The organism is Specibacter cremeus, assembly GCF_003946885.1.
GTDB lineage: Bacteria > Actinomycetota > Actinomycetes > Actinomycetales > Micrococcaceae > Specibacter > Specibacter cremeus.
On sequence record NZ_RWKQ01000026.1, the window covers coordinates 1 to 55,834 of the forward strand.

55 protein-coding genes (1 of these 55 cut by a window edge) are annotated in these 55,834 nt (G+C 69.0%); 28 read left to right on the forward strand and 27 right to left on the reverse strand.

Going from position 1 to position 55,834, the window contains the following annotated elements; all coding sequences use genetic code 11:
* Nucleotides 1–79 precede the first annotated feature (79 nt).
* A complete protein-coding gene (locus EJC77_RS11320) occupies nt 80–634 on the reverse strand; it encodes a flavin reductase family protein (RefSeq protein ID WP_125612672.1) in 555 nt (184 codons plus the stop codon).
* Nucleotides 635–773: 139 nt separating this feature from the next.
* Between EJC77_RS11320 and EJC77_RS11325 the strand changes: the two genes are divergently transcribed.
* From EJC77_RS11325 to EJC77_RS11365, 9 genes are all read left to right on the forward strand, one after another.
* The gene (locus EJC77_RS11325; RefSeq protein WP_125612674.1) at nt 774–1,481 is read left to right on the forward strand and encodes an IclR family transcriptional regulator; all 708 of its coding nucleotides are present in this window, start codon (nt 774–776) and stop codon (nt 1,479–1,481) included.
* 235 nt (nt 1,482–1,716) lie between these two features.
* Nucleotides 1,717–3,201, forward strand: coding sequence for a fumarylacetoacetate hydrolase family protein (locus tag EJC77_RS11330; RefSeq protein WP_125612676.1), 1,485 nt, complete (start codon nt 1,717–1,719; stop codon nt 3,199–3,201).
* A complete protein-coding gene (locus tag EJC77_RS11335) occupies nt 3,188–3,853 on the forward strand; it encodes a GntR family transcriptional regulator (protein WP_125612678.1) in 666 nt (221 codons plus the stop codon). Before EJC77_RS11330 ends, EJC77_RS11335 begins: the two co-directional genes overlap by 14 nt.
* Nucleotides 3,854–3,887: 34 nt before the next feature.
* A complete protein-coding gene (hpaE, locus tag EJC77_RS11340) occupies nt 3,888–5,393 on the forward strand; it encodes a 5-carboxymethyl-2-hydroxymuconate semialdehyde dehydrogenase (RefSeq protein ID WP_125612680.1) in 1,506 nt (501 codons plus the stop codon).
* Between the two features lie 37 nt (nt 5,394–5,430).
* Nucleotides 5,431–6,528 (forward strand): 3,4-dihydroxyphenylacetate 2,3-dioxygenase, encoded by a 1,098-nt coding sequence (hpaD, locus tag EJC77_RS11345; RefSeq protein WP_125612682.1) that lies wholly within the window; start codon nt 5,431–5,433, stop codon nt 6,526–6,528.
* Between the two features lie 39 nt (nt 6,529–6,567).
* Complete coding sequence (gene hpaH / locus EJC77_RS11350; RefSeq protein ID WP_125612684.1) at nt 6,568–7,353, forward strand: 2-oxo-hept-4-ene-1,7-dioate hydratase; 786 nt, start codon at nt 6,568–6,570, stop codon at nt 7,351–7,353.
* Complete coding sequence (locus tag EJC77_RS11355) at nt 7,338–8,159, forward strand: aldolase/citrate lyase family protein (protein ID WP_205787179.1); 822 nt, start codon at nt 7,338–7,340, stop codon at nt 8,157–8,159. Before hpaH ends, EJC77_RS11355 begins: the two co-directional genes overlap by 16 nt.
* Nucleotides 8,160–8,190: 31 nt before the next feature.
* A complete protein-coding gene (locus EJC77_RS11360) occupies nt 8,191–9,672 on the forward strand; it encodes an NAD-dependent succinate-semialdehyde dehydrogenase (RefSeq protein WP_240630169.1) in 1,482 nt (493 codons plus the stop codon).
* Nucleotides 9,673–9,690: 18 nt separating this feature from the next.
* Nucleotides 9,691–10,602, forward strand: a complete 912-nt coding sequence (locus EJC77_RS11365) for a LysR family transcriptional regulator (protein WP_125612688.1) — start codon at nt 9,691–9,693, stop codon at nt 10,600–10,602.
* A 44-nt stretch (nt 10,603–10,646) separates the two neighbouring features.
* Here the strand turns inward: EJC77_RS11365 and EJC77_RS11370 are convergent, their stop codons facing one another.
* The 4 genes from EJC77_RS11370 to EJC77_RS11385 form a co-directional block, all read right to left on the reverse strand.
* The gene (locus tag EJC77_RS11370) at nt 10,647–11,993 is read right to left on the reverse strand and encodes an MFS transporter (RefSeq protein ID WP_164520386.1); all 1,347 of its coding nucleotides are present in this window, start codon (nt 11,991–11,993) and stop codon (nt 10,647–10,649) included.
* 11 nt (nt 11,994–12,004) lie between these two features.
* Nucleotides 12,005–13,072, reverse strand: a complete 1,068-nt coding sequence (locus EJC77_RS11375; protein WP_125612692.1) for an MBL fold metallo-hydrolase — start codon at nt 13,070–13,072, stop codon at nt 12,005–12,007.
* Nucleotides 13,073–13,221: 149 nt separating this feature from the next.
* Complete coding sequence (locus EJC77_RS11380; protein WP_125612694.1) at nt 13,222–14,760, reverse strand: hypothetical protein; 1,539 nt, start codon at nt 14,758–14,760, stop codon at nt 13,222–13,224.
* Nucleotides 14,757–15,029: a hypothetical protein gene (locus EJC77_RS11385; protein WP_125612696.1), complete on the reverse strand. Its 273-nt coding sequence runs from the start codon at nt 15,027–15,029 to the stop codon at nt 14,757–14,759. The genes EJC77_RS11380 and EJC77_RS11385 overlap by 4 nt, the downstream gene beginning before the upstream one ends.
* 149 nt (nt 15,030–15,178) lie before the next feature.
* Here EJC77_RS11385 and purB point away from each other — a divergent pair, with 149 nt between their 5' ends.
* Nucleotides 15,179–16,612: an adenylosuccinate lyase gene (gene purB / locus EJC77_RS11390; RefSeq protein ID WP_125612698.1), complete on the forward strand. Its 1,434-nt coding sequence runs from the start codon at nt 15,179–15,181 to the stop codon at nt 16,610–16,612.
* Between the two features lie 93 nt (nt 16,613–16,705).
* Here purB and EJC77_RS20385 read toward each other — a convergent pair whose 3' ends face one another.
* Nucleotides 16,706–17,044, reverse strand: a complete 339-nt coding sequence (locus tag EJC77_RS20385; protein ID WP_164520387.1) for a DUF2695 domain-containing protein — start codon at nt 17,042–17,044, stop codon at nt 16,706–16,708.
* 343 nt (nt 17,045–17,387) lie between these two features.
* Between EJC77_RS20385 and EJC77_RS11400 the strand changes: the two genes are divergently transcribed.
* From EJC77_RS11400 to EJC77_RS11435, 8 genes are read left to right on the forward strand one after another with little or no spacing between them, the layout of a single operon-like run.
* Nucleotides 17,388–18,884, forward strand: a complete 1,497-nt coding sequence (locus EJC77_RS11400) for an APC family permease (RefSeq protein WP_125612701.1) — start codon at nt 17,388–17,390, stop codon at nt 18,882–18,884.
* 48 nt (nt 18,885–18,932) lie between these two features.
* On the forward strand, nt 18,933–19,355 hold the full coding sequence (locus EJC77_RS11405) for a VOC family protein (protein WP_205787190.1): 423 nt from the start codon (nt 18,933–18,935) through the stop codon (nt 19,353–19,355).
* Entirely contained in the window at nt 19,352–20,122 is a 771-nt protein-coding gene (locus tag EJC77_RS11410) for an SDR family NAD(P)-dependent oxidoreductase (protein ID WP_125612703.1), read from the forward strand. Before EJC77_RS11405 ends, EJC77_RS11410 begins: the two co-directional genes overlap by 4 nt.
* A 16-nt stretch (nt 20,123–20,138) precedes the next feature.
* On the forward strand, nt 20,139–21,179 hold the full coding sequence (locus EJC77_RS11415) for an aromatic ring-hydroxylating oxygenase subunit alpha (RefSeq protein WP_205787192.1): 1,041 nt from the start codon (nt 20,139–20,141) through the stop codon (nt 21,177–21,179).
* Entirely contained in the window at nt 21,160–22,215 is a 1,056-nt protein-coding gene (locus EJC77_RS11420) for a PDR/VanB family oxidoreductase (RefSeq protein WP_125612705.1), read from the forward strand. Before EJC77_RS11415 ends, EJC77_RS11420 begins: the two co-directional genes overlap by 20 nt.
* A gap of 53 nt (nt 22,216–22,268) precedes the next feature.
* Nucleotides 22,269–22,730: an Lrp/AsnC family transcriptional regulator gene (locus tag EJC77_RS11425; protein ID WP_125612707.1), complete on the forward strand. Its 462-nt coding sequence runs from the start codon at nt 22,269–22,271 to the stop codon at nt 22,728–22,730.
* A 12-nt stretch (nt 22,731–22,742) separates the two neighbouring features.
* Nucleotides 22,743–23,435: a hypothetical protein gene (locus EJC77_RS11430; RefSeq protein WP_125612709.1), complete on the forward strand. Its 693-nt coding sequence runs from the start codon at nt 22,743–22,745 to the stop codon at nt 23,433–23,435.
* Between the two features lie 48 nt (nt 23,436–23,483).
* Nucleotides 23,484–24,188, forward strand: coding sequence for an alpha/beta fold hydrolase (locus EJC77_RS11435; RefSeq protein WP_125612711.1), 705 nt, complete (start codon nt 23,484–23,486; stop codon nt 24,186–24,188).
* Nucleotides 24,189–24,245: 57 nt separating this feature from the next.
* On the opposite strand, the gene EJC77_RS11440 is transcribed toward EJC77_RS11435, so the two are convergent.
* Both EJC77_RS11440 and EJC77_RS11445 read right to left on the reverse strand, forming a co-directional pair.
* A complete protein-coding gene (locus EJC77_RS11440) occupies nt 24,246–25,853 on the reverse strand; it encodes an HNH endonuclease signature motif containing protein (RefSeq protein WP_125612713.1) in 1,608 nt (535 codons plus the stop codon).
* A 255-nt stretch (nt 25,854–26,108) separates the two neighbouring features.
* On the reverse strand, nt 26,109–26,498 hold the full coding sequence (locus EJC77_RS11445) for a DUF2695 domain-containing protein (protein ID WP_125612715.1): 390 nt from the start codon (nt 26,496–26,498) through the stop codon (nt 26,109–26,111).
* Nucleotides 26,499–26,660: 162 nt separating this feature from the next.
* Here EJC77_RS11445 and EJC77_RS11450 point away from each other — a divergent pair, with 162 nt between their 5' ends.
* From EJC77_RS11450 to EJC77_RS11460, 3 genes are all read left to right on the forward strand, one after another.
* Nucleotides 26,661–27,113, forward strand: a complete 453-nt coding sequence (locus EJC77_RS11450) for an acyl-CoA thioesterase (protein ID WP_125612717.1) — start codon at nt 26,661–26,663, stop codon at nt 27,111–27,113.
* A gap of 50 nt (nt 27,114–27,163) precedes the next feature.
* A complete protein-coding gene (locus EJC77_RS20710; RefSeq protein ID WP_205787194.1) occupies nt 27,164–29,281 on the forward strand; it encodes a S53 family peptidase in 2,118 nt (705 codons plus the stop codon).
* Between the two features lie 241 nt (nt 29,282–29,522).
* Nucleotides 29,523–30,887, forward strand: coding sequence for an APC family permease (locus EJC77_RS11460; RefSeq protein ID WP_240630151.1), 1,365 nt, complete (start codon nt 29,523–29,525; stop codon nt 30,885–30,887).
* On the opposite strand, the gene EJC77_RS11465 is transcribed toward EJC77_RS11460, so the two are convergent.
* Together EJC77_RS11465 and rlmN are read right to left on the reverse strand one after the other, a co-directional pair.
* Nucleotides 30,884–32,107, reverse strand: a complete 1,224-nt coding sequence (locus tag EJC77_RS11465; protein ID WP_125612719.1) for an aminotransferase class I/II-fold pyridoxal phosphate-dependent enzyme — start codon at nt 32,105–32,107, stop codon at nt 30,884–30,886. The genes EJC77_RS11460 and EJC77_RS11465 overlap by 4 nt on opposite strands.
* Before the next feature lie 109 nt (nt 32,108–32,216).
* Nucleotides 32,217–33,440 carry a dual-specificity RNA methyltransferase RlmN gene (gene rlmN / locus EJC77_RS11470; protein WP_125612721.1) on the reverse strand — a complete coding sequence of 408 codons (1,224 nt, stop codon included), beginning with the start codon at nt 33,438–33,440 and terminating at the stop codon, nt 32,217–32,219.
* Here rlmN and EJC77_RS20390 point away from each other — a divergent pair.
* Nucleotides 33,439–34,269: a GntR family transcriptional regulator gene (locus tag EJC77_RS20390; protein ID WP_276309072.1), complete on the forward strand. Its 831-nt coding sequence runs from the start codon at nt 33,439–33,441 to the stop codon at nt 34,267–34,269. The genes rlmN and EJC77_RS20390 overlap by 2 nt on opposite strands.
* 118 nt (nt 34,270–34,387) lie before the next feature.
* Nucleotides 34,388–35,548 (forward strand): MFS transporter, encoded by a 1,161-nt coding sequence (locus tag EJC77_RS11480; RefSeq protein ID WP_240630154.1) that lies wholly within the window; start codon nt 34,388–34,390, stop codon nt 35,546–35,548.
* A 39-nt stretch (nt 35,549–35,587) separates the two neighbouring features.
* Here the strand turns inward: EJC77_RS11480 and EJC77_RS11485 are convergent, their stop codons facing one another.
* Nucleotides 35,588–35,779, reverse strand: a complete 192-nt coding sequence (locus EJC77_RS11485; protein WP_125612727.1) for a hypothetical protein — start codon at nt 35,777–35,779, stop codon at nt 35,588–35,590.
* Between the two features lie 515 nt (nt 35,780–36,294).
* On the opposite strand from EJC77_RS11485, the gene EJC77_RS11490 reads away from it, so the two are divergent.
* Nucleotides 36,295–37,851 (forward strand): NCS1 family nucleobase:cation symporter-1, encoded by a 1,557-nt coding sequence (locus tag EJC77_RS11490; RefSeq protein WP_125612729.1) that lies wholly within the window; start codon nt 36,295–36,297, stop codon nt 37,849–37,851.
* Nucleotides 37,852–37,869: 18 nt separating this feature from the next.
* Here EJC77_RS11490 and EJC77_RS11495 read toward each other — a convergent pair whose 3' ends face one another.
* Nucleotides 37,870–39,618 (reverse strand): pyruvate dehydrogenase, encoded by a 1,749-nt coding sequence (locus tag EJC77_RS11495; RefSeq protein ID WP_125612731.1) that lies wholly within the window; start codon nt 39,616–39,618, stop codon nt 37,870–37,872.
* A gap of 207 nt (nt 39,619–39,825) precedes the next feature.
* Here EJC77_RS11495 and EJC77_RS11500 point away from each other — a divergent pair, with 207 nt between their 5' ends.
* A complete protein-coding gene (locus EJC77_RS11500) occupies nt 39,826–40,320 on the forward strand; it encodes a hypothetical protein (RefSeq protein ID WP_125612733.1) in 495 nt (164 codons plus the stop codon).
* Nucleotides 40,321–40,372: 52 nt separating this feature from the next.
* Here the strand turns inward: EJC77_RS11500 and EJC77_RS11505 are convergent, their stop codons facing one another.
* The 4 genes from EJC77_RS11505 to EJC77_RS11520 all read right to left on the reverse strand — a co-directional run bounded on the left by EJC77_RS11505 (nt 40,373) and on the right by EJC77_RS11520 (nt 43,113).
* On the reverse strand, nt 40,373–40,666 hold the full coding sequence (locus EJC77_RS11505; protein WP_125612735.1) for a MoaD/ThiS family protein: 294 nt from the start codon (nt 40,664–40,666) through the stop codon (nt 40,373–40,375).
* A gap of 9 nt (nt 40,667–40,675) precedes the next feature.
* A complete protein-coding gene (locus tag EJC77_RS11510; protein ID WP_125612737.1) occupies nt 40,676–41,782 on the reverse strand; it encodes a WD40/YVTN/BNR-like repeat-containing protein in 1,107 nt (368 codons plus the stop codon).
* 79 nt (nt 41,783–41,861) lie between these two features.
* Nucleotides 41,862–42,071 carry a hypervirulence associated TUDOR domain-containing protein gene (locus EJC77_RS11515; protein ID WP_125612739.1) on the reverse strand — a complete coding sequence of 70 codons (210 nt, stop codon included), beginning with the start codon at nt 42,069–42,071 and terminating at the stop codon, nt 41,862–41,864.
* A 13-nt stretch (nt 42,072–42,084) separates the two neighbouring features.
* On the reverse strand, nt 42,085–43,113 hold the full coding sequence (locus EJC77_RS11520) for an EamA family transporter (RefSeq protein WP_125612741.1): 1,029 nt from the start codon (nt 43,111–43,113) through the stop codon (nt 42,085–42,087).
* Between the two features lie 73 nt (nt 43,114–43,186).
* Here EJC77_RS11520 and EJC77_RS11525 point away from each other — a divergent pair, with 73 nt between their 5' ends.
* A complete protein-coding gene (locus EJC77_RS11525; RefSeq protein ID WP_125612743.1) occupies nt 43,187–43,750 on the forward strand; it encodes a CGNR zinc finger domain-containing protein in 564 nt (187 codons plus the stop codon).
* A 52-nt stretch (nt 43,751–43,802) separates the two neighbouring features.
* On the opposite strand, the gene EJC77_RS11530 is transcribed toward EJC77_RS11525, so the two are convergent.
* The 5 genes from EJC77_RS11530 to EJC77_RS11550 form a co-directional block, all read right to left on the reverse strand.
* Nucleotides 43,803–44,699 carry a carbohydrate ABC transporter permease gene (locus EJC77_RS11530; protein ID WP_125612745.1) on the reverse strand — a complete coding sequence of 299 codons (897 nt, stop codon included), beginning with the start codon at nt 44,697–44,699 and terminating at the stop codon, nt 43,803–43,805.
* A 2-nt stretch (nt 44,700–44,701) separates the two neighbouring features.
* Nucleotides 44,702–45,598 carry a carbohydrate ABC transporter permease gene (locus EJC77_RS11535; protein ID WP_125612778.1) on the reverse strand — a complete coding sequence of 299 codons (897 nt, stop codon included), beginning with the start codon at nt 45,596–45,598 and terminating at the stop codon, nt 44,702–44,704.
* Nucleotides 45,599–45,693: 95 nt separating this feature from the next.
* A complete protein-coding gene (ngcE, locus tag EJC77_RS11540) occupies nt 45,694–47,106 on the reverse strand; it encodes an N-acetylglucosamine/diacetylchitobiose ABC transporter substrate-binding protein (protein ID WP_125612746.1) in 1,413 nt (470 codons plus the stop codon).
* Between the two features lie 62 nt (nt 47,107–47,168).
* Complete coding sequence (locus tag EJC77_RS11545) at nt 47,169–47,933, reverse strand: sugar isomerase domain-containing protein (RefSeq protein ID WP_240630157.1); 765 nt, start codon at nt 47,931–47,933, stop codon at nt 47,169–47,171.
* Nucleotides 47,926–48,816 (reverse strand): MurR/RpiR family transcriptional regulator, encoded by an 891-nt coding sequence (locus tag EJC77_RS11550; protein WP_240630160.1) that lies wholly within the window; start codon nt 48,814–48,816, stop codon nt 47,926–47,928. The genes EJC77_RS11545 and EJC77_RS11550 overlap by 8 nt, the downstream gene beginning before the upstream one ends.
* A 171-nt stretch (nt 48,817–48,987) precedes the next feature.
* Between EJC77_RS11550 and EJC77_RS11555 the strand changes: the two genes are divergently transcribed.
* Entirely contained in the window at nt 48,988–49,989 is a 1,002-nt protein-coding gene (locus tag EJC77_RS11555; protein WP_164520389.1) for an N-acetylglucosamine kinase, read from the forward strand.
* Nucleotides 49,990–50,000: 11 nt separating this feature from the next.
* Here EJC77_RS11555 and EJC77_RS11560 read toward each other — a convergent pair whose 3' ends face one another.
* From EJC77_RS11560 to EJC77_RS11590, 6 genes are all read right to left on the reverse strand, one after another.
* Complete coding sequence (locus EJC77_RS11560) at nt 50,001–50,303, reverse strand: hypothetical protein (RefSeq protein ID WP_240630163.1); 303 nt, start codon at nt 50,301–50,303, stop codon at nt 50,001–50,003.
* Between the two features lie 90 nt (nt 50,304–50,393).
* Nucleotides 50,394–50,993 (reverse strand): hypothetical protein, encoded by a 600-nt coding sequence (locus tag EJC77_RS11565; protein WP_125612756.1) that lies wholly within the window; start codon nt 50,991–50,993, stop codon nt 50,394–50,396.
* Between the two features lie 117 nt (nt 50,994–51,110).
* Nucleotides 51,111–51,731, reverse strand: a complete 621-nt coding sequence (locus EJC77_RS11570) for an RES family NAD+ phosphorylase (RefSeq protein ID WP_125612758.1) — start codon at nt 51,729–51,731, stop codon at nt 51,111–51,113.
* Nucleotides 51,725–52,438: a hypothetical protein gene (locus EJC77_RS11575; protein ID WP_125612760.1), complete on the reverse strand. Its 714-nt coding sequence runs from the start codon at nt 52,436–52,438 to the stop codon at nt 51,725–51,727. The genes EJC77_RS11570 and EJC77_RS11575 overlap by 7 nt, the downstream gene beginning before the upstream one ends.
* 409 nt (nt 52,439–52,847) lie before the next feature.
* Nucleotides 52,848–54,209: an MATE family efflux transporter gene (locus EJC77_RS11585; RefSeq protein WP_125612762.1), complete on the reverse strand. Its 1,362-nt coding sequence runs from the start codon at nt 54,207–54,209 to the stop codon at nt 52,848–52,850.
* Nucleotides 54,210–54,225: 16 nt separating this feature from the next.
* The gene (locus EJC77_RS11590) at nt 54,226–55,146 is read right to left on the reverse strand and encodes a LysR family transcriptional regulator (protein WP_125612764.1); all 921 of its coding nucleotides are present in this window, start codon (nt 55,144–55,146) and stop codon (nt 54,226–54,228) included.
* Between the two features lie 73 nt (nt 55,147–55,219).
* Between EJC77_RS11590 and EJC77_RS11595 the strand changes: the two genes are divergently transcribed.
* Nucleotides 55,220–55,834, forward strand: the 5' portion of a protein-coding gene (locus tag EJC77_RS11595) for a DMT family transporter (RefSeq protein ID WP_240630166.1). It continues 348 nt past the right edge of the window; the window shows 615 of its 963 coding nt (coding positions 1–615); it begins with the start codon at nt 55,220–55,222; the stop codon falls past the right edge of the window.

Genomic DNA, 55,834 nt, shown 5'->3' on the forward strand with positions numbered 1-55,834 from the left:
AGCCGCCAACCACTCATGACGAAACCCGGCAACTCCACCGGGTCAGCCTGCGTTGCCCACCTCACCGCTGATTTTCGGGTTAGAGAAGGTCCTCGATGCCCAGCTGGCTTTCGGGGATGGTGGTGAAGGAGCTGTTGCTGAAGCCCAGCGCGTCGCCGCGGCGGTAGTCGAAGTCGACCACCTCGCCCAGGTACAGGGTGTGGTCGCCGCCGTCGTACGCGGCCCACGGCTTGCACTCGAAGAAGGCCAACACGTGCGACAGCCGCGGGGCCACCTCGCCCTCGACCCACAGCGGCTCCCGGCTGGGTTGGCCGGCGAAGTGCAGGGCCAGGTCCTTCTGCTCGGCGCCGAGGATGTTCACGGTGAACGGACGCTCGGCCAGCTCGTCGTGCGCCTTGGTGCTGCGGGCGATGCTGACGAGCACCAGCGGCGGCTCCAGGGACACGGACGTGAATGAGTTCACGGTCAGGCCGTGGCGTTTGGTGACGCCGTCGAACGTCACGATGGCGACGCCCGTGGCGAAGCGGCCCAGGCTGCCGCGGAAGTGGTGGTCGCGGGGGCGTTCCACCGGGGTCCGGGAGATCTTCTTGGCCAGCTCGGCGAGCCTCTCCGGGGTGTGGCGGGTGGCAATCATCGGTGATCCTTCACGGTCTGGCTGCGCGGAAGGGTCGCGGCGCCCAATCGCCGGCCAATCAAGCAACGACCGTTCGATAGTTGAACATCGCGTCCTAATAGAGAACAATAGAGGGGTGTGAGGCCAAACACAAGCATGCGTGGTCCGGCCCACCGAAATCGGCCGACTACCTAGGANGTCGCGCGGGATCCGCGCGCTGGAGATCCTGGCCGAGGCCCAGTCCCCCATGACCATCGCCGAGCTGTCCGGGGCGCTGGGCGTGCACCGCTCGGTCGCCTACCGGATCCTGCGCACGCTCGAGGACCATTCCCTGCTGATGCGCGACGACGCCGGCCGGCTGCTGGCCGGGCCCGGCCTGGCGGCACTCGCCCGCGGCGTATCGCGGGACCTGCAGACGGCGGCGCTGCCGGAACTGACGGATCTGGCCAACTCGCTGTCCATGACGGCGTTCATCGCCGTGTGGGACCACCGCGATTCCGTCACCCTCCTAACGGTGGAGCCCCGGCATTCCGGCGCAACCCTGGCGCAACGCCCGGGCACGCGGCACTCGTTCAGCTCCGGCGCGCCCGGCATCGCCATCCAGTCGGCCATCAGCGAGGACGCGTGGGCGCGGCTGGCACCGGGCCTGCCCTACCGCGCCGAAGCGCGTGCCGCCCGGACGGTCGGATTCGCCACGAGCCATGACGAGGTCCTCCCCGGGGTCTCCGCGATCGCCGCGCCCATCAACGTCCCCGGCGGCATGCCGGCGGCCATTTGCGTGGTCTTCCTGGGGCCGAGCCCCGATCCGGAGGCCATCGGGGCCCGGCTGGCCGCCAGCGCGCGCACCATCGAGGCCCAGCTGCACTAGCGGGCCCACCCCGAAACACCCAGTCCCGGAAAGTAAGGCGCACAAGCGCACCGAAACTCCCCCGATTCGGTGCGCTTCCGCGCCTTACATTGAATATCCCCAGGGGGCTTGACGTGACCACGCTTACAGGTCTACGGTGATCGTATACGATTTCATACTCGATGAACCGGCTATTCGATGAACCGGGTGGTGAAATCGTGCCGATCCAGCAATCTTCGCACCAGGAGTGATCTTCGTGGAACCAGTCACCGCAGACAGGCTCAACGAGGCCGGCAAGGTCATCGCCGTCCACCTGAGCTACGCGTCGCGGGCAGCCCAGCGCGGCCGCACCCCCGCCTTCCCCTCCTATTTCCTGAAGGCCACGTCGTCGCTCTCGGTCACCGGCACCCCGGTGGAGCGCCCGGCCGGCACCGAACTGCTCGCGTTCGAGGGCGAGATCGCCCTGGTCATCGGCACGGCCGCCCGCCGCGTCAGCGTCGAGGACGCCTGGGGTCACGTCGGTGCCGTCACGGCAAGCAACGACCTGGGCGTGTACGACATCAAGTACGCGGACAAGGGCTCCAACGTCCGGTCCAAGTCCGGTGACGGTTTCACGCCCGTCGGCCCGGCATTGCTCCCGGCGGACAAGATCGACCCGGCCGCGCTGCGCATCCGCACCTGGGTCAACGGCGAGCTCGTCCAGGACGCGAGCACCACGGAACTCATCTTCCCGTTCGCCCAGATCGTGGCGGACCTGTCCCAGCAGATGACGCTGCACCCCGGCGACATCATCCTGACCGGCACCCCGGCCGGCTCGTCCGTGATCGTCCCAGGCGACGTCGTCGAGGTCCAGGTCGACGACGAGGCGGCCGGCCTGTCCACCGGCCGGCTGTCCACCCCCGTCACGCAGGGCACGGCCCCGTTCGCCGCGTTCGGCAACCAGCCCAAGTTCACCGACGCGGACCGGATCGACGCGTTCGGCACGGCGGCGGCCGCCGGCATCGCGGAACCCATCACCGGCAAGTCGGCGCTGACCGAGGACGTGAAGGCCAAGCTGCTCTCCGTCGCCACGGCCACGATCTCCGGCGCGCTGCGCAAACGCGGCCTGAACAACGTCTCCATCGACGGCCTGCAGGCCACGAAGGGCACCCGCAAGGTCATCGGCACCGCCCGGACCCTGCGTTACGTGCCGAACCGGGAGGACCTGTTCAAGTCCCACGGGGGCGGCTTCAACGCCCAGAAACGCATCATCGACTCCATCGGGGAGGGCGAGATCCTCGTCATGGAGGCCCGTGGCGAGAAGGGCGCCGGCACGCTCGGGGACATCCTGGGCCTGCGCGCCCAGGTCCGCGGCGCCGCGGCCATCATCACCGACGGCGGCGTCCGCGACCACGCCGCCGTGGCCGGGCTGGACATCCCGACGTTCTTCAACTCCGTCCACCCGGCCGTCCTTGGCCGCAAGCATGTGCCGTGGGACACCGACGTCACGATCGGCTGCGGCGGCGCCACGGTGCAGCCCGGGGACATCATCGTCGCCGACTCCGACGGCATCCTCGTCATCCCGCCGCACCTGGCCGCCGAGATCGCGGACGAGGTCGTCGAGCAGGAACGCATGGACACGTTCGTCTTCCAAAGGGTCGGCGAGGGCCACCAGGTCGACGGCCTGTTCCCGATGAACGCCGATTGGAAGGCCCGCTACAACGAGTGGGTTGCCGCCGGTGGAGACGATGACGGCGAGTAAGTCGGAGCTGGCCTACACGGTCATCAAGGACAAGATCCTCTCCGGCGCCTACTCCCCCGGCTACCGGCTGGTGCTGTCCACGCTGGCCGGCCAGCTCGGCGTCAGCGTGGTCCCCGTCCGGGAGGCCATCCGCCGGCTCGAGGCGGAAAGCTTCATCACGTTCGAGCGCAACGTCGGGGCGACCGTGGCCGGCATCGACCCGACCGAGTACCTGTACACCATGCAGACCCTGAGCATCATCGAGGGCGCCGCGACGGCCCTGTCGGCCCCGCTGATCACCCAGCCGGACATCGACCGGGCCAGGGAGGTCAATGCGCGGATGCGCGCCTGCCTGGACGACTTCGACCCGGTGCGTTTCACCGCGCTGAACCTGGACTTCCACTCGGTGTTGTTCGAAAGCTGCCCCAACCCGCACATCCTTGACCTCGTGCACCGCGGCTGGAACCGGCTCAAGGCGCTTCGCCAGTCGACGTTCACGTACGTGCCGGGCCGGGCCCGCGAGTCCGTCGCCGAACATGAGGAGCTCCTGCGGCTCCTGGAAAGCGGTGCCCCGGCGGCCGACGTCGAACGCGCCGCCCGCGCCCACCGCGCCGCCACGCTGGACGCCTACCTGGCGCACAACGCGAACGACGGCGTCCCCTCACCTTACTGACGACCCCCACCCCTCACAGCAGAAAAGGAACCCCATGAGCAAGCACTTTGTTCCGGACAACCTGCCCACCCACCTGCAGCACTACATCGGCGGCAGGTTCGTCGACTCGATCGGCGGCGAGACGTTCGAGATCCTCGACCCGGTCACGAACACGCCGTACGCCACCGCCGCGGCCGGGCAGAAGGCCGACATCGACGCCGCCGTCGCCGCCGCCCGCGACGCGTTCGTGAACGGCCCCTGGCCGACCATGAAGCCGCGTGAGCGCGCCACCGTGCTGTACGCGATCGCCGACGCCGTCGTCGCCCAGGAGGACCGGCTGGCCGAGATGGAGACGTTCGACACCGGGCTGCCCATCACCCAGGCCCGCGGCCAGGCCCAGCGCGCGGCGGAGAACTTCCGCTTCTTCGCCGACCTGATCGTCGCCCAGCAGGACACCGCGCTGAAGGTCCCCGGCGCGCAGGTCAACTACGTCAACCGCAAGCCGATCGGCGTCGCCGGCCTGATCACGCCGTGGAACACGCCGTTCATGCTCGAGTCCTGGAAGCTGGCCCCGTCGATCGCGTCCGGCTGCACCGTGGTGCTCAAGCCGGCCGAGTTCACGCCGCTGTCCGCCTCGCTGTGGGCGACGATCTTCGAGGACGCCGGCCTGCCGGCGGGCGTGTTCAACCTGGTCAACGGCATGGGCGAGGAGGCCGGCGACGCGCTCGTCAAGCACCCGCAGGTCCCGCTGATCTCCTTCACCGGCGAGTCCTCCACCGGACAGCTGATCTTCCGCAACTGCGCCGAGAACCTGAAGGGCATGTCGATGGAGCTCGGCGGCAAGTCCCCGGCCATCGTGTTCGCCGACGCCGACTTCGACGCCGCCATCGACTCCACGCTGTTCGGCGTGTTCTCGCTGAACGGCGAGCGCTGCACGGCCGGATCCCGGATCCTGGTGGAGCGGCCCATCTACGACAAGTTCGTCGAGGCGTACGCGGCCCGGGCGAAGAACATCAAGGTCGGCGACCCGCACGACCCGGCCACCCAGGTCGGCGCGCTGGTCCACCCCGAGCACTATGAGAAGGTCATGGGCTACGTGGAACTCGGCAAGACCGAGGGACGCCTGGTGGCCGGCGGCGGCCGCCCGGAGAACCTGCCCGAGGGCCAGGAGAACGGCTCCTACGTGGCGCCGACCGTGTTCGTCGACGTCGCCCCGGACGCGCGCATCTTCCAGGAGGAGATCTTCGGCCCGGTCGTGGCGATCACGCCGTTCGACACGGACGAGGAGGCGCTCGCGCTGGCCAACAACACCAAGTACGGGCTGGCCGCCTACGTGTGGACGAACAGCCTGGTGCGCGCCCACAACTTCGCCCAGGACGTGGAGGCCGGGATGGTGTGGCTCAACAGCCACAACGTGCGCGACCTGCGGTCCCCGTTCGGCGGCGTGAAGGCCTCCGGCCTGGGCCACGAGGGCGGCTACCGTTCCATCGACTTCTACACCGACCAGCAGGCCGTGCACATCACGCTCGGCGCGGTCCACACCCCCAAGTTCGGCGCCTGAGCGCCGGTCCGACAGTTTTTGCAAAGGAGCACCCCCAATGAGCAACATCATCGAAAAGCCCTCGGTCCCGGCGCCGGACATCCTGCGCTGCGCGTACATGGAGATCGTGGTCACCGACCTGGCCAAGTCCCGCGCGTTCTACGTGGACCTGCTGGGCCTGCACGTGACCCATGAGGATGACAAGCAGATCTACCTGCGCTCCTTCGAGGAGTTCATCCACCACAACCTGGTGCTGACGCTCGGTCCGATCGCCGCCGTCGCCGCGTTCTCCTACCGTGTCCGCTCCGCCAAGGACGTGGACCTGGCCGAGGCGTACTACAAGGAGCTGGGCTGCCGCACCGAGCGCCGCAAGGACGGGTTCGTGCGCGGCATCGGCGACTCGCTGCGCGTCGAGGACCCGCTGGGCTTCCCGTACGAGTTCTTCCACGAGGTGGAGCACGTGGAGCGCCTGCACATGCGCTACGACCTCTACTCGGCCGGCGAGCTGGTGCGCCTGGACCACTTCAACCAGGTCACCCCGGACGTGCCGCGCGGGCGCAAGTACCTCGAGGACCTGGGCTTCCGCGTCACCGAGGACATCAAGGATGAGGCGGGCGTCACCTACGCCGCCTGGATGCACCGCAAGGGCACCGTGCACGACACGGCCCTGACCGGCGGCGACGGCCCGCGCATGCACCACGTGGCCTTCTCCACCCATGAGAAGCACAACATCATCCAGATCTGCGACAAGATGGGCGCGCTGCGCATGTCCGACCGGATCGAGCGCGGACCGGGACGCCACGGCGTCTCCAACGCGTTCTACCTGTACATCCTGGACCCGGACGACCACCGCGTCGAGATCTACACGCAGGACTACTACACCGGCGACCCGGACAACCCGGTCATCACCTGGGACGTGCACGACAACCAGCGCCGCGACTGGTGGGGCAACCCGGTGGTCCCGTCTTGGTACACCGAGGCCTCCCTGGTGCTGGACCTGGACGGCAACCCGCAGCAGGTCATCGAACGCACGGACTCCTCGGAGATGGCGGTGACCGTTGGCGCCGACGGGTTCTCCTACACCCGCGCGCCGGGCGACGCCCTGATGGGTGACCCGGACGAGGAGGTCGGCTTCAAGCTCGGCCACCAGCTGTAGAACCCACTTGCCTCGCAGCGCCCGCAGGAAGGAACCCCCATGCTAGACACGAACACGATCACGGCCATCGCCGATGAACTGGTCGAGGCCGGCCGCACCCGCACCCCGGTGCCACGGCTGACCCAGCGGTACCCGGAGATGACAGTGGAGGATTCGTACCGGGTCCAGGACCTGTGGCGGCAGCGCTGCGAGGCAAACGGCCGGACGCTGGCCGGCCGGAAGATCGGCCTGACCTCCAAGGCCATGCAGTACGCCACCGGCATCACCGAGCCGGACTATGGCATCATCTTCGATGACATGGTGTTGGAGAACGGCGCCACGGTGGAGTGGGACGCGTACACGCACCCGCGCATCGAGGTGGAGCTGGCGTTCCTGCTGAACAAGGACATCGCAGGTCCCAACGCCACGCTGTTCGACGTGCTGAACGCCACCGAATACGTGGTGCCGGCGCTGGAGATCCTCGATTCGCGCATCGAGATGGAGGGCCGCACGATCGTGGACACCATCTCCGACAACGCGGCCATGGGCGCCATGGTGGTCGGCGGCAACCCGGTGCGCCCGCACGACGTCGACCTGCGCTGGGTTGCCGCGATCCTCTACAAGAACCAGGTAGTCGAGGAGACCGGCGTCGCCGCCGGCGTGCTGAACCACCCCGGGGCGGGCGTGTACTGGCTGGCGAACAAGATCGCCGCGCACGGGGACACGCTCAAGGCCGGCGAGCTCATCCTGGCCGGTTCGTTCACCCGGCCCCTGTGGGTGCACAAGGGTGACACCGTGTTCGCCGACTATGGGAAACTGGGGACCATCACATGCCGTTTCGAGTAGCCCCGGCCCCGTCGTTCAAGGACGCCCTGGCCGCCGCCGACCGCCCGTTGGCGGGCATGTGGGCCTGCTCCGGCAGCCCGCTGGTGGCCGAGATCTGCGCCGGCGCCGGCCTGGACTGGCTGCTCATCGACGCCGAGCACAGCCCCAACGGGCTGGAATCGGTGCTGGCCCAGCTGCAGGCCGTCAACGGCTACCCGGTCACGCCCGTGGTCCGGCCGCCGGTCAACGACACCGTGCTGATCAAGCAGTACCTGGACCTGGGCGCGCAGTCGCTGCTCATCCCGATGGTCCACACGGCCGACGACGCTGCTGCCGCGGTTGCCGCCGCGCACTACCCGCCCCGGGGCGTGCGCGGCGTCGGCTCGGCGCTGGCCCGCTCCGCCCGCTGGAACCGCATCCCGGGTTACCTGGAACGCGCAGGGGACACGGTCACCGTCATGGTGCAGATCGAGTCGGCGCAGGCCGTGGAGAACGCGGCGGCCATCGCGGCCGTGGACGGCGTCGACGCCGTGTTCCTGGGTCCGTCGGACCTCGCCGCGTCCATGGGCGTGATCGGCCAGCAGGAGCATCCGGACGTGGTTGCCGCCGTCGAGCATTGCCTCCGGGTCGCCAAGGCGGCCGGCAAGCCGGTGGGCGTGAACGCGTTCGCCGAGGCAACCGCCCGGCGCTACCTGGCCGCGGGTGCCGACTTCATCCTGGTCGGCGCCGACGTGGCGCTGCTGGCCCGCGGCAGCGAGGCCCTCGCCGCCAAGTATGTGCCGCAGGCAATCGGGACGAACGACGCCGGCACCCCCGCAAGCTACTGAAACCACAAGGAGAACACCCGTGACCGCTTCCCTGACCATCACCGCCACGCGCGAGGCAGAGCTGCTCGCGTCCGTCCCCACCGGCCTGCTCATCAACGGCCAATGGCGCGATTCGTCCACCGGCAAGACGCTCGACGTGCACGACCCCGCCACCGGCCGGGTGCTGGCCTCGATCGCCGACGGCGGCACGGAGGACGCGCTCGCCGCGCTGGACGCCGCCTCCGCCGCGCAGGCCGGCTGGGCCCGCACGGCCCCGCGCGTGCGCGCCGAGATCCTGCGCAAGGCGTTCGAGCTGGTCACCGAGCGGGCCGAGGACTTCGCCCTGCTCATGACCCTGGAGATGGGCAAGCCGCTGGCCGAGGCGCGCGGCGAGGTCGCCTACGGCGCCGAGTTCCTGCGCTGGTACTCGGAGGAAACGGTGCGCGACTACGGCCGCTACCTGACCACGCCCGAGGGCAAGAACAAGATCCTGGTCCAGCGCAAGCCGGTGGGCCCGTGCCTGCTGATCACGCCGTGGAACTTCCCGCTGGCCATGGCCACGCGCAAGGTGGGCCCCGCCGTCGCCGCCGGCTGCACCATGGTGCTCAAGCCGGCGAAGCTGACCCCGCTGACCTCCCAGCTGTTCGCGGCGGTCATGCTCGAGGCGGGCCTGCCCGCCGGCGTGCTGAACGTCGTCGCCGGCTCCAGCGCCTCCGCCATCTCCGGGCCGCTGCTGGCCGACCCGCGCCTGCGCAAGGTGTCGTTCACCGGGTCCACCGAGGTGGGCAAGCGGCTCATGGCCGACGCGGCGAACAACGTGCTGCGCACGTCCATGGAGCTCGGCGGCAACGCCCCGTTCATTGTGTTCGACGACGCCGACCTGGACAAGGCCGTCGAGGGCGCGGTCGCGGCCAAGATGCGCAACATGGGCGAGGCGTGCACGGCCGCGAACCGGTTCCTGGTCCAGGACACCGTGGCCGCGGAGTTCTCCGCGTTGCTGGCCGCCCGGATCGGCGCACTGACCACCGGCCGCGGCACCGAGGCCGGCGTCGACGTGGGCCCCATGATCGAGGAAAAGGCGCGCACCAACATCCACGCGCTCGTCACCGACGCCGTGGCGGCCGGCGCCACGGTGCTGACCGGCGGCGACGTGGTGCCCGGCGACGGTTTCTTCTACCAGCCGACCGTGTTGGGCAATGTGCCGAACGACGCGGCCATCCTGTCGCAGGAGATCTTCGGCCCGGTCGCCCCGATCACCACCTTCACGGACGAGGACGACGCGGCGCGCATCGCCAACTCCACCGAGTACGGGCTGGCGTCCTACGTGTACAGCCGCGACTTCTCGACGTTCCTGCGCATGAGCGAGAAGCTGGAGTTCGGCATGGTCGGCTTCAACGCCGGGGTCATCTCCAACGCGGCCGCCCCGTTCGGCGGCGTCAAGCACTCCGGCCTGGGCCGCGAGGGCGGCGCGGAGGGCATCGCCGAATACACGACGACGCAGTACCTGGGCATCGCCGACCCGTACGCCGGCTGACGGGGGCCCGTAGCGCCCATGGTCAGGTACACCCTGCGGCAGGTCCAGCATTTCGTGGCGGTCGCCGACGCCGGGTCGATCCGGGCCGCGTCGGAGGCCGCGCACGTCTCCCAGGCGGGACTGTCGCTGGCCCTGACCGAGCTCGAGAAGGCCCTCGACGCCCAGCTGATGGTCCGCCACAAGGCGAAGGGGGTCACGCTCACCAGTGCCGGGCAGCGGTTCCTGGGCGAGGCCCGGGCGCTGCTGCGGCACGCCGACGAGGTGGCCTCGACCGTCGGCGGCGACCAGGAGGAGCTCGGGGGACCGCTGGCCGTCGGCTGCTACTCCACCCTGGCCGCGTTCTGGATCCCGCCCATCACGGCCGGGTTCCTGGCCCGGCACCCGAAGTTGCGCCTGCAACTCACCGAGGGCTCCCCCGGTGAGTTGCAGGCGATGGCATTGGACGGCAGGCTCGACGCCGTGCTCACGCACACCCGGCACGTGGCGGCGGGCATGGATTTCCGGGTCATCGCCTCCGGGGTGCCGTATGTGCTGGTCGGCGCCGGGCACCGGCTGGCCGGGCGGCCCGGCGTGCGCCTGGCCGAGCTGGCCGACGACGACATGGTGCTGCTGGACATCCCGTCGGTGCGCGACAACCAGCTGCCGAACCTGCGCGCCTCCGGGCTGGAGCCGCGGATCGCGTGGCGGTCGACGAGCTTCGAGGCGGTGCGCGGCATGGTCGCCCGCGGGCTGGGGTACACGGTGCTCGTCCAGCGCCCCGCCCACGACGTGAGCTACGAGGGCCTGCCGCTGGTGGCGCTGCCCATCGAGGGGCCGATCGGCCACAGCGACATCTGCGTCGCGTTCCCGGCCGGGACCAGGCTGAGCCCGCGGCTGGCCGCGCTGATCGACTTCTGCGAGGCGTACGACCCGGCCGCGCCGACGATGTGACGAGCGCCAAGCGCACGGTGGGTGCCGCCGTCGTGCTCTTTCCGTTACCTCATCTCGCCGGTGAGGTCGCGGCCCAGGCCCTCCTTCGTCGCCATGACGCACACGGCGGCGGCCACGAACGCGAGCGCCCACGCCGCCCCGACGAGCCACAGCGAGCCGCCGGCCAGGATGACCAGCGAGCCGGCGATCAGCGGCGTGAAGCCGGCGCCGAGCGTCGAGGCGGACTGGTACGTCAGCGACGCGCCGGTGTAGCGCACGCGGGTCGGGAACAGCTCCGCGACGTAGGCGCCGAACGGCCCGAAGATCACGCCCTGGATGACCCCGTTGGCCAGGAACAGGCCGGCCGCGAAGCCCCAGAGCGTGTTGGTCTGCAGCAGCCACAGGATCGGGAACGCCAGCACGACGCCGGCGATCATGCCGGCCAGCATGACGGGGCGGCGGCCGTACCTGTCGCACAGGCGGGCGGCGATGATGATGAACACCACCGTCAGGGTGGCGCCGACGGCCTTCACGTTCAGCACGCCGGTCTGGCTGACGCCGTGGTCCACCGCGTAGGAGACGGCCCAGACCGTCATCAGGCCCTGCACGGTGTAGCTGCTCATGCCGGCGATGGTGCCCAGGATGAGGTTGCGGGGGTACTTCGTGAGGACCTCCAGCAGCGGCACCTTCTTCTTCTCCGCCGTCTTCTCCAGGTCCAGGAACAGCGGCGTCTCCGACACCTTGAGGCGGATGACCAGGCCGACGGCGATCAGCGCCAGGCTGAGCAGGAAGGGGATGCGCCAGCCCCACGCCAGGAACTCGGCCTTGGGCAGCACGGACACGGCGGACATGACGAGCGTGGCCATCACGGCGCCGGCCGGGCCGCCCATGTTGGCGAAGCTGGCCGCGAAGCCGCGGCGCTTGGCGGGGGCGTGCTCGAGGGCGACGAGCATGGCCCCGCCCCATTCGCCGCCGACCGCGATTCCCTGGATGAGGCGCAACGCGACCAGCAGGATCGGGGCGGCCAGGCCGACCTGCGCCGTCGTCGGCAGCAGGCCGATGCACGTGGTCGCCAGGCCCATCATGACCATGGACACGATCAGGCAGCCCTTGCGGCCCAGCTTGTCGCCGAAGTGGCCGAAGATGGCGCCGCCGAGCGGGCGGGCCACGTAGCCGACGGCGAGGGTGCCGAAGGAGGCGAACAGGCCGATGGCGGGCGGCACGTTGGTGAAGAAGACCTTGTTGAACACGAGGCTGGCCGCGGTGGCGTACAGGACGAAGTCGTAGAACTCGATGGCGCTGCCGATGAAGCTGGAGGCCAGGATGCGCCGCATGCCCCTGGTATTGAGGCTGTCCGGTCGGCCTGCGGGCGCGGTGGGGGCGGGCGCGGGTCCGCCCGCTGGGCCGGTCATGTTGTCAATTGTCATCGTGCGTGGGCCAATTCTTCCAGGGGGACGGTGGTGGAGGGGGTGCCGAACGGGATGGAGTCGAGGTCGTTCGGCACGTGGTAGTCGCCGTTGAAGCCGGCCCCGGCCGCCTCCCAGACGTGTTGCGGCGTGGTGCCGGGCACCAGGTGGTGCAGGGCGAGCGCCTTCGCGCCGGCCCGGTTGGCCAGGTCGACGGCCTCGGCGGCGCTGGTGTGGGATTTGCGGTGGTGGTCCTTCGACGCCTGGCCGGTGCTGTTGCCCGACCCGCCGTAGGTCCGTTCGACCCAGTCGAAGTCGATGGCCTCGTGCAGCAGCAGGTCGGTGCCGCGGGCCAGCCGGACCAGGTTCTCGCACGGAGCGGTGTCGCCGGAGACGGTCACCGAGCCGTGGGCCGTGTCGAAGCGATAGGCGAATGCGGGGGCGATCGGCGGGTGCTCCACCAGGGTGGCCGTGACTCTCACGTGGTCGTCCCGGTACACCTCGAACGGTTCCATCCCGGCCGGGGTCGGATTCGTGTTGGGATGGTAGCCGGTGGCCGCCGGGATCTCGATGTCCTGGGGTTCGAAGTAGTCGAACGGGCTGGGTCGCAGCGCGTCGAGGATCCTGTCATTGAGGTCCGTGGCGTAGGCGGCCATCAGGTGGGTGAACATGCCGGTCACCCCGGGGGTCGGGTTGCCCGGGAAGACGGGCGACGGCGGCACGGCGGCACGCGGTGAGACCGGCGGCAGCGCGCCGCGGTCGCCCGGGCCGATGATCTTGATCGAGTGCTGGTTGGGCGCGAGCGTGAACATGCCGAAGATGGCCAGCGAGCCGAGGTCGATGGTGTGGTCGGAGTGCAGGTGGGTGATGAAGATGCCGCGCAGCGAGTTCACCGGCAGGTTGGCGAGCATCATCTGCCGGCCCACGCCGTGGCCGGCGTCGACCAGGTAGGTGCGCTCGCCCACGACGACGGCCGTCGCGATGCCCGACCGTTTCCCGGCGTTCTCCCCCGTCCACCAGCGCGGTCCGCCGGCGGTGCCCAGGGTGACGACCCGGGGCGTGGTGTCCACGGCTGGCTGATTCATGAAAGGCGGCTCCCGACTTCGTTGGCGATGGACCCACACCTTGTGTGGCGGGTCACGTACCTCCATGGTGCATCCCACAAGTTCCGATTGAAAAACGGTTAAAACCGGCCTGAAAACATGGTTTTGCTTATGTCTCTGCGGGCGACCCCTCACCGGCCGCGCGGCACGGCGTCGCGGCGCTCCCGCCCTGTAGCGGGTGCCGGCGGCGCCTTCGCCGGCCGCACGTCCCGCCCCTGGTACACGGACCGGGTGAAGGCCACGGCCTGGCCGGGGCCCGCGACCCCCATGAAGTCCCGGATGGACTTCCTGGCCCCGTCGATCGACGGGTCCGCGGAGTGCTCGGCCTGCCTTGCGTCCCCCAGGTACCCGTCCAGCGAGTGTGCCCGGGCGATGACATCCTGCATTGTTCCGACCCCGTCGCCGGGCCGCGAGGACGTGACGGTGACCCAATTGGACCGATCCGGCGGGGCTGCCCCATCCGCGGCCGTGACAATGTCGTAGGTGTTTTCCAGGCCCAGCACGCCCACACGACCGTCCACGGGCAGCCGGGCGATGGGAGCGCCCGCGGTGACGACCATCGTCACGTTGAACTCCGCCAGGAACGCCGGGTCGGCGGCCGCCGCGGCGGCATGGATGCCGCCACCGCTGTGTCCGGTGAGCATGACCGGGTCTCCCGGCTTCGCGCCGGCATCCTGCAGCGCCGCCTTCAGCAGTTCCTCCACCATGACCTGCTTCTCCATGAACTCCTTGCGCCGGGCGCTCGTCAGTGCCTGCAGGTCGCCCTCGAGGTCGAACAGGTTCTCGGAGTCCGGCGGGTCCCACACCTCGGTCCCCGGCAGGGCGACCCGCCAGGCGATGGTGCCGTCGGCACGTTCAATCCGGTCCACGATGACTGCCGACGGCGCCACCGCGTAGGCGTCCCGGGGCGCCTCCAGGATGCCCTCGATGGTCGCCCTGGTGGTGCCGCGGACGCCGGTCCCGGACGGTTGCGCCGACCAGTCGCCGGCCGGAATGCGCCGCACGCTCACGGTGCCCGGCCGCGTCACCCCCGTGCTGTCAAGCATGTGCCGGACGCCGGCGGCCGCCGCGGCTGCGGTGTCGGACCGCTCCGGATGCCGTCCCAGGCTGAGCAGGTACGCCAGGGCCGGCCACCCTCCTGCGGCACCGGCGAGGAAGGCGGGTCCGCCGTTGATGCTGTCCTCCGTGGCGTCCCGGAACCCCTTGGTCCAGAACGAGTCCAGCCACCTGCCGAGGTCGCGCACGCTGTTGTTGGGGCCGCCGGGCAGCAACCACGACTGGGCGGTGAAGTGGGATCCGGCGCGGAACGCGTCCAATTGGTTCTTGCGGGCCAGGAAGAGCCGGTTGCGCTCCTCCGCCTCGTCATACCGCCGGGCGGCCGTCGCCGTGTTGTCCGCCAGGGTTTTCAAGCCGATCCGGGCCGTGCTGCACGCCTTCGCGGCCTCCCGCATCCGTTCGACGGCCGCGTACGGGTGGTCGGGCAGGCCCATCGTGCCCTCCTCGAGCCAGGTCGCCTCGAAGTCCGCTCGTGGACCCACCGGGTCCAGGTCCGCCGAGATGGCATCGATCCGGGAACCCGCCAAAGCGATGACGCCGAGCTGGTACCGCGTGGAGCCCACGCCGCCAATGACGGTGAACATCGTGCCAACGCACACGTCGTTCGCGTTCATCCGGCCGCCCCGGCCACGTCCAGGCGCAGCGAGTAATGCCGGACCAGGCCGGCGGCGCCGCGCAGGTCGTCGGCCGCAGCGGCCAACGCGTGCGCTTGCCCGGCCACCGCCTCCCTGAAGGCCTGCGCCGCCGCGGACTCCCACTCCACCGCACCCGCGGCGGCCAGCCGGACGCGCGCCTCATCCATTTGCCCGGCCAACCTGTCAAGGACGCCGGCCACCCGGGCGACCTCCCCCGCTGACGGCCCGCCGGCCGCATACCCCATCATGTCCACTCCCTAAGCTGCCATGCGATCTGCTGTGGGCCGACGATACGGCCGGGGCATTGCCGTTGGACAGTGTTCATGAAACGGCTGTCGATAACCGGCGGGGCCGGGCCGGCTGTGGAGGAAATGGGCGTTCATGAAAGAATTGCGGCATGTCTGATTCCGCATCCCGCATCCCCTCCGGCCGGCTGTCCCTGGCCGCCTCCCCCGAGCGCATCGCCCTGGGCCCGCTTGACGGCCGCTACGCGGGCGCCGTGGCGCCGCTGGTCGACTACCTGTCGGAGGCCGCGCTGAACCGCGACCGCGTGGGCGTGGAGGTCGAGTGGTTCATCCACCTGACCGAGCACAGCGTGTTGCCGGGCACCGCCCCGCTGTCGGCGGACCAGAAGGCCGGGCTGCGCGCCATCGTCACGGAGTTCGACGCGTCGTCCGTGGCGGAACTGGCCGACATCGAGAAGGTCACCGTCCACGACGTCAAGGCCGTGGAGTACTTCATCGGCAATCGCCTGCCGGGCCTGGGCCTGGCCCGTTTGTTGCCGCTGGTGCACTTCGGCTGCACGAGCGAGGACATCAACAACCTGTCCTACGCCGTTGGCATCAAGGGCGCCGTGGAGGATGTGTGGCTGCCCGCCGCGCACGCCCTCGTCGCGAAGATCGCCCAGATGGCGCAGGACAACCGGGACGTGCCGATGCTCTCGCGCACGCACGGCCAACCGGCCACGCCGACCACGTTGGGCAAGGAGCTGGCCGTCACGGCGCACCGGCTGGCCCGCCAGCTGGACCGGATCGCCGGGACCGAGTTCCTGGGCAAGATCAACGGCGCCACCGGCACGTATGCGGCGCACTACGCCTCCGTGCCGGAGGCCGACTGGCAGCAGGTGGCGAAGAGCTTCGTCGAGGGCCTGGGCCTGACGTGGAACCCGCTGACCACGCAGATCGAGTCGCACGACTGGCAGGCCGAGCTGTACGCCGACATGGCCCGCTTCAACCGGATCCTGCACAACCTGTGCACCGATGTGTGGAGCTACATCTCGATCGGCTACTTCGCGCAGGTCCCGGTCCCGGGCGCCACCGGCTCCTCGACCATGCCGCACAAGGTCAACCCGATCCGCTTCGAGAACGCCGAGGCCAACCTCGAGGTCTCCTCCGCGCTGCTGGACACGCTGGGCGCCACCCTGGTGACCAGCCGTTGGCAGCGCGACCTGACGGACTCCTCGAGCCAGCGCAACATCGGCGTGGCGTTCGGCCACTCGCTGCTGGCCATCAACAACGTGCTCGGCGGCCTGGACCGGCTGGACACGGCCGAGGCCGTGCTCGCGGACGACCTCGACCACAACTGGGAGGTGCTCGCGGAGGCCATCCAGATGGTCATGCGCGCGGAGGCCATCGCCGGCGTGCCAGGCATGCAGGACCCCTACGAGCGCCTGAAGGACCTCACGCGCGGCCACCGCGTCGACGCCGCCCGCATGCAGGAGTTCGTCTCCGGCCTGGGCCTGTCGGACGGCGCGCAGGAGCGACTGTTGGCGCTCACCCCGGCCACCTACAACGGCATCGCCGCCTCGCTCGTGGACCACCTGGGGCGGTAGGCGGCCGGCGGTGGTCGAGCCTGCCGAGACCCCGGTGATTGAGCCTGCCGAAATCCGGTCTCTGACAGGCTCAATCGCCGGTGCCCGTCGAAATCACGACCGCCACAGTCCGCACGGTTCCTGCCCCGATGCGCCCATGCACGGCGGCTTGTCCTGCGGCATCCCGCAGTCCGGGCAGTGCGGCACATCCCACAGCTCCTCACGCCGCGCATAGGTCACCAGCACGGCATGGCAGTCGCAGTGTGCGCCGGCCCGGAACAGGTCGTGATCCAGCGTGGCCGCCCCCGGCAGCCGCTCGTCCCGGTACCGGCGCACCCAGGTAAGGCACGAGTCGCAACCGGCGGCGAGGATCATGCGCAGCACGAAGCAGGGCAGGCATTCGCCCGGCAGGATGCGTTCCCGCGCGCCTGCCGACGCCGTTGTGATCAACATGGCCGCTCCCTCTATAGCCGACGCATAGCCCCACGCCTCCAGCGTGGCACCGGCCGGCGCCCGGCGGAAGACGGCGCGGCCCGCCTGTGGACAACGCACCCGGGGACTTTTTGCCCGGCCTTCGTACCAACCGTGCCGCCAACTTCCGCCAGAAGAGTGCGTTGCGCAGAAAATTTCGTAATAAGTCGTGAAATGCGTCATAATTTAGTGTTGTGCAACGCAATCCGCACTGTTACTCTCATCACATAGTTGATTGCGCATGACTGCGAACTCCCGATGCCGGTGAAGGATTCGCCTCCACAATCCAGACACCCTTCAGGGCCCAAACGAGGAGACCCGCACTGTGAGCACACACGAAACAGGCGTTGGCGAGCACGCCTACGCCAAGACCCTGCGATGGTGGGACGGCTTCACCATCAGCCTGTCGATCCCCGCCGCGCTGTTCATTGCCATGGGCTATTCCATGGGCGCCATCGGCGCGTGGACGGCCATCGTCCTGGCGTTCGCCGTGGCGCTGATCGCCTGCCTGCAGAACTTCGTCTACTCCGAAATGGCCGGCATGTTCGGCGACAAGGTGGGCGGCATCTCCATGTACGCCAACCAGGGCTGGCGCTCCCGGACCACCCTGGCCGGGCCGGTCGCCACGTTCGGCTACTGGTTCAGCTGGTCCAGCTCGCTCGCCATCTACGGCCTGCAGATCGGCACGCTCATGCAGGCCCAGTGGTTCCCGGACCAGACGTGGACCTTCTCCACGGGCCTGGCCACCATCGGCTTCCCGCATGTGGTCGCCCTGGTCGTCCTGCTCATCGGCTGGTCGCTGAATGTGCTCGGCATGCGCCCGGCCATGTGGCTCATGTACGTCACGGGCATCCTCATCCTGATCCCCATCGCCGTCTTCGCCGTCGCCCCGTTCCTCAGCCCCGATTGGTCCGTCGCGAACCTGCAGTGGACCCTCAGCGCGAGCGGGTTCCCCGGCTGGCAGACCGTGATCGCGTGGATGTTCGTCATGGCCTGGTCGGTGTACGGCATCGAGGCCGTCGCCGCGTTCGTGCCCGAATTCCGCCACACGGTGCGCGATTCCCGCATCGCCCTGCGCCTGGCCGGCTTCTTCGTCCTGGCCGTGTACTTCCTGGTGCCGCTGGGCGTGGGCGGGCTCGTGCCGCAGAAGGACATCGCGGCCAACCCGGTCACGTTCTACCTGCAGGCGTTCAACAGCATCATCCCCGGCAGCGGCTGGTTCATGACGATCTGCCTGATCGCCGGCCTGATGCTCATGATGATCATGACGACGGCGGCCGGCGGCCGGGTGCTGCACGGCAGCGCCATCGAGGGCCTGACCATCCGCCAGTTGGGCCAGCTCAACCGGGCCAAGGTGCCGGCCAGGGCCATGTCGCTGGACCTGGTCGTGAACATCATCCTGATCCTGTTCGTCGGGGAGGCCATGGCCGTCATCGTCGCCGGCATCATGGGCTACCTGATCTGCCACATCCTGTCCCTGTCCGGCTTCGTCAACCTGCGCCGCGACCACCCCGACGCGGAACGGCCCATCAAGCTCGGCCGGCAGTGGGTCGTCGTCGCCGGCGTCCTGGCCGCCGTGGACGCCGTCATCCTGATCGTGGGCGTCTTCAGCGCCGAGATCACCGGGTACGGCAGCTTCAAGGAGGTCTTCATCGGCATCCTGGTCCTGTCCCTCTCGGTCGTCCTGTACTTCTACCGGCAGCTGAAGCAGGAAAGGCGCCCCATCCAGTGGCGCCAGCCCGGGCTGCCCCTCGGCGCCATTCCCAACGCCCCATCCAGGGAAACCCCGCTCGTCGACGCCCTCGACGCCGAGCGGGAATGACCCCCGAACCACCTCTTCACCATCAACACCCGAAACAAGGAGCACGCTGTGCTGAAACTCAAGCGCATCGACAACATGGACATCCTCACCCGCGACGTGGACCGGCTCGCCGGCTTCTACCACGAGGTGCTGGGCCTGGACTTCCATCTGCCGTACGAGCCCGCCGAGGAGTGGGCCGCCATCAACATGGGCAACCTGACGCTGTACATCTTCAAGTCCGAGGTCGGCGAGCACGAGCCGCCGCGCACGGCCGTCAACGCGGACAACGCCCCCGGCTACGACTCGATCGCGTTTGAGGTGGAGAACCTGGACGACGCCGTCGCCTGGCTCGACGGCAAGGTCGCCTGGGTTGACGAGCAGATCAACTGGAAGCACCCCAACGGCACCTGGTACCGCTACCGCCCGTTCCACGACCCGGACGGCAACATGCTGTACGTGACCGAGCCGCACCAGTCGGAGGCCACCTCATGACCGGGCACGCGGCGCCCGGCACGGCGCTGGACGGCCGGGTCGCCATCGTGACCGGCGCGGCCCGCGGCATGGGCGCGGCGCACGCGTACGCGCTGGCCGCCCGCGGCGCCGACCTGGTGCTGGCCGACCTCGACGTCGTCGAACTCGACGCGACCGCCGCCGCCATCCGCCGGGAGACCGGGCGGAAGGTGGAAACCCTCGCCCTGGACATCACCGCACCCGACGCCGGCGAGCGGCTGGTGAGCGCCGCCGTCGAGCATCTGGGCGGACTGGACATCCTGGTCCACAACGCCGGCATCATGCACGACTGGAAGGGCCTCGAGCAGACACCGGCGGAAAACCTGTCGCCGTACTTCGCCGTGAACGTGCTGGCCCCGTACGCAATCACGCGCAGCGCGGTCGCGGCGCTGCGCAACAGCGCGGCGCCCCGCATCATCTTCATCTCGTCCCAGTGGGGCCAGGTTCCGGACGGCCACTCGTACGGGTACATGGCCTCCAAGGCGGCCCAGCTGTCCATCATGAAGGCGTTGTCGAAGGAGCTGGTCACGGACGGCATCCTCGTCAATGCGGTGGCGCCCGGGGCCGTGAAGACCCGCATGGTCCCGGACGAGGCGTATGAGGAGGAACTCGCCGCCGTGCCGCTGGGCCGGCTGGCCGACCCGGCGGAGATTGCCGCGGCCGTCGCGTTCCTGGCCTCCGACGCCGCTGCCTTCATCTCCGGACAGACCCTCGGCGTCAATGGCGGCGCCCTCGTACCAGGCGTTTGACGCCCGAAAGGAAATCATGACCACCACAGCAGAAACCACCCGCCCGGCCACCGCCACGAAGCGCGAGCTGGCCGAGGCCGCCATGCGCCGCTCCTGGTTCCCCGTGGCGCGCATCGTGGACCTGGACCGTCCGCAGACGGCCACCCTGCTCGGGACGAATCTCGTCATTTACCGCGCCGGCAACGGCACCGTGGCCGTGCAGGATCGGCGGTGCCCGCACCGCGGCGGCGACCTGTCCAAAGGTGAGGTCCACGAGGCCTCGATCGGTTGCCCGTACCATGGCTGGGAGTTCGCCGCCGCGGACGGGGCGTGCGCGCGCATCCCGTCGCTGGCCGACCAGGGCAAGATCCCGGGCCGGGCGGCCATCAAGACGTACCCCGTCGAGCTGCGCTACGGCCACGTGTGGACCGTGCTGGAGGACCCGATCCGGGACATGTACGACGTCGAGCGGTGGCGCGACTTGGACCTCGAATGGCTGGCCGGCCCGAAGATGGACTCCGCCGTCGGGGTGGGCATCACCATCGAGAACTTCCGCGACGTGGCCCACTTCCCGTTCGTCCACAAGGTCTCCATGGGCCCCTCCCCCGAGGTCGTGGAGCCGCTTGACGTCACCCGTGAGGGACTGGACATCAAGATGGAGCGCCCTCTGAACGCGTCCACCGGTGAATGGGCCGAGGACGGGGACGCGATGATGTACTACGAGTGCTCCGCGCCGGGCCTGGCCACCATCACCTACGACTATGAGCGCCTGGGCCACCGGATCGTGGCAGGGTTCCCCTGCCCGGTGGACTACGAGACCGTGGTGATCTTCTGGGGCGTCGCCAACGAGGTCGGCTACAAGGGTGCCGGCCTGGACGAATGCCTGCGGGTGGAGGAGATGGTCTACCGCGAGGACCTGCCGATCGTGGACGGGATCGAGCCGCGCGAGATCCCCTGGGACGCCGAGGTGCAGGAGTTCTCCGTGCCGGCGGACATGTTCACGCTCAACTACCGGCGCTCGTTCGTGGAGTTGATGAACCGGGTGAAGGACGACAGCCATGACTACGCTGCAGTCTGAGCCCGACCTGGCCCTCCTTTCGGTTCCGGAGGATTCGGCGCCGGGGGCGACGCTGGAGGTGCGCGTGCTGGCCGCCCGCCGGGAGGCGGAGGCGGTGACGTCGTTCGAGTTCGCCCGCCCCGGTGGCGGGCTCCTGCCCGCCTGGGCGCCGGGGGCGCACATCGACGTGCACCTGCCCTCCGGCACGGTGCGCCAGTACTCGCTGTGCGGGGATCCCGCCGACACCGGCACGTACCGGATCGCCGTGCTGGAACTCCCCGCCGGCCGCGGCGGCTCCGTGGAGGCGCACCGGGAGCTGCGGCCCGGGCAGACGCTGCGCATCGGCCTGCCGCGGGAGAACTTCGGGTTGGCCGAGGCGGAGCGCTACGTGTTCATGGCCGGCGGCATCGGCATCACGCCGCTGCTGCCCATGATCCGCGAGGTCGCCCGCCGCGGCCGGCCGTGGCGGCTGGTCTACGGCGCCCGCTCGGCCGATCATTTCGCGTTCCTGCCGGAACTGCACGGGATCGACGGGGCGTCGGGCCGCGCGTCGGTGGAGCTGGTAGCCCAGGACACCGACGGGCACCCCGACCTGGCCGCCATCGTGGCCGGCAGCGATGGCGCGGCCGTGTACTGCTGCGGGCCGGGCGGGCTGATGGACGCCCTGGCGGACCAGATGGATCGCGCCGGCCGGTTGCCTGACCTGCACCTTGAGCGCTTCGCCCCCGCAGCCCCGGCGGTCCGGTCGAACGACGACGGCGGCAGCGGCTCCGGCGCGTCCGTCGCCGACGGCGCGTTCCAGGTCGAGCTCGGTCGCAGCGGCCTCGTCGTCGACGTCGCCGCCGGCGTGACGATCCTCGAAGCGGTCCGCGCGGCCGGCGTCGACCATCCCTCTTCCTGCGAGATGGGGTTCTGCGGCACCTGCGAGGCGAAGGTCATCAGCGGCGAGGTGGACCACCGCGACGACCTCCTCACCGAGCAGGAACGGGCCGCCGGCACATGCATGATGCTGTGCGTGTCCCGGGCCAAATGCGCCCGGCTGGTCTTGGACCTCTGACTGGGCCACCGCCGCAGCGCCTACCGGCTCCCCGCGCCGCTAGGCTTAGGCTCATGGCTGAGTACCTGCTTGACGACCTTGACCGTTCCATCCTGCACGAGCTGGAACAGGACGGGCGGCGCGCGTTCCGCGAGATCGCGCGCAACGTCGGCACGTCCGAGGCCACAGTCCGGACCAGGGTCAAGCGGCTCCAGGAGCACAACATCCTGCGCATCGTCGCCTTCGCCGACCCGCAGCAGCTCAGCCAGTCCCAGCTGTGCCTGACCCTGATCAAGGTCCAGCCGGCGCACTTCGACAAGGCGGTCGAGGCCCTCTCGGCCATGCCTGAGGTGACATATGTTTCCACGGTCATGGGCCGCGCGGACCTGTGCGTCGAGGTCATGTGCCGTGACAACAATGAGCTGTGGGATTTCCTGCGCCGCAAGGTGGAGACCATTCCCGGGGTCAGCGACACCGAGAGCATGATGATCCTCAAGGTCCACAAGCTCCGGTACGGGGCTCCGGTCGCCGGGTAGGCGGGTGGTGTCATGTTCCTCGATCGAAGCAAGCGCCCGGGTGACATCCCGCCCCCGGCAACCCCGGACGAAGTCGCCGCGGGCTTTGCGGTGCCGTTGCTGACGCTTGTCGATCAGGATTCGGTCGAGGAGGCCAGCGCCGGCAAGGGGTGGGAGACAGGGAACGGCCACCCTGTCATGGAGGTGGCATCGCTGTCGTACACCCTGTGGCGCAACCCCGCCGACCTTGACGATCCGGTGAACCTGGCAGAACTCCCCGACGAGGTGCGGGCAACCCTTGACACCGAACCGCCATGGCCGCTGCCACCATGGATCGTCCAGTGGCGGGCCCGGATGCGGTACCCGCTGCTGTGGGAGGCGGTGCGCACCACGCACATCAGCGATGGTTCAACGTGGCGCACCCCGGAGCTGGCACTGGTCGATCACGTCAACTACATTGTCATGAACATTTTTCGCGACGAACGGGTCCGCGGCGAGTTCCCCGGGGACCTGTTCGACCCGGTGACCGAGGCGTGCATCGAGCATGGGGTGCCAATCGTCATTGATGGCGTCACCGTCCCGGGGCTGCGGATCGATACCGACCCGCACGTGCTCGGTTTGGGCGCCGATCTCGGCGACAAATTCCTGACCGCCGTTCTCGCGCGCCGGGACCTGCCGTTCCTGCGACTCGAATTCGCCACGCGGCGTTCGCCTGCCCCAGATTGACCGGCCGGGTCCCTTCGTGGCCGCCGCGGACCGACGTAGGCTACCGGCATGGACATCATTCTGGTACCCGGGTTCTGGTTGGACGCCTCGTCGTGGGCTGACGTCACCCCACCGCTCGTCGCGGCGGGGCATCGCGTGCACCCGCTCACGCTGCCGGGGCTGGAGGCGGTCGACGCGCCACGGGCGGGCATCGGGCTGCGCGACCACATCAACGCGGTCGTGGCCGCAGTCGACGCCATCGATGGCCCGGTGGTCCTCGTCGGCCACTCCGGCGGTGGCGGCATCATCCACGGTGCCGTCGACGCACGCCCGGACCGGGTGGCCCGCGCCGTGTACGTGGACAGCGGGCCGCTGGCTGAGGGCGCGTCCATCAACGATGAACTGCCGACCGACGGCGACGACGTCCCGCTGCCACCGTGGGACGGTTTCGAGGACGCCGACCTGGTCGACCTGGATGACGAGCTGCGGGCCATGTTCCGAACCCGGGCCGTCCCGGAACCGCGCGGCGTGGCCCAGGACGCGCAGCACCTCCATGATGAGCGCCGCTACGACGTTCCGGCCACAGTCATCGCCTGCGAGTTTCCGTCGGCGGTGCTCACCGAATGGATCGAGGCCCGCCACCCATACGTGGCGGAGCTGGCACGCATCCACGACGTCGAGTACGTGGACCTGCCCACCGGGCACTGGCCACAATTCACCAGGCCGGCCGAATTGGGTGCCGTCATCCTGGCGGCCGTCGACCGGGTCTCGTAGGTTCCTGCCGATGGTCGAGTCGGTCGGGTATTGTGCGGCGGGGGCATCGCTGTGCGGTCACTGGCCGTTGTCGTGGCCGTGGGGGCCGGGCGGGTTCCGGTCGTCGTGCTGGTTGAGGGCGTCGAAGATCCATTCCGGGATCAGGGGTGGGGTGGTTTCGGGCGGGTCGGGCGGGTAGTAGCGGCCGGAGGGAGCCTGCCAGCCGGGTTTGCCGTGTCCGTCCCGGCTGGGGATGGGGCGCCAGGCACGGATGGCGGGCAGGTCCGCGCCCGGGGGTGGCCGGTTTCCGTGCTTGTCCTTGCGGTCGGCGAGGTGCTTGAGCAGGTGGTGGGCTTTGCAGAGAGAATGCAAATTCTCGATGACGGTGGGCCCGCCATCCTCCCAGGCGAGGATGTGGTCAATCTCGGTCACGGTGGCCGCTGCCGAGCAGCCCTTGAACGTACAGGTCCCGTCGCGAGTCCGCAGCCGGGCCCGCATGACCGCCGATACCCGGTACCTGTCCGGGTGCAGGTCCAGGGCAATGCCTGTGACCGGATCCGTGAGGACCCGCAAGAATGATGGCGCGTTCCCGGCCAGGGCCCGGGCGATCGAGGCCGGCACGGGGCCTCCGCCGGCGACCTGGCCGGGTTCGTTCGTGACCCCGAGCAGGGACAGGAAGGGGACGGTGACCAGGATTTCGGCTGCAGGCAGCGGGCCCAGGTGCGGGTCGATGACGGTTCCGTCGTCGGTGACCACCACGCTGGGGCCGAGGGTGCCGTCCCCGGCGTTGAGTCGGCGTGGCACACCCTGGCCGAACAGTGCCTGGACGGCGGAGTCGAGGCGGCGTTGGGTCAGGGTGCGGATCTCGTCGGGGTGGGCCAGGGCGCGGGCGATGGCGGTGTGCCGGTTGAAGATCGCTTCGGCGGCTTCGGTGGGCAGGTACATGCGGAGGATGGACATGCCGTCGTCGGCGGTGTGCAGGCTCATCCGCCGATCCTCCCGGGCCGCGGTCGCGGCGGCCTGGATGCTGTCGGGGAAGCGCCGGGCCCGTTCCTTCTTCGCAACCCTGGCGAACTTCGCAATCGTGACCCCGGCCTCCGCCAGGCCCAGCAGGAACGCCTCGAACCCGGCCACCGTGTCCGGGTTGGTGCCGGGAGTGCCTGCGGAGTCGACCTCGTCAAGGAGGCGCAGCGTGTGGGCCCAGTCGATCCGGCCTTCCCGCAGTGCCCGGTATACGGCCGGGTGGTCACGGACCAGGGTGGTGCAGTGGCCGGTGAGGGCGCCGGCGGTGCCGGCGGGCAAGTCGAAGACGGCACCGAGTTCGCCCCGGGCGCCGGTGGCCGCCACGGACGCCTGCCACGCGTCGAGGTGTTCGGCTCCGGCCTCGGCGCACGCGGCCGTGGCGAGCCGGTCGACCAGGGCGGCCTTGAGGGCGGCCAGCGCGTCCTCGATGCGTCGAATCTGCCCGAGCTCGGCCACCGTGGCGTCGTACACGTCCCGCACAGCCCGCAACCGGGTCCACGGTTCGGCCAGGGCCAAGGCCGGGATCGTCTCGGTGCCGTCGGCAAGGGCGGCGGCGAGCATTCCGCTGACCCGGGTGCGGGCGTCCGTGAACGACTCGACCGGAAAATCCCGGACCGTGGCATGGAGGGCCGCCAGACCGGCGCTTTCCGGTCCGTCACTCATGTGACCCCGATCCCCGGGGTCAGTCACCGGGATGCTCATACATCAATTCTTATCATGATGCCAATTTATGTCAATAGTTTCGAATCTATTCAAGCCATCTGATGTTCCGCATTGGTCACTGATCCCCTTCCTTTGCGGCGATGTACGCTAGTGCTATGCACACCAATATCCACAAGTTGTGTGCTAATCTGTGGAGGAGGAGCTACGCGGGTCTCGACAAGCTGGACCACCGGGGAGGCGGCCAGCGGCATGGAATCACGGCTCGCGAGAGATGCCGGCGAGCCACAACCCGCACGGTTGCAACGGGCTCCCGCCCACGCCGCGACAGCCCGGACTCTCCAGCGGCACACCGCAGCCGGGACACCGGTCCGCGTTCCACAACTCTTCGCGTCGCGCATACACGTCCTCGACCACCTCGCAATCACAGTCTCCGCCGATCGTGTCCAGCAGGCGTTCAAGACCGGTGAAGCTGCTGGAGTACCTCGCCAGGTAGAACCCGGTCCACCCCAGGTCGTTCTCGCAGCCCTCCAGCATCACCATGCGCTGCACGAAACACGGCAGGCACTCGTTCGGTTCCGGCGTCATCATTTCCCGGGCCAACTCGTTGACACTGCGGTCCACGTCAATGGCGGACATCTCTTCCATGGGGATCCTCTCGACACACCCATGGTCGCGAGGATCGGTTCCTCACTCCATGGCTCGGCGGACACCTGTGCACAAGCACAGCCGCGCCGACCGCTGTGGAGGGCGCCGCCGTCGGGCACCCCCAGCGAACAACCTGGGGCAACGACCCCATAGAATCGAGGCATGGTTACCGGTGACATCACGTTCCACACCCGCAAATGGGTCCGCCCAGAGGACCTGAACGCGAACGGCACACTGTTCGGCGGCAGCCTGCTGCGGTGGATCGATGAGGAGGCGGCGATCTACGCGATCGTCCAGCTGGGCAACGGCAACGCGGTCACGAAGTACATGTCGGAGATCAACTTCGTCTCCTCGGCCCAGCAGGGCGACCTGATCGAGATGGGACTGACGGCCACCGAGTTCGGCCGCACGTCCCTGACCATGCGGGCCGAGGTGCGGAACATGTTCACCCGGCAGTCCATCCTGACCATCGAGAAGATCGTCTTCGTCAACCTCGGGCCCGGCGGCTTGCCGGCCCCGCACGGCTACACCGAGATCACGTACGACCGGGACCGGGTCCCGCACGAGCACCTCCGGCATGTCGAGGAGCCGTCACCTGTTCACGAAGTGTCGTAACACGCGGGTCGCAGACCGACCGGCGGCGGCATGTAGGGCACACTACGCATGTGAGCAACGAACACCCCAGGCGCCCCGTGTGGACTTTCCCCTCCGTCAAACGCGCCAAGGGGATTCGGCCGGGCACACGGACCGGGCCGCTGGTGCGCGGCGTGATTGCCGGCGTCGTCCTGTCCCTTTCGGTGGGGCTGCTCGCCGTCGGAGGGGCACTTGCCGCAACTCCCCCACCGTCAGCCGCTCCGCAGGCCGTCGCGGTCCACCCGGACGTCAACCGCAACGTCAAGGCATCCCTCGCCGGACACAAATCCACCGCCGTCTGCCCGCCGGCCCGGCCGGGTCATGCCTCGTGCAACTCCGTCAGGGATGAGTTCGTCGGCGGCCCCCTGGCCTCGCCCGCCGCCGTCCCGCTGGGCTACGCGCCGACCGACCTGCAGGCAGCGTACAAGCTCCCCTCCGGGACGGCGGGATCCGGCATGAGAGTGGCCGTCGTCGATGCCATGGACGACCCCACCGCCGAAGCGGACCTCGGCGTGTACCGGGCGAAGTACGGACTGCCCGCCTGCACCACGACCAATGGGTGTTTCACCAGGATCGACCAGCGCGGCGGCACCGCCTACCCGCCCGCCGACACCGGCTGGAGCCAGGAGATCAGCCTGGACCTCGACGTCGTCTCCGCCGCCTGCCCACTGTGCAACATCCTCCTGGTCGAGGCCGACTCATCCTCGCTTTCAGATCTGGGCACGGCCGTGAACATGGCCGTCACCAAGGGCGCCGTCGCCGTCTCGAACAGCTATGGCGCGGCCTCCACGAGTGACGACACCTCCTTCGACGGTTATTTCAACCACCCCGGCGTCGCCATCACGGCCAGTTCCGGCGACAACGGCTACGGCGCCGACTACCCCGCGGCCTCCCAATTCGTGACCGCGGTGGGCGGAACCAGTCTCGTCAAGGACTCCAGCGCCCGGGGATGGTCCGAGGCGGCCTGGTCGGGAACCGGCGGCGGCTGCTCGACGGCGTCGGCCAAGCCGGCCTGGCAGACCGATACGGGCTGCACCACCAAGACCATCAGCGACGTCTCCGCCGTCGCCGATCCGCAAACGGGAATCGCCGTCTACTACGCCGCCAACGGCTGGATGGTCCTGGGCGGGACCAGCGCGTCCTCGCCCCTCATCGCCGCGACGTACGCGCTCGCCGGACGCCCGGACCCCGGCACCGCGCCGGCGGGGTTCCCCTACAGCCGTCCCGGCCAGCTCAACGATGTGACCTCCGGCAGCAGCGGCACCTGCACCGTTGCCTACCTGTGCTCCGGGGAGGCCGGCTACGACGGGCCCACCGGCCTGGGAACCCCGTCCGGCGTCGGGGCGTTCACCAACAAGCCGATGCCGTCACCGTCCCCCACCCCGTCACCCACCCCGTCACCGTCACCGCCGCCGCGGGCCATCACGTCCGCCGCCGACACCGTCTATGCGGACAGCAGCGGCCGGCTCTTCGACGTTCCCGCCACCGGGGGCGGGACGCTGGGCAGCCCGCGCCAGATCGGCAACGGTTTCAGCAACATCAAGGACATGCACGTCACGGACTGGAACAGCGATGGCATCGCCGATCTCCTGGTCCAGTGGAACTCCGGCCGGGTCAGCGTCTACCTCGGGTCCGGCGGGGGGCTGGCCTATGGTCCGGTCATCGCCACGCAGGGCTGGGCGGGCATCACCCTGACCGTCGGCAAGTGGTCGAAGGCGGCGCCGTATCCGTGGCTGGTCGGCACGAACGCCGCCGGTGGCCTGTACTACTGGGCGAACCGCCACGGCACCGCGGTCGACGCCGCCGTGCAAATCGGCCGGGGCTGGACCGGCCTGAAGATCACCCAACTCGACTTCGACGGCGACGGCAACCAGGACCTGCTGGTGCGGACCACGGCCGGCACCCTCCTGCTCTACCGCGGCAATGGCGCCGGCCAGGTCGTCAGCGAAACGCGCAGGACCATCGGGTCCGGGTGGCAGGGCTTCGATTCGCTCGATCCGGTCCCCGGTTTCACGGGCACCGGCAGCCGGGGCCTGACCGCACGCAATACCGGCACCGGCCTTCGCTACTACTACCCGATTCACAACGGCACTTGGGGGGCCCGCGTGGTCCTGGGTGGCAGCTGGAAGGGGCTCACGCTCGCCGACTGACGCCATCGCCGAGGGGCAGCCCGCACGGGGCGTAGGACACCGCGGCACGATCCGCATCATGCATGCACCCATTCGACGGGGCTGGCGGTTGTGCATGCGCTCATGGCGATAGATAGGTTACCTAACATAGGGTGGCAAGGCCGCGCGTGGTTCAGATCACCATCGCCCGGCGTCGTTCCCGAACGCCGCCGCCACCGCGCCGACTGCCGACCGGCAGCATCAAGACTAGGAAGAGCCGCCCGTGACATCGGAATACCTTGCGTCCGCAACAATGCAGCGCCCTCATGAACCCCAGTTGGAGCGCACGCTCGGGCTCGGATCAGTAGTTCTCTTCGGCCTGGCCTATATGGCGCCCCTGATCGTGCTGGGGACGTTCGGGATCATCGCCGTGGCCAGTGGCGGCGCCGTGCCGGCGTCGTACCTGCTGGCCCTGGTGGCCATGCTCTTCACCGCCCAAAGCTACGGGCGCATGGCCAGGGCCTTCCCGACCTCCGGCTCGGCGTACACCTACGTGCGGCGCTCGATCGACTCCCGGGTCGGGTTCCTGGTCGGCTGGGCGGCCATGCTGGACTATTTCTTCCTGCCGATGGTCATCTGGCTCATCGGGGCCTCGTTCCTGCAGGCGCAATTCCCGTTCGTTCCGTTCTGGATGTGGATCATCGGATTCATCCTGGCCACCACCGTGCTGAACATCCTGGGCATCGTGGTGGCCGAGAAGGCCACGCTGCTGCTGATGGCCTTCCAGTTCCTGGTCATCATCTTGTTCGTGGCGCTGTCGATCGCGAACATCGCCGGCCACCGCGGCGGCGGCGCCTTGTTCTCCCTGACGCCGTTTGCCAATTCCGGCACCAACCTGACCATGATCTCGGCCGGGGCGGCCATCGCCGCATACTCCTTCCTGGGCTTCGACGCCGTGACCACCTTGGCGGAGGAGACGAAGAACCCGCGCCGGACGCTGCCCCGCGCCATCATGCTGGTCGCCCTGGCCGGCGGCGTCGTGTTCGTGGTCATCAGCTACTTCACCCAACTGGTGCACCCCGGCAGCGACTTCCACGACCCGTCCTCGGCGGCCTTCGAGATTGCCGGGGACATCGGCGGCAGCCTCTTCAGCGCCGTCTTCCTGGCCGGCCTGGTGGTCACCCAGTTCGCCTCCGGCATCGCCGCCCAGTCCAGCTCGGCCAGGCTGCTGTACGCGATGGGGCGCGACGGCGTGCTGCCGCGCCGGTTCTTCGGCTTCGTCCATGCGAAATTCCGGACCCCCGCCCTGAACATCCTGTTGACCGCCGTCGTTGGCCTCATCGCCTTGTTCCTTGACGTGAGCACGTCGACGTCGTTCATCAACTTCGGCGCCTTCGTCGCCTTCACCATGGTCAATGTCTCGACCATCGCGCACTACATTCGCCAGCGCAGGGAAGGCAACCGCCTGCCCGTGCTCTGGTACGTGGTGGTTCCCGCCATCGGCGCCGTGGTCTGCGCCTACCTCCTGACCAGCCTGGACGGCAACGCCCTGGTGCTCGGCATCTCCTGGCTGGTCGTCGGCGTCATCTACCTGGCCGTCCTGACCCGTGGGTTCCGCAGGCCCACGCCGCAGATGGACCTGGCCTAGGCCCCCGGCGCGGGCCGGGACGCCTGGAACCGCTCGATTCGCTGCACCCCGGACCGCACGGCCTCCAGCCCGGCCGCGAAGCTCAACCTGACGTGGCGCCGCCCGGCCGCCGAGTCATCGAAGTCGGCGCCCGGCACCAGGGCCACGCCCTCGGCCTCCAGCAACGCGGCACAGTACCCGGCCGCATCCGCGAACCCGGAGGCCGCGGGCCCAAGGTCGGCGTACAGGTAGAACGCGCCGTCGGCCGGCGCCGCCCCACCCCAGCCCAGCCGGTCCAGGGACGCCAGCAGGAGGGACCGCGTCCGGGCGAACTCGGCCACGGACGCGTCGGCCTGCGCGTAGGACGCGTCACTGAACGCCTCGACGGCGGCGATCTGCGCCGGCGCGGGCGGGCACAACGCGACATTGCCGGCGAGCGCGTCGACGGCGGCGACCAGGTCGTCCGGCACCAACGCCCAGCCCAGCCGCCAGCCCGTCATGCCCCAGTACTTGGAGAAGCTGGAGATCACGGTGCCGGAGCGGTCCAGCTCCCACGCGCAGACGCCGCGCGGGTCCGCGGAACCGGCGGCGGGGTAGGTGATGCCGTGGTAGATCTCATCGCTGACCAGGCGCACACCCGACGACGTGCACCACGAGGCCAGCGCGGCCAGTTCGGCCCGCGACACCATGGTTCCGGTCGGGTTCGCCGGCGAGGCCAGCACCAGCCCGGCCAGCGGCCCATGCTCGCCGACGGCGGCCTCCAGCATGGCCGGGGTGGGCTGGAAGCGGGTGTCGGCGCGGCAGTCCAGCTCCACCACCTCGATGCCGAGCGCGCGCAGGATGTTCCGGTACGCCGGGTACCCGGGCCGGGCCAGCGCCACGCGGTCACCGGGGTTGAACGCGGCGAGGAAAAGCAGCATGAACGCCCCGGACGATCCCGTGGTCACGGCGATGTTCCGCGGCGGCACGTCGAGGCCGTACCAGCGCCGGTAGTGGCCGGCGATCGCCTCGCGCAGGTCCGTGATGCCCAGCGCCGGCGTGTACGTCAGCGGCGTCCCGGCGGCGTGCAGCGCCGCGGCCCGCGCGGACACCCCGCTGGGCGCTCCCCCGCCGGGTTCGCCGGCGCACAGCGAGATGACGTCGCGCCCGGCCGCGCGCAGTTCGGCGACCCGCGCCAGGATGTCCATGACCTGGAACGGCGGAACCTGGGCCCGGTCGGCGACGGTGAGCGGATGGTCCATGCCTGCCTCCTGGATGCGAAGTGGAAGGCACGACGGCGGCGCCCGGCTTCCAGCTTGTCACACCGCGCGCCGGGCCCGGTTTCGCGACTGGCAGGCCTGAGCCGCACGCCTATTCGGCCGCGGCCAACTGCCCGCAGGCGCCGTCGATCTCCTTGCCGCGGGTGTCGCGCAGCGTCGTCGGGATGCCCGCGTCTTCGAGCCGGCGGATGAACTCGCGCATGACGGCCGGTTCCGACGACGTCCAGATGGAGCCCGGTGTCGGGTTCAGCGGGATCGGGTTCACGTGCACCCAGCCGCGGCCGCGCGCGTTGAGTTTCCTGGCCAGCAGCTCGGCGCGCCAGCCGTGGTCGTTCATGTCCTTGATGAGCGCGTACTCGATGGACACGCGACGGCCAGTGCGCTCGTAGTATTCGTGTGCGGCGTCCAGCGCCTCGTCGACCTTCCAGCGCGAATTCACCGGGATGAGCTCGTCGCGCAGTTCGTCGTCCGGCGCATGCAGCGACAGGGCGAACGTGAACGGCAGGTTCTCGTCGGCCAGCTTCTTCATGGCGGGGACCAGGCCCACGGTGGAGACCGTGATGCCACGGGCGCTCATGCCCAGGCCCTCGGGCGCCCCGGCGACCATGCGGTGCACGGCGTTCATGACGCGCTTGTAGTTGGCCAGCGGCTCGCCCATGCCCATGAACACGATGTTGGTGACGCGCTCGGCGTCGTGCTTGCCTGTGCCGTCCGCCGTGCGGCGGGTTCCGCCGAGCCCGCCCTCGGCGATGACCCGGTTGGCCTGCACGATCTGGTCGAGGATCTCGGCCGTGGACATGTTGCGTGTCAGCCCGGCCTGGCCGGTGGCGCAGAACGGGCAGTTCATGCCGCAACCGCACTGGCTGGACACGCAGAGCGTGATGCGGCCGGGATACCGCATCAGCACGGACTCGACGAGGGAGCCGTCGAACAGGCGCCACAGGAACTTGATGGTCGCCCCGTCGTCGGTGGTCAGCCGCTTCACCTCGGTCAGCAGGGGCGGGAACATGGCCGCCACGAGCTCTTCCCGCCCGGCCTTGGGCAGGTCGCTCATCAGCTCCGGGTTGGTCGTGTGGTGCTGGAAGTAGTGCACCGACAGCTGTTTGGCGCGGAAGCCGGGCAGCCCCAGTTCCTTGAGCTTGTCCGCCCGCTCGGCCAGTGTCAGGTCGGCCAGGTGGGCCGGCGGCTGGGTGACGCGCGGCTTCGACGCGAACTGCAGCTGCGGCCGGCCATCGGCGCCCATGGCCTGCTTCCACCCCTCGGGCGTGGGACGCACCTGGGCGCGGCCCTCCCGACGGGCCCGGGATTCGGACATGCGGCGCTCGGCCTCGTGGCGCGTGCCGGCCGCCTCATGCCGCGTCTCGCGGTCGGGGCGGTGCGCCACCGCCTCGGACGTGCGGCTGCGGTGGTGCTCGGGGGTGTTTTCGAGGGGAGTCATCCCTTCCATTGTCCACTATCCGGGCAGGTGGGCGGCGGGCCGCGTCGGCCCGGGGTCCCTACACGACGCTNACTGGTCCTGGCATGGCCGGGAAACCGACGCCACGACCGCCGTCGAACGCGTCTATGCCACGGTGAGCGCGGAGATCGTGGACGGCACAATGCCCGGCGGCACCCTGGTCACCGAGGGCGAGGTGGCCGCACGGTTCAAGGTCAGCCGCACACCCGTCAGGGAGGCGTTCCTGCTGCTGGAATCGCAGGGCCTGCTGCGGCTGTTCCCCAAGAAGGGCGCCCTCGTGACCACGCCCAACGCGACCGAAACCGCCCACCTGCTAACGGCACGCATCATGCTTGAATCGCGCGCCGTGGAACTGCAGGCCCGTGGCGGGCAACCGGCGGCCGGGGACGACCTGGCCGCGCTCCTGGACGTGCAGCGCGACGCCGCCGCCCGATCCGACGTGCCGGCGTTCGCCCGGGCCGACCACCAGTTCCATGCCCGCGTCGTGGCCGGCTCCGGCAACCCGATCATCGACGACTTCTACGCCCAACTCGGCCCGCGGCTGGCCCGGCTGACATGCCTGACGGTGCAGGCCAACACCGCCGCGCTGCTGCGCTTCGTCGACGAGCACGCAAGGCTGGCCGCCCTGTTGGCCGCCGGCGACGCCGCCGGCTACGAGTCGCTGCTCAGGCGCCACGTCGGCGCCTGACGGCCATACCCCCCAGTTTCAAAGGACAGTGATCTTCATGCGCGCCCGCGCCGCATCATGGCAAGCCGCGTCATGGCAAGCCGCGTCATGGCAACGGGTGGCCCCCGCGGTGGCAATGATGGCCTGGGGAGGGAACCACTTCACCCCCTTGCTGAGCCTGTACCGGGACATCGGCCACTACTCGGTGCTCAGCGTCGACCTGTTCCTGGCCACGTACGTGGGCGGGCTCGTCCCGGGCCTGCTGGTCGCAGGCCCACTGTCGGACAGGTACGGGCGCAAGCCGCTGGCCGCCGTCGGCGTCGGCCTGGGCATCGCGGCCAGCGTGGTGCTGGCCCTGTTCTTCCGCAGCGAGGCGCTGATGTGCGCCGGCCGCGTGCTGGCCGGCCTCGGCGTCGGGATCGGGATGGCCGTGGGCACCAGCTGGCTGAAGGAGCTGTCCACGCCGCCGTTCGACACGACGGCGGACGACACGGCCGGTGCCCGCCGGCCGTCGCTGTCGCTGACGCTCGGTTTCGGGCTGGGCGCCGGCGTGTCCGGGGCACTGGCCCAGTGGGGGCCATGGCCGACGACGACACCGTACGCCGTGCACATCGCGCTCAGCCTGGCGGCCCTGGCGGCACTTGCGGGCGCCCCCGAGACCGTCCGAAAGCGCGCCACCACCACCTCGACAAGGCGCGGCTCGCTGCTCGCCGACCTGCGGGTGCCGCTGGCCGGGCACCGCCGGTTCCGGCAGGTGGTGCTGCCGGCCGCGCCGTGGGTGTTCGCCACGGCGGGCGTGGCCTACGCGGTGATCCCCATGTTGGAGACCCCGCGCCTGGGTGGGATGCAGCTGGGGTACGCGACGCTGCTGACCGTCGTCACGCTGGGCACGGGCGCCCTGGTCCAGCCGTTCACGGCGCGCATCAACCGCCTCACGGGCGGGCGGGCCATGCTCGTCGGCATGGCCGCCATGATCGCCGGGCTGGTGATCGCCGCGGTCAACGCCCACTACCTGTCCCCGTGGGCCGGCGCGGCGGCCGCGGTCCTGCTCGGCGCGTCGTACGGGATCGCGCTCGTGTCCGGCCTCGTGGAGATCCAGCACATCGCCACCGGGGCCGATCTGGCCGGGCTGACGGGCGTCTACTACAGTCTCAGCTACGCCGGGTTCGTGCTGCCCATGGCCCTGGCCGGGCTGGCCGTGATCGCCAGCTACACGGTGTTGCTGGCCGTGGTGGCGCTCATCTGCCTCGGTTGCCTGGTCCTCGTGGCAGTCGGCTTGCGCCGCACGGCGGTGGTGTAGGACGCGGACGACGGCGGCGCGCGGCGCCAGTCCACGAGTCTAGTCCACGAATTCGGACTGCGTCTCGATGAATTCCCACTCCCGCGTCGTCAGCGTGCCGTCGACGACGACGCCGCCGGACGCGGTGACGGCGGCCAACACGTGGTCCGGCAGGGACGCCGCGCCCAGGTTCTCGCGCAGCCATTCCTTCGCGGCCAGGTCCATTTCCAACCACCACAGGTGAATTTCCATTGCCTTGCACCCCCTTGGATGTGCTTCAACCGTAGGCCCGAGGCGGCGTGCGATCAATGGCGGACGCCGTCCGTCGCGACTCGTGCAGGCCGAGCCCAGCCAGGGGCACCCGGAATCCCAGCAATTTTCACGATGCGAAAATCGGATATCCTATTGTGGAATAGATGTGATCCGACTTACACTCGTTGTGTGCCCTCGCTGATGAGGTCACACAAGCGATTGGTTCAGATCGATGCACATTTCCACCCATGCTGCGCTGAAAGCGAGTTCGGCGGCAGCCCAGGGAACCCCGACGGCGAAGCCTCGGGTCCCCTTGCGTACATCTGATCGCCCTGGCGGCGTATTCAGACATCGGCCGCTGCGGGCAGAACCTCGTAGCTGCCAGGCCCGGCACGTACCGCAGTAACTCCCGGTAACGCCTTCATTCCGGCCGGCCGCACCAAGGCCGCCCGTCCTCAAACTCCCTGTGCAGCTACGCGCACCCAAAAACGACTTCCTTAAGTGAGTACGCCCTCATGCAAATCGACCGCGATGCCATTTCACCGGCCGCCGAAACATCCCACCATCACCACGAACACGTCGACCACATCCTGCACTATCCGCCCAGCGGTGACATCCCCGGATTGCCGCTGATCAGCGCGACGCTGTACAACCAAGACCTGGCCCCGACGAAGAAGGAGGGACGGCACTGGAGTTCGTACAGCATCTTCGCCTTGTGGGCCAACGATGTGCACAGCCTGGGAAATTACGGGTTCATCCTCGGACTCTTCGCCCTGGGCCTGGGCAGCTGGCAAATCCTGGTTTCGCTGGGAATCGGCGCGGCCCTGCTCTTCGTCCTGCTCACGTTGTCCGGCTTCATGGGATATAAGACCGGCGTCCCGTTTCCGGTGATGAGTCGCATCTCGTTCGGCATCCGCGGCGCCCAGCTGCCGGCAGCCGTCCGCGGCGCCGTCGCCGTCGTGTGGTTCGGCATCCAGACCTACCTCGCCACCCTGGTGCTGCGCGTCATGCTCATCGCCATGGTCCCCGGGCTCAAGAACCTGGACCATGACTCGATCCTCGGACTCTCCACCCTGGGCTGGATCACGTTCCTCTTCCTGTGGATCGTGCAAGTGGTCATTGTCCGCTACGGCATGGACATGATCCGCAAATACGAGGTTTTCGCCGGCCCCATCGTGTTGATCACCCTGATCGCCCTGGCCGTGTGGATGTTCCTCAAGGCCGGCATGTCCATCTCCTTCTCCACCAGCCACCCGCTCACCGGCGCCACCATGTGGCGCAGCATCTTCGGCGGCGCGGCCCTGTGGGTGACCATCTACGGCACCTTCGTGCTGAATTTCTGCGACTTCACCCGCGCGTCAAAGTCCCGCAAATCCATTGTCAGGGGCAACTTCTGGGGCATTCCGATCAACACCATGCTGTTCGGCGTCATCGCCGTCGTGATGGCCGGCGCGCAATTCAGGATCAACGGCCACATCATCACCAGCCCCTCGGACATCGTCGAGTCGATCCCGAACACCGTCCTGGTGGTCCTGGCCAGCCTGGCCCTGCTCGTGCTGACCATCGCGGTGAACATGATGGCCAACTTCGTGGCCCCGGTCTACGCGCTGAACAACTTCTTCCCGAAGAAACTGAACTTCGCCCGCGCCAGCCTGATCTCCGCCATCATCGGCCTGGTCATCCTGCCCTGGAACCTCTACAACAACCCCGTCGTGATCGTCTACTTCCTCGGCGGCCTCGGCGCCCTCCTCGGCCCACTGTTCGGCATCATCATGGTGGACTACTGGCTGATCCGCAAGACCAAGATCAACGTCCCCGCCCTCTACACCCAGGACGGGTCCGAGCCCTACCACTACCGCGGTGGCGTCAACCCGCGGGCGATCCTCGCGTTCGTCCCGGCCGCACTCATTGCGATCGTGTTCGGCCTCGTGCCGGCCTTCTCCGCGATCTCCGACTTCTCCTGGTTCTTCGGAGCGGGCATCGCCGCCGTGATCTTCTACGTCATCTCCGACCGCACGCCGCAACTGGATGACGTCTCCGGTGAGCCGATCGCCGTCGCGAGCACGCACTGAGCCGCCCCGGGGCTGCGGTCAGCGGCGCGGGATGTTGCGCAGGTTGCTGCGCGCCATGCTGACGGCCTCGCCGGCACCCTTGTTCAGGACGATCTTGGACATGGCCGTGGCGAAGCCGAACACCATCTCCCCTTTGATCTTCGGCGGGATGGACAGCGCGTTCGGGTCGGTGACGAGCTCCACCAGCGAGGGTCCTGGATGCGCGAACGCGGCCCGGTAGGCGTCCTCGACGCCGGCCGGGTCGGTGACGCGCATGGCGTTGAAGCCCAGTGCCGTGGCAACGGCCGCGTAGTTGACGTCCGGCACGTCGACGCCGTAGTCCTGCAGCCCGTCGACGAGCATCTCGAGCTTGACCATGCCGAGCGTGGAGTTGTTGAACACCACCACGTTGATGGGCAGGTTCGCGGCGGCGGCCGTGACGAGTTCCCCGAGCAGCATGGACAGCCCGCCGTCGCCTGAGACGGAGATGACCTGCCGGCCGGGGAACGCGGCCTGCGCGCCGATGGCCTGCGGCAGCGCGTTGGCCATGGACCCGTGCAGGAACGATCCGATGAGCCGGCGGGTGCCGAGCGGGTTGATGTAGCGGGCCGTCCACACGTTGCACATGCCGGTGTCGGCCGTGAAGATGGCGTCCTCCGCGGCGACCGCGTCGAGTACGGAGGCGGCGTATTCGGGGTGGATCGGCACCAGCTTGTCGGCCTTGCGGGTGTACGCGCCGACGGCCTTGTTCATGAGCCGGTCGTGCTTCTTGAGCAGCTGGTCCAGGAACCGGTGGCTTTTCTTGGCCGTGACGAGCGGCAACAGTGCGCGCAGCGTCGGCAGCACGTCGCCGTGCACGGCCAGGTCGACGTCGGTGCGCCGGCCCAGGTGTTCGACGGCCCGGTCCACCTGGGCGGTGCGCGTCTGCGGCAGGAACTGGTCGTACGGGAAGTCGGTGCCCAGCAGCAGCAACAGGTCGGCGTCCTCGATGCCCTCCGCGGCCGCACCGTAGCCGAGCAGCCCGGTCATGCCGATGTCGAACGGGTTGTCGTACTGGATGAAGTCCTTGCCGCGCAGGCTGTGCCCGATGGGCGCGTTGATCCGCCCGGCCAGTTCGATGACCTCGTCGTGCGCGCCCGCCACGCCGGCGCCGGCGAAGATCGCCACCTTGCCGGCGGCGTTGATGGCACCGGCGAGCGCGCGGACGGCGTCGGCGGAGGGGACCAACGACGCCGGTGCCGCCTGGCGCTGCAACGGCGCCGGCGCCGTGGCCGGCAGGCTGGCGATGTCGCCGGGCAGCGTGACGACGGCGACGCCGCGCCGGCCCACCGCGTGCTGGATTGCGTTGTGCAGCACGCGCGGGGCCTGATCGGTGGTGCTGACCAATTCGGAGTAGACGGAACATTCGACGAACAGCCGGTCTGGGTGGGTCTCCTGGAAGTAGCCGGCACCGATCTGCTTGCTGGGGATGTGCGAGGCGATGGCCAGCACGGGCGCGCCGGTGCGGTTCGCGTCGTACAGGCCGTTCATGAGGTGCAGGTTGCCGGGGCCGCAGGAGCCGGCACAGACGGCCAGCTCTCCCGTCAGCTGGGCCTCTGCCCCGGCGGCGAACGCGGCCGCCTCCTCATGCCGGACGTGGACCCAGTCGATGCCGCCGGCGGCCGATCCGCCGGTCTTGCGCACGGCGTCGACGAGCGGGTTCAGGCTGTCGCCGACGATCCCGAAGATCCGCTTCACCCCCGCCGCCTGGAGTTGTTCGATCAACTGGGTGGCAAGTTCCTTCGCCATGGCGGTCCCTCCCGGGGTCGGGTGAATCATGAGCGGACAGCCCCAATATATCCCCGGCGGCTCCCCCGGCTCGCACGCTCGCCGTGGGCCCCTCGCCCCCGTGGGCCCACGGCCGGCGTGTCGGCGGCCGGTCCGGTTCGCAGGCGGGAACGCCGTGCCAGTATTGGCTGGTCATTCGCTTTCCCGCACACCTCACGAGGGGACCCCATGCCCGAATATCCCGGATTCGAACCCGCCCACCCAACCCCGCCCGCACGCCCCGTGGAGGACCTTGTGCGCGGCACGGTCTTTGCGGCCATCGCGATTCCGTTGGGAGTGCTGCTGTGGCTCATCATCTGGAACTTCGGTGTAGTCGCGTCCATTGTCGCGTGGCTGGTGGCCTTCGCGGCCGGGCGGCTCTACGCCTTGGGCGCCGGACACCCGACCCGGAGGGGTGCGTGGATAGTGGTGGCGGTGACAGTGGTGACGCTGGTGCTGGCCTTCCTGGGCGGCATGTGGCTGGACATGGTGAAGGAATTGGGACTGAACCCGGTCGATGCGGTGTTCGACACCGCCACGTGGGGCCTCTTCGCGGACAACCTCACGAACAACGCGGAACTGTGGAGCGCCTACACGAAGGACATCCTCATGGCCGCCGCGTTCTGCGCGCTCGGCTGTTTCTTCACCCTCCGCCGGATATTTGCCGCCAGTGCAACAAGTTAGTGCTATGACCGGCTAGGTTCACAGCACTAGGCTGCCGGGCGCGGCCGGGGCGCTACCCGCCGGCGATGGACTGGATGACCATGACCTCTTGCCCGGCCGCGACGGGCGTGGCCAGGCCGCGGCCGCGGCGCACGTCGTCGCCGGCCACGTAGATGTTCACGTAGCGGCGCAGCGCCCCCGTCTCGTCGCGGACGCGCCGGTCGAACACGGGGAACTGCCCGCCGATCGCGTCCAGCAGCCCGGCCACCGTGGTGTCCGCGTCGTCCACGCTCAGCCGCAGCTCCGCCTGGTCCCCGGTGAACTGCCGCAGCAGGCTGGGCACCAGGACGGTGACCTCACCAGCCATGGTGGCACCTCAAAGCAGCGCCGCGCGCACGCACAGCACATCCGGCAGGTGGGCAATGACCTCGCTGAACGTGGCCCCCTCGTCGGCGCTGGCGTACACGGACCCGCCGCGGGTGCCGAAGTACACCCCGACCGGGTCGGCCGTGTCCACGCATGCGGCGTCGCGCAGCACCACGTTGTAGTCCGGTTCCGCCAAACCGGCACTCGACGGCGTCCAGGTCGCGCCGCCGTCGTCCGTCCGGTGCACGGCCAGCCGGCCGTCCGGCGGGATGCGTTCGCCGTCGGCCTTGATCGGGATGACCCACGCGGTGCCCGAGCGGCGCGGGTGCGTCAGGATCGTGAAACCGAAGTCCGTGGGCAATCCATCGGCGATCGAGACCCACGTGTCCGCGTTGTCGTCGGAGCGGTACACGCCGTGGTGGTTTTGCGCGTACAGCGTCGTGTCGGTGTTCGGGTCGCGGGCCACCTTGTGCACGCACTGGCCGAATTCGGGCATCGGGTCGGGCATGAAGTACGCGCTGATGCCCGTGTTGCGCGGCGTCCACGTGCTGCCGCCGTCAAGACTGCGGTACACGCCGCCGGTGCTCATGGCCACGTGGATGGTGTCCGGGTCGGCCGGGCTGGGCAGCACGGTGTGCGCGGCCGCACCGCCGAATCCGGCACCCCACTCGCTGCGGTGCGGGTGGTCCCACAGGCCACGGTTGAGCTCGAAGTGCTCGCCGCCGTCGGTCGACTTCCACACCGAAATCGGCTCGCAGCCGGCCCAGACGACGCCGGGGCGCCCGGCCGCGTCGGGCAGGATCTGCCACACCCGCTCCAGCGCCGCCTCGGTGTCCGCCGGGAACGTGATGGCCCCGTTCTCGGGCTCGTCCCACGTGGCGCCCAGATCGTCCGTGTGCGCCACGGTGGGGCCCCAATGCTCGCTGCGCACCCCGACCAGGACGCGCGGGCTGCCGTTCCTGGTGTCGATGCCGATGCTGGGGATCTCATTCATGAGGAAATGCGGGCCGGTGAAGTCGAACCGGACGCGGTCGGTGCTGGTGCCCAACCACAGCCCCTTCTTGGTGCCGACCGCAAGCAGGGTGGTGCCGTCTGGATGTGCGTCATTGCTAGCCATTGGTTAATTCGACCACCGCACGGCACCGGCGGCAATGGGTAGCGGCGGGCGGATTTCGGCCGGACCCTACAGCAACGCGTCAGACCTTGGACAGAGCGCTCCCCTTGTGCATGGCGACGTGGTCCGTCTTGTCACTCTTGATCTCGTATTGTGGATCGTCCTCGGTGCAGTGCCGCGTGTGACCCTTGTAGTCGGTGTCCTCCGTGTGCACCTTGGTGATGGTGCCCGAGACGTGCCCGGCCTCGGAGTTCCATGTCACATGGTCCCCCACCTTGAATTTGGCGGCCATCGGGGCTCCTCCCTCACGGGGCGCCGGGCATGGGCCCCACATCATGGTAACGCTCCGCCTCCGGCAGGGCCGGCGCCCGCAACTCGTCCACGCGCACCATGACCACGCCGCCGACGATGAGCACGCCTCCCAGCAGCTGCACCAGGCGGGGCAGCTCGCCCAGCAGCAGCCACGCCCACACCACGGCGAACAGCACCTCGAACAGCGCCAGGAAGGAGCCCACCTTCGAGCCGAGCCCCCGCGTGGCCACAATGCCGGCCACATAGGCGAATACCGTCGTGACCAGCACCAATCCGAGGATGGGCACGAGCCAGTGGACATGCCGGCCGGCGAACACCGGACTGGCGGTGGAGAACTGCAGCGGCATGATGCCCGCCAGGCCCAGCACAAGGATCAGTGCGGCACCCGTGAACATGCCGCCGCCGGCCATGAGGATCGGCGGGACGTTGTCATTGCTGCGCGCCGACATGAGGAAGAAGACGGCCGAGCACACGGCCGCGGCCAGCCCCCACAGGATGCCGGTCACGCTGATCCGCTGGCTGCCGGCCAGGTCGAGCACCAGGACCAGCCCGGTCATGGCGAACACGGCGCCGAGGATGGTCAGTGCGCGCGGACGGTGCCGGGTGGTCAGCCAGGCCCAGCCCACCAGCAGCACGGGCGAGAGGTATTCGAGCAGCAGCGCCACGCCCACGGACAGGTGCGCGACGGCGTTGAAGTAGAACAGCTGGCACAACGCGATCGGCACCACCCCGTACATGGCGATGCGCCCCAGCGACCGCTTCACGGTGGGCCACTGGCGTACCAGCGTGATGATCACGGGGACCAGCAGGACGACGGCGGCGCCGCCAATGCGCGCCGCGACGGCCGCCCCCGGGGACCAGCCCGCCTCGAACAGCGACTTCGCGAACGGTCCCGACAGGGCGAACGTGGCGGAGGAGGCCAAGGCGAACAGGAGCGCCGGGGACGTGCGCGTGCCAACCGTCGGGACGGGGAGCGTTCGGGCGGAGATGTTCTGGGCGGAGATGTTCTGGGCGGTGGCCATGCGTGATCCAAGCTGTCATGAGTAAAAGGAGTTATACTAATGACAGTACGCCCGGGAAATGTCAGGAGTCAACATGGTCTTTGCCCATGACACGGAGGCGGCCCTGGCATCGACGGCCAACCTCATCAACACGGCCGTGCCCGGCGTGCCCGGACTGGACTCCGTGGCGGATCTCGACCGGTTCGTGAAGCAGGAGCAGTTCAGCGGATCGCGGGAGCATTCGGCAGCGGAGCTGCGGGCCGTGCAGGACATGCGCACGGAGCTGCGCACCATCTGGACGGCGGATGAGGACGCGGCCGTGCACATGGTGAACGGGCTGCTCGCCCGCGCGAACGCGCTGCCGCAGCTGGTGCGCCACGATGCCTTCGACTGGCACCTGCACGCCACGGCGCCCGACGCGCCGCTGGCCCTGCGCATGGGCGTGGAGGCGGCCATGGCGCTCGTCGACGTGTTGCGCAGCAAGGAGCTGGACCGGTTGAAGGTGTGCGCGGCGGAGGACTGCGACGCCGTGCTGATCGACCTGTCGAAGAATCATTCCCGCCGGTACTGCGATACCGGCAACTGCGGCAACCGGGCCAATGTGGCCGCGTACCGCCGTCGTAAATCAGCACAGGCACCGCAGCCGGCCACCGGCTGACGCACCACGGGGCACCTTGCGGCGCCCCGTGGTACGTCTGCCGGCGGTACGCCTACTTGCTGGTGCCCTGCGACACCGAACCCTGCAGCTGGCGCTGGAAGAGCAGGTAGGCGATGAACACGGGGATGACGGTGATGACGACGGCGGCGAACAGGGAGCCGAAGTCGACGGCATAGCCCTGCTGGCCGGCGAACGCCGCAATGCCCTGGGAGAGCACCCAGTGGTCGTGGTTGGTGTTGATGGCGACCGGGATCAGGTACTGGTTCCACAGGCCCAGGAAGTTGAAGATCGCCACGGAGGCCAGGCCGGGCCTGGCCATGGGCAGCATGACCTGGAAGAACGTGCGCCATTCGCCGGCGCCGTCGATCTGTGCGGCCTCCGCAATTTCGCCCGGCAGCGCCTTGAAGAAGGAGAACAGGAAGAAGACGGTGAACGGCAGCGCAAACGCGACGTACACGATGATCAGGCCCGGCAGCGTGTTCAGCAGCCCGATGTTCTTCAGGATGAAGAACAACGGCACGATGGCCAGGAAGATCGGGAACGTCAGGCCGGCGAGCATCAGGTAGTAGATGAGGCGGGAGCCGGGGAACACGTAGCGGGCCAGGACGTACGCGCACATGGCGCCGAGCACCATGACGATGACCAGGGCGCAGCCCACCACGATGATCGTGTTGATGAAATAGCTGCCGATGCCCGCCTGCGCCCACGCCGTGACGTAGTTCGTGAAGCTCCAGTTCGCGGGCAGGCTGAACGGCGAGGCGAAGATTTCACTCGACGTCTTGAACGAGGACAGCACCGTCCACAGCAGCGGCAGGATCACCAGCAGGGACCAGAACGCCAGGATGACGTGCGAGATGCCGGCGACCGTCTTGTCGCTCTTGGTGGTCTGCGCCGTGCGCTCCACGTGACCGGCCGGGACCTGGGCCTTCTTGGAGAGTTTCAGGGACATGGCTAGGACGCTTCCTTACTGCCGCCGGTGAGCCGGTTCACCAGGAACACGAGGCCGGCGAAGACCAGGGTGACGGCGGCCAAGACCACGCCCATGGCGCAGGCCAGGCCGAACTGGCCCTTCGTGAACGCCGTCGTGAACAGGCGCTGGGACATGACGAGCGTGGAGTTGCCGGGCCCGCCGCCGGAGTTCAGGACCGACATGTAAATGAACGCATCCAGCGCGGCGATGCCCATGTAAATGTACGCCGTCTGGATGTTGTCGCGGATCAGCGGGATCGTGATGCTCACGAGGGTGCGGAACCGGCCGGCGCCGTCAATGCGGGCCGCCTCGAACGTCTCCGCCGGAATGCCCTTGATGGCGGCGATGAACAGGATCATGTAGAAGCCCACGAAGCTCCACACGATGACGAACATGGACGCGATCAACGCCGTGCGCGGATCACCGAGCCACGGATAGGAGGCGAAACCCTTCAACCCGATGCCGGTCAGGATGCCGTTGAGCGGGCCCGAGCTGGGGTCGTAGACCATGAGCCAGATGATGCCGATGGCCACGGCCGGGATGACGTAGGGGAAGAAGGACACCACACGGTAGAAGCTGGAGCCTCGCAGGCCCTTGATCTGGCCGCGGCTGCTGCCGCCGATCGTGACCACGCTCGCCAGGATGAGGCTGAGCACGATCGTGACGAGCGGCAGGAAGATGCCCAGGATGACGCTGTTGCGCACCGCCTTGAGGAAAATGTCGTCCTGGAACAGCTTCACGTAGTTGTCCAAGCCGATGAACGTCATCTTGGGGCTGAACCCCGACCAGTTCGTCAACGAATACCAGACGGCCTGGGCGAACGGCGAGATGACGAACACAACGTAGATCAGCAACGGCACGCCCAGGAAGACGACCATGAAGCTGGCCTTGTCGAGCGTCAGTTTTTTCCGGCGCCGCCGGGCGGCGGCGGGAGCGCCGCCGCCCAGCTTCACTTCAATCGGTGTTTGGGTCACTACTTCACTTCAATCTTTGTAACCGACGAGTCGTTGCGGACCTTGTCGGTGATCTCTTGCAGGCCCTTGGTCAGGCCGGCTGCGTCCAGCTTGCCGTCGAGGAACGAGTTCCAGACGACGAGCTGGTCCTGGTTCATGCCGTACAGGTCGACGAAGTTCCAGGTGAAGATGTTCGTGCCCGCATCCTTGAGCATCTTCGTCTGGGACACCAGCGCCGTGGAGCCGAAGCCGTCCGCGGGAACGGTGTCCTTGACGACCGTCGGTGCCAGCTTCGTCTTGGCGAAATTGGTGGCCGCCTCCTTCGAGAGCATGGTCCGCAGCAGTTCCTTGCCGGCGGCCGGGTTCTTGCTGGTCGACGGGACGATGAACGGCTCGCCGGCCGCGGAGCGGACACCGGTCTGGGGGATCTTCGGGCTGGATGTGACCACCGGCGTCGGGGCGCCCGTCATCTTGAATCCTGCCTTCGTCTGGTCCTTCATCTCGTTTTCGATCCACGATCCGGACGGGTACAGCAGGGCGTCCTGGTTGTTGGACCACTGGGCCTGGGCCGCGGTGAACTGGGTGCCGGAGCCGCCCGGCTTGAAGTAGCCGGCCTTCACCATGGACTCCAGCGCCGCGAACACCTTCTGGATGGGGTCGAGTGACCAGCAGCCCGCCTTCAGGTTCTCCAGGGCCAGGCGCACCGGGTCGCCGCCTTCCTTGATGGCGGACTCGATGGCCATGGTCTGGTAATAGGTGGCCGCTTCCTTGCCCCAGACGAACAGGTACTTGCCCTTGGCCTTGGCCTTGGCGCCGAGGGCCATGGCCTCATCCCAGGTGGTGGGAACCTTCCAGCCGTTCTCCTCGAACAAGCTGGCGGAGTACCAGATGGCGTAGACGGTGAGCACGTAGTTCAGCGCGGCGACCTTGCCGTTGAACGTGCCCGGCGCCAGCACGCCGGCGTACAGCGTGTCGGCAATCTTGGTGCCCTCGAGGTTGTTGGCCTCGGTGACACTCGTCAGGTCCTCGAGCTGGTCCAGGATGGTGCTGAACCCGATGGACTTTGCGCCGGAGTTGTCGATGAGGTCCGGGGGATTGCCGGCGACGAAGCGCGGCTGCAGCTCCTGGGCGATGTCCGTGGACGGGTTGATCTTGACGTTGACGGTCGGGTGGTTCTTCTTCAGGATGGCACCGGCGAAATCAACATAGTCGATGCCGTAGCCGCCCTTGAAGATGACCGCGTCGAGTGTTGAGTTGTCGGCGACACCGAACGGGTTGTTCGCCGACGTGGTACCGGTGGTCTGGCTGCCGGAACCGGTGCCACCGCCGCCGGCACAGGAAGCCAGCGCGCCGCCCATGGGGACCAGGACTGCGGTGGCCAGCGCACCGCGGAGGAAACCGCGACGTTCGACAGGCTTGTTGAGGATGCTCATGCTGTTTTACTGCCTTCCGTTGATGATGCGATGTTGGTTTGTACTGCCTGGTCCTGTCCGGCTCAGGCGTCCCGCCTGAGCCGGCCGGCGTAGCGGTCGACCAGCGCGGTGTTGTGTTCGTCCCCGCCCGGGATGTTTGCCGAGATGTAGATGGGCGGTTCCTTCCCGGCGGTGACGAGCAAACGGACCGTCTCGATGGTCAGCAGCTGGGCGATGTACGCGGCCGTGATGGACGAGACGGCGCCGACTCCGCCGCCGTCGGTTACCTCCAGGGTCGTGTCCCCGAAAGGGGCCCTGTTATCGATAACAATATCGGCCACGTCACACAACCGCATCCCGCTGGGATGTTTCGCCTCCACGGCGTGGGTGTGTTCGAGGCTGGTCACGGCGATCACGGTGTGGCCGTGCGCCTTGGCCGTCAGCGCCAGACCCACGATCGAGCCGTTGACCCCCGAGTTGGACGCGATGATGAAGATGTCGCGCGGATCGACGGGGGCGCCGTCATACAACTCCTCGGCGATGCCGTCCTCGCGCTCCAGGACGGAACCGCGCGATGAGTCCAGGGCGCCAACCCCCCGGCGCCCGTGCAGGACGAGGTCGCGCAGCGCGATCTTGCTCGTGGGGACCAGCCCGCCCGCCCGCCCGGCGATCTCCATGGCGAATGCCTCCGAGTGTCCGGTCCCGAACGCCTGGACGACGCCGCCGGCGGCCACCGAGTCGGCCACGGCCGCGGCGGCCGCGTCCAGCCCGCCGGCCTGTGCCCATGCGGTCAGCGCCTCGAGGCGGGTGAATACCTCACGGCTGTAGTCGACGATCAGGTCAGACATCGGCATTGCTCCTCACGGTTTGGCGTCCGTTGCGGCCGGCCAGCCCGACGCGCGAACTCCGCACGGGCCGCCGATGCGGGGCCACGGCCGTGGCGGATGAGGCCAGTTTCTGGGTGGTTTGGGCGAAGTTGATCTGTGCCACGAGCAGGTAGAGGAGGTCGAGCACCAGCAGCTGGACGTGCTTGGCGGACAGGTCGTCGGGCTGCAGGAACTGTTCGTGGACGCTGGTGATGATGGCTTCATCCGCCGCCTCGGCCAGCGGCGAGGCCGGATTGTTGCTCAGCGCGACGGTCAGCGCGCCGGCCTCCCCGGCCTGGCGGAGCATCTGGATGGTCTCCTCGGTCAGGCCCGTGTTGGAGATGCCGATGGCCACGCAATTGCTGTCCTGGATGGCGGCGCTTGTCAGGCCCGCATGGACCTCGGACCAGTGATGGGCGTTGATGCCGATCCGATACAGCCGCGACTGCATCTCCTTGGCCATCACGGCGCTGCCGCCGATGCCGTAGATGTCAACGTGCGTGCTCATGGCCACGCGGCGGGCGATCTTGTTCATGAGTGCCATGTCCATGATCGCCGCCGTCTCCTGCAGGGAGCGTGTGTGCGCGTTGACCAGGGTGCTCAGCACGTCCGCCGGCGCATCATCGGGGCCGAACGCGCGGCCAATGTCGGCCTTCCACGATTCACGGGCATCGCTGCGGCCAACATCCGAGGCGATGCTGACACGGAACGGCACGTAGCCGGCGTAGCCGAGCATGCGGCAGAAGCGAGTGACGGTTGCCGGCGACGTTCCGGTCTGCTCGGCGAGCTCCATGATGGACAATTCCAGCGGCGCCTTCGGATGCTCGAGCAGGAAGGACCCGATCTTCGCCATGGCGGCGGGCATGTCGGGCAATTTGGCCTGGATCCGGTTCACTACCCCGGCCGCGGTGACCACTGCGGAGGGTGGGGTGAGTGGCGACATATGAAAATCCGTTTCTCGCTAGTGGTCGATGTATGAAAAGTATTATCATGGGCCAATGTTAGTCAAGTCACATTCGGGCACGGAATGGTAACGATGCCGCATCTCCTCGCCATCGACGCCGGCGGCACGTCCACGCGGGCCGTCATCCTCACACGGGCCGGGCAGTGCCTCGGCTATGGCCTCTCGGGTGGCGGAAACCCGATTTCCGGCGGATTCGAGGGTGCCATGAGGTCCCTGCTGGAGGCCGCCGAACAGGCCCGCGCCACGGTTGGGCGGGCGCCCGTGGCGCTGGCCGGGGCCACCATCGCCATGGCCGGCGCATCCGTGCAAATTTCTACCGAGGCCCTCCGGGAACGCTTCGCGGCCCTTGGTCTGGCGGGCCAAGTGATGATTGAACCTGATCTTTTGGCGGCGTTTTATTCCGGAACATTCCATGACGATGGTTACGCCCTGATCGCCGGCACCGGGGCTGTGGGCGCCCGGGTGGCGGCCGGGCGACTGGCCGCCGTCGCGGACGGGGCCGGGTGGCTGCTTGGCGACGACGGCGCCGGGTTCTGGCTGGGGCGCGAGGTGGTGCGCGCGGTGGCGGCGGCACTGGACGGCCGCGGCCCGGCAACCTCGCTGACGGGCGCAACGCTGGCGGAACTGGGCATCCGGCTGGACCGGGACGACCGCGTGGACGGGAGGCTGCGCGCGCAGCAGGACCTGATCTCCGCCGTCTACGCGCTGCGCCCCGTCGAGCTGTCACGCTTTGCCCGGCTGGCACTGGAGGCGGGCGGCGACGGGCCCGGATCGGACGTGGTGGCCCGCGACATCGTGGCGCGCGCGGCCGCGCTGCTGGCGCGGACGCTGGAGACGGTCATGGCCGGCGGACCGGCCGGCCCCGTGGTGTTCGGTGGCAGCATCCTGACGAAGGGGGCGGCGATGGCGGCGGCCGTGCGTGCCGGCCTCGGTGCCCCGCCGCGGGAGGTCATTGCCGTGCCGGACGGCATGGTGGGGGCGGCCGTCATGGCGCTCAAGGACGCCGGGGTGCGCGTGGACGCGGACGTGTTCGGGCGGATCGGCGCGTCACTGGCGGTGCTGCGCGGCGCGTAGACCCGGCGGCGCTACTTGGTGCCGCCGTCGTCCTTCTTCAACCGGTCGGAGGACTTGCGGTTCACCCCGGAGCCCTCGCTCAGGTAGTCGGGGTTCTCCTTGTAGGTCATGGTGAGCAGCGAGGCGACCAGCAGCGTGGCCACGAAGGCGATGCCGAACGCGATGCCGCCCAGGTCCCAGCGCAAGCCGTGCTTGGTGCCGCCGGATGACGCGAACAGGGTGACGATGCCGGCGCCGAGGGCCAGGACGAAGGAGAAGCCCAACGGCACCTTCAATGTGGCGCTGTTCGGGCTCTTCTGCTCTTGGGTGCCCACGATGTTCCTCCTGGTGACTGCGGCAATGCGGCGCCGCGGGTGATGCTGACGAGCGGGCGAAATTTCTACACGGGGTAGAACCGTCCGTCTCTAGTTTACGGCCTTGGCCGGTTTCCGGGCATCATGGCGCAGCGACAGGGCCGAGAGCAGCCACAACGCGCCGGTCATGAGCGCACCGCCGCCGGCCACGCCCAGCAACGCGTGCGCGCCGAGCGGGATGAAGAACGGCAGCAGGATGCCGGTGGCCAGCCCGATGGCGGCGGAGATCATCCAGTCGCTGCGCAGCGCGAACCGGCCGCGTGAACTGAGCGCGGCGAACAGCTCGCCGACGCCGAGCAGCACCAGCGCGGTGCCGCCGAGCCAGCCGGCCGCGGACTCGTTGGTGGAGAAGAAGATAACGACGGCGGCGACGGCCGCGAGCGCGGCCGGAACCAGCAGCGCAACGCCCCGCGATCCCGCTGCCGGCAGGGCCAGGCGGCGGACGAACCAGAATTGTGCGGCGGCCACGGCCGCGAGGTACAGGGCCAGCAGCAGCGACATGCCGACGACGTCCGGGGCACCCCAGAACACCGTGAGCAGGCCGAAGGCCAGGGTCAGCACCGAGCGCAGCGCGATCGGCTGCCACAGCCGGGAGGAGGCCGTCGTGGTGATGGATCCGCTGGGCGGAAGGGGCACAGCATGTTCAGTCACCCGTAAAGTCTAGTCGAGCAATGCCAGGCCATGGGCGACAGCCCGGAGGCTGCGGACATGACCGCTACGAGAACGGGCAGGCGACGCTGTGCCGAATGGTGGGGTAGGTGGTGGCCGTCAGCTGTGCACGAGAACTTCGATGTGCAACGGCGCACAGAACTGGATCAACCAGTCCAGATCGGGCCCGGCGGCAAAAACTCGGCCGAACCAGGGGTCGATCTCCAGCTCGCCGGGCCCAACCCGGTCGCCGAACAGCACGAACGCCTGGTCCGAGTTGCAGCGCCGGCTCATCCACACCGCACCATCAAACCCTGCCTCATGCGCGGCTTGGGCCCACTTCACTGTTCGTGCGTATTCCGTCGGGAGAGTGTCGGTGAGCTGGGACGCCTCGATCTTCAGGGTCTTCAACCCCAGCCCCATGAAGGAGGCAAGACGCAGGTTCCGCTTCAAGGCCAAGCGCACCCCAATTTTGTCGCGGTAGGCACGGGGGCGAAGGTTCCCGCCGTCTTGAGGTACATCGTGGAGGAGCGTTTCGCAGATGGCCGCCGCCAGGGTCTCGGCGGCGTATATGACTGGGACCGGGGGGATATTGAAGAACGCGAACCGTGTAGGCCCCCCTACCCCTGGGTTGAACTGTTTGGCATCGCGGGAGTTGCTCGCCACTCGATAAAGACCCGATCCGGCCGGAAGGATGAACTCCTTGGGCTGGAACGGACCCGTCGGGTCAGGGACTACCATTCGATGGATTCGCTCTGCTTCAGCTTGTCGACAATTTCCGCGTCGTCGGTCAAATGCAACGCGGGCGGGTCGTCACCGAAGTACCCCGAAGGCGTGCACAGCCAGTAGACCAGGTCCTCATCGTCAAGGACGATCTCACGGGCTGCGGCAATCAGCTCCCGAACCACTGGGAGCACCCGCCCGGCCCGCCTGTCGAACTGGAACCCGGGGTAGACGTACGCATTTCCGCGCTCGACGCCGATTATTTTCCCGCTCTTGCGCATGCTGGAAGCGAAGCTGCGATTAGTGCCGCGAGAGCCGAGGAGCTCTGCCACCTCCACGCTGCCCAGCAACCCCCACGCCTCATCGATGGCGGCCCATAGGTTCTCGGTGGCCTGGATGCCTGAGGCAAGGGCAGGACTGGTTGGTGTTTTGAGCGCGGCCATGGCTGGGCCCAGGGCATCAACACTGCGCCGCATGTTCACGAGCGATTCCAGAAGGGCTGCGGGAAGACGCAGGGCGCGGCCGGCGTGGCTGGTCCTCGCCAACGCATCGACTCGCATCTCAGCCTCGGGCAGTTCAATGGCCCAGTCAGGGAGGGGCGTGAGGTCTGCGTCGCCGCCTAAAACAACCACAACGACGTCACCACGATCGGCCGAGTCGGTTGCGTGCGGCAGTTCGGCCCCGGGGGTCTCCGTGGGCATTGTCGCCACCTCTTTTCGATACATTTCTTACATTCTAGTCTCATGTAGGAAACGTAGCAATGGATTTTGGTGACCAACGCATGGCCCCTTCAGCGTCCCGTCGCCGTCACTTGTTCGGCAGTGGCGCCAGGTCGGTTCAGGGCGGTGACCGAACACGTTGGGGGGTGTCGGTCAGGCCGCCCTCGGCGCGTATGTCCGGCCCCAGCGGTGGCCTTTTTCGCTGCGAACCCGGGCTCGCTCGCCGCGCTGGGCTTCCAGCACGTCAGGATGGCGGGCGTGGGCGTTGTGCCAGCGCGGGTACTGATGCAGACGGCGGATTTGCGTCGTGTGGCTAACGCCGATTCTGGGCACCCGTGCCTCCCGCGCCAGGACAGGACAGCCAGTGCACGACGCCCCGACGGCACACCTTGGAATCACCCATCCAGTGCGCTCGCTAGTGGGCGCCGATGCGGATCCAGGCGCTCGTGCGGGCGCGCAGGCCGAGCGTGAGCGCCCGCGCGGCGAGGTAGCCGAGGCTGAACGCCGTCCACAGCCAGGCCAGGCCGGCGGCGGTGTCGCCGAGGTCCGCGGCATGCACCCAGTACAACAGCGGGAAGTAGACCACCAGGTTGGCCAGCCCGGCCAGGGCCAGGTAGCGGGCGTCCCCGGCGCCGATGAGCACGCCGTCAAGGACGAATACGAACCCGGCGATGGGTTGGCCGAGTGCCAGCACCACGAGCGCCGCGGCGAGCGCGCCGTGCACGGCCGCGTCCGTGGTGAAGATCCAGCCGACCCAGCGGGCGGCAGCCAGCACCACGATGCCCGTGACGACGCCGAAGCCGATGCCCCACACGACCATGGTGCGAGTCAGCTCGCGCACGGCAGGGACGTTGCCGGCGCCCAGTTCCTTGCCGATCAACGCCTGTGCGGCGATCGCCAGGGCGTCGAGGGCGAACGCCAGGAAGCTGAAGACGGTCATGGCCAGTTGGTGCGCGGCGAGGTTGACCGGGCCCTGGGCGGTGGCGACGATGACCGTCACCAGGATGGCGGCGCGCAGCGACAGGGTGCGCAGCATGAGCCAGCTGCCGACCTTGGACACCGTGCGCACACCGGCCCAGTCCGGGCGCAGCGTGACCCGGTGGTCGCGGGCCGCCCGGACGACGATCACCAGGTACACGGCGGCCATGGCCCACTGCGCCAGCACGGTGCCGATCGCGGAGCCGGCCACGGACAGTCCCAGCCCGTAGACGAGCAGCCAGTTCAGGACGATGTTCACGCCGAACCCGGCGCCGGCCACGGCCAGGGGGGTGCGGGTGTCCTGCAGGCCGCGCAGCACGCCGGTGGCGGCCAGCACGACCAGCATGGCCGGGATGCCGGCCAGCGACGCGACCAGGTACTCGACGGCGAAGTCGTGCACGGCGCCCGTGGCGCCCATGCCGGCCAGCAGCGGTTTCGCGCCGGCCGCCCCGAGCCCGGCCAGCACCAGCCCGAGCACGGCGGCCAGCCAGATGCCGTCCCGGCCGACGGCGAGCGCATCGGCGCGGCGCCCGGCCCCGAGCAGGCGCGCCACGGCCGGGGTGGTGGAGTAGGCCAGGAACACCATGAGGCCCACGGCCGTCTGCAGCACGGTGGCCGCCAGGCCGACGCCGGCCAGCTGGTCGACGCCGAGGTGGCCGACGATGGCGGAGTCGGCAAGCAGGAACAACGGTTCGGCGATGAGCGCGCCAAACGCGGGGACGGCCAGGTGCAGGATGGCCCGGGCGGTGGATCGCCGGGGGCGGGTGCTCGTCTGGGGCGTGGAGGATGTCTGGGGCACCCGTCAAGCGTATCGGTCAGGAGGTTGGCGCGTTCTCGCCGGCCAGCTCCGCCATGATGCCGCGCAGTACCGCCAGCACGGACCGGACGTTGGCGCGCTCCAGGGTCTCGGGCCTGGCCAGCACGTCGATGTGCCGGCCCAGCCGTGGTTCGGCCAGCGGCCGCAGGCGCAGGCGTGGGAACATGGCCCGGTTGACGGTGTAGCGCGGCACCAGCGCCACGGCGTGCCCGGCCTCCACGACGGCCGCGGCCACGAAGAACTCGTTGATCCGGTGCGCGATCGTGGCCTCCTCCCCGGCCAGCGTGCCGATCAGCTCGATGGCGCCCTCGAGCGGGAACCCGGACCGCACCGACACCCAGCGCCGCCCGCGCAGGTCCGCCGGGCGCAGCGTCCGGCGGCGGGCCAGCGGGTCGGCGGCGCCCACGGCCACATCCAGTGGCTCGAAGGCCAGCGGCGTGGCCCGGACCGTGTCCGGCCAGGGCGGGCTGTTGGGCAGCCGGTGGGCGATCACCAGGTCGTGCCCGGACACCAGGGTCGGGAACGCGTCCTGCGGCACGTCGTGGTCGTGGAAGCTCAGGTGCGGGCCGTCGTCGGCGGCGAACGCCCGCTCCAGCGCGCCGAACAGCGCCAGCCCGGCACTGTGGAAGGCGGCGATCGACACGGTGGCGGCGGTGTCCGCGCGGAACGACTCGACGGCGGCGTCGGCGCGCGCCAGAGCCACCTCAACGTCGATGGCGGCCCGCGCCAAGGCGTGCCCGGCCGGGGTGAGCGCGGTGCGCCGGCCCTCGCGGAAGGTGAGCGGCATGCCGGCCTTGCGAGCCAGTGCGGCCAGCTGTTGGGAGACGGACGACGGCGTGACGTGCAGTGCCAGCGCGGCCGCGGCGATGCTGCCCCTCGCCTCGACCTCGCGGAGGGCACGCAATTGACCAAGTTCCATAAGGCCAAACTAATGTATGGGTCACTGAACCGATAGCTGGTGCTATTGGTTTGGGGGCGGCAGGGTGGGCCGTGTGAGGAATCTCGTGACGATGCACCGGCGCTCCGGCACCCGCGTCGATGCAGCCCTGGTGGCCGTGGCGATCGTGTGGGGCAGCAGTTATGTGGCGGCCAAGGGCCTGACGGAGGTGGCCTCCGCGCCGGCCGTGCTGGGGTGGCGGTTCGTGATCGCGTCGCTGGCGCTCGGGTCGGTGTGGCTGTGGCGGGTGCGCCGGCGGCCCGGACGCGGCGAGGTGTGGACGGGCGTTCTCTTGGGATTGACCCAGGCGGCCGTGCTGTTCCTGGAGACGTCCGGCGTGGCCCGCACATCGGCGTCGAACGCCGGGCTGATCATCAGCCTCACGATGGTGTTCACCCCGTTGCTTGAGACAATGGCGTCCCGCAGCCGGTTGCCGCGCGCGTATTTTGTGGCGGCGGTGGTGTGCGTGGCCGGGGTGGCGTTGCTCGTGTCGGGGGACGGTTTCCGGGGGCCGACGGCTGGGGATGCGCTCATGTTGGCGGCCGCGGCCGCGCGCGCCGGACACGTCACGGCGTTGGGTGCGCTGACGCGCGGCCGGTCCTGCGACACGGTCACCATCACGTTGGTGCAGTCCGTGGTGTGCGCGGTGCTGGCCGTGGCCGTGGATCCG

Bases quoted from the DNA above. Each gene is read 5' to 3' on its own strand.
- EJC77_RS11320 (WP_125612672.1), bottom strand. From the start codon at position 634: ATGATTGCCACCCGCCACACCCCGGAGAGGCTCGCCGAGCTGGCCAAG.
- EJC77_RS11335 (WP_125612678.1), top strand. From the start codon at position 3,188: ATGACGGCGAGTAAGTCGGAGCTGGCCTACACGGTCATCAAGGACAAG.
- hpaE (WP_125612680.1), top strand. From the start codon at position 3,888: ATGAGCAAGCACTTTGTTCCGGACAACCTGCCCACCCACCTGCAGCAC.
- hpaD (WP_125612682.1), top strand. From the start codon at position 5,431: ATGAGCAACATCATCGAAAAGCCCTCGGTCCCGGCGCCGGACATCCTG.
- hpaH (WP_125612684.1), top strand. From the start codon at position 6,568: ATGCTAGACACGAACACGATCACGGCCATCGCCGATGAACTGGTCGAG.
- EJC77_RS11355 (WP_205787179.1), top strand. From the start codon at position 7,338: ATGCCGTTTCGAGTAGCCCCGGCCCCGTCGTTCAAGGACGCCCTGGCC.
- EJC77_RS11365 (WP_125612688.1), top strand. From the start codon at position 9,691: ATGGTCAGGTACACCCTGCGGCAGGTCCAGCATTTCGTGGCGGTCGCC.
- EJC77_RS11370 (WP_164520386.1), bottom strand. From the start codon at position 11,993: ATGACCGGCCCAGCGGGCGGACCCGCGCCCGCCCCCACCGCGCCCGCA.
- EJC77_RS11375 (WP_125612692.1), bottom strand. From the start codon at position 13,072: ATGAATCAGCCAGCCGTGGACACCACGCCCCGGGTCGTCACCCTGGGC.
- EJC77_RS11380 (WP_125612694.1), bottom strand. From the start codon at position 14,760: ATGAACGCGAACGACGTGTGCGTTGGCACGATGTTCACCGTCATTGGC.
- EJC77_RS11385 (WP_125612696.1), bottom strand. From the start codon at position 15,029: ATGATGGGGTATGCGGCCGGCGGGCCGTCAGCGGGGGAGGTCGCCCGG.
- purB (WP_125612698.1), top strand. From the start codon at position 15,179: ATGTCTGATTCCGCATCCCGCATCCCCTCCGGCCGGCTGTCCCTGGCC.
- EJC77_RS20385 (WP_164520387.1), bottom strand. From the start codon at position 17,044: ATGTTGATCACAACGGCGTCGGCAGGCGCGCGGGAACGCATCCTGCCG.
- EJC77_RS11410 (WP_125612703.1), top strand. From the start codon at position 19,352: ATGACCGGGCACGCGGCGCCCGGCACGGCGCTGGACGGCCGGGTCGCC.
- EJC77_RS11415 (WP_205787192.1), top strand. From the start codon at position 20,139: ATGACCACCACAGCAGAAACCACCCGCCCGGCCACCGCCACGAAGCGC.
- EJC77_RS11420 (WP_125612705.1), top strand. From the start codon at position 21,160: ATGACTACGCTGCAGTCTGAGCCCGACCTGGCCCTCCTTTCGGTTCCG.
- EJC77_RS11425 (WP_125612707.1), top strand. From the start codon at position 22,269: ATGGCTGAGTACCTGCTTGACGACCTTGACCGTTCCATCCTGCACGAG.
- EJC77_RS11430 (WP_125612709.1), top strand. From the start codon at position 22,743: ATGTTCCTCGATCGAAGCAAGCGCCCGGGTGACATCCCGCCCCCGGCA.
- EJC77_RS11435 (WP_125612711.1), top strand. From the start codon at position 23,484: ATGGACATCATTCTGGTACCCGGGTTCTGGTTGGACGCCTCGTCGTGG.
- EJC77_RS11440 (WP_125612713.1), bottom strand. From the start codon at position 25,853: ATGAGTGACGGACCGGAAAGCGCCGGTCTGGCGGCCCTCCATGCCACG.
- EJC77_RS11445 (WP_125612715.1), bottom strand. From the start codon at position 26,498: ATGGAAGAGATGTCCGCCATTGACGTGGACCGCAGTGTCAACGAGTTG.
- EJC77_RS11450 (WP_125612717.1), top strand. From the start codon at position 26,661: ATGGTTACCGGTGACATCACGTTCCACACCCGCAAATGGGTCCGCCCA.
- EJC77_RS11465 (WP_125612719.1), bottom strand. From the start codon at position 32,107: ATGGACCATCCGCTCACCGTCGCCGACCGGGCCCAGGTTCCGCCGTTC.
- rlmN (WP_125612721.1), bottom strand. From the start codon at position 33,440: ATGTCCGAATCCCGGGCCCGTCGGGAGGGCCGCGCCCAGGTGCGTCCC.
- EJC77_RS11480 (WP_240630154.1), top strand. From the start codon at position 34,388: ATGGCCTGGGGAGGGAACCACTTCACCCCCTTGCTGAGCCTGTACCGG.
- EJC77_RS11485 (WP_125612727.1), bottom strand. From the start codon at position 35,779: ATGGAAATTCACCTGTGGTGGTTGGAAATGGACCTGGCCGCGAAGGAA.
- EJC77_RS11490 (WP_125612729.1), top strand. From the start codon at position 36,295: ATGCAAATCGACCGCGATGCCATTTCACCGGCCGCCGAAACATCCCAC.
- EJC77_RS11495 (WP_125612731.1), bottom strand. From the start codon at position 39,618: ATGGCGAAGGAACTTGCCACCCAGTTGATCGAACAACTCCAGGCGGCG.
- EJC77_RS11500 (WP_125612733.1), top strand. From the start codon at position 39,826: ATGCCCGAATATCCCGGATTCGAACCCGCCCACCCAACCCCGCCCGCA.
- EJC77_RS11505 (WP_125612735.1), bottom strand. From the start codon at position 40,666: ATGGCTGGTGAGGTCACCGTCCTGGTGCCCAGCCTGCTGCGGCAGTTC.
- EJC77_RS11510 (WP_125612737.1), bottom strand. From the start codon at position 41,782: ATGGCTAGCAATGACGCACATCCAGACGGCACCACCCTGCTTGCGGTC.
- EJC77_RS11515 (WP_125612739.1), bottom strand. From the start codon at position 42,071: ATGGCCGCCAAATTCAAGGTGGGGGACCATGTGACATGGAACTCCGAG.
- EJC77_RS11520 (WP_125612741.1), bottom strand. From the start codon at position 43,113: ATGGCCACCGCCCAGAACATCTCCGCCCAGAACATCTCCGCCCGAACG.
- EJC77_RS11525 (WP_125612743.1), top strand. From the start codon at position 43,187: ATGGTCTTTGCCCATGACACGGAGGCGGCCCTGGCATCGACGGCCAAC.
- EJC77_RS11530 (WP_125612745.1), bottom strand. From the start codon at position 44,699: ATGTCCCTGAAACTCTCCAAGAAGGCCCAGGTCCCGGCCGGTCACGTG.
- EJC77_RS11535 (WP_125612778.1), bottom strand. From the start codon at position 45,598: ATGGTCGTCTTCCTGGGCGTGCCGTTGCTGATCTACGTTGTGTTCGTC.
- ngcE (WP_125612746.1), bottom strand. From the start codon at position 47,106: ATGAGCATCCTCAACAAGCCTGTCGAACGTCGCGGTTTCCTCCGCGGT.
- EJC77_RS11545 (WP_240630157.1), bottom strand. From the start codon at position 47,933: ATGTCTGACCTGATCGTCGACTACAGCCGTGAGGTATTCACCCGCCTC.
- EJC77_RS11550 (WP_240630160.1), bottom strand. From the start codon at position 48,816: ATGCCCGCCGCCATGGCGAAGATCGGGTCCTTCCTGCTCGAGCATCCG.
- EJC77_RS11555 (WP_164520389.1), top strand. From the start codon at position 48,988: ATGCCGCATCTCCTCGCCATCGACGCCGGCGGCACGTCCACGCGGGCC.
- EJC77_RS11570 (WP_125612758.1), bottom strand. From the start codon at position 51,731: ATGGTAGTCCCTGACCCGACGGGTCCGTTCCAGCCCAAGGAGTTCATC.
- EJC77_RS11575 (WP_125612760.1), bottom strand. From the start codon at position 52,438: ATGTATCGAAAAGAGGTGGCGACAATGCCCACGGAGACCCCCGGGGCC.
- EJC77_RS11590 (WP_125612764.1), bottom strand. From the start codon at position 55,146: ATGGAACTTGGTCAATTGCGTGCCCTCCGCGAGGTCGAGGCGAGGGGC.